Source organism: Nonomuraea basaltis (assembly GCF_005893125.1).
Classification (GTDB): Bacteria; Actinomycetota; Actinomycetes; order Streptosporangiales; family Streptosporangiaceae; genus Nonomuraea; species Nonomuraea basaltis.
On record NZ_VCJS01000050.1, the window covers coordinates 1 to 57,671 of the forward strand.

The 57,671-nt window shown below is 70.3% G+C and carries 46 protein-coding genes (1 of these 46 running past the window's edge); 24 read left to right on the forward strand and 22 right to left on the reverse strand.

The genetic code is table 11. The features are described 5' to 3' along the window. The 3 genes from EJK15_RS23785 to EJK15_RS23795 form a co-directional block, all read left to right on the forward strand. A partial coding sequence (locus EJK15_RS23785; RefSeq protein ID WP_138712672.1) for a serine/threonine-protein kinase occupies positions 1 to 1,579 on the forward strand: 1,579 nt, incomplete at its 5' end. Between the two features lie 319 nt (positions 1,580 to 1,898). Further along, positions 1,899 to 2,846 carry a quinone oxidoreductase family protein gene (locus EJK15_RS23790; protein ID WP_138712673.1) on the forward strand — a complete coding sequence of 316 codons (948 nt, stop codon included), beginning with the start codon at positions 1,899 to 1,901 and terminating at the stop codon, positions 2,844 to 2,846. Between the two features lie 5 nt (positions 2,847 to 2,851). Further along, entirely contained in the window at positions 2,852 to 3,466 is a 615-nt protein-coding gene (locus tag EJK15_RS23795; protein WP_138712674.1) for a LysE family translocator, read from the forward strand. Between the two features lie 17 nt (positions 3,467 to 3,483). Here the strand turns inward: EJK15_RS23795 and EJK15_RS23800 are convergent, their stop codons facing one another. From EJK15_RS23800 to EJK15_RS23810, 3 genes are read right to left on the reverse strand one after another with little or no spacing between them, the layout of a single operon-like run. Continuing rightward, the gene (locus tag EJK15_RS23800; protein ID WP_138712675.1) at positions 3,484 to 4,503 is read right to left on the reverse strand and encodes a PucR family transcriptional regulator; all 1,020 of its coding nucleotides are present in this window, start codon (positions 4,501 to 4,503) and stop codon (positions 3,484 to 3,486) included. Further along, positions 4,503 to 5,294: an ABC transporter permease subunit gene (locus EJK15_RS23805; RefSeq protein WP_138712676.1), complete on the reverse strand. Its 792-nt coding sequence runs from the start codon at positions 5,292 to 5,294 to the stop codon at positions 4,503 to 4,505. The genes EJK15_RS23800 and EJK15_RS23805 overlap by 1 nt, the downstream gene beginning before the upstream one ends. Further along, positions 5,272 to 6,183 (reverse strand): ABC transporter ATP-binding protein, encoded by a 912-nt coding sequence (locus tag EJK15_RS23810; protein WP_138712677.1) that lies wholly within the window; start codon positions 6,181 to 6,183, stop codon positions 5,272 to 5,274. The genes EJK15_RS23805 and EJK15_RS23810 overlap by 23 nt, the downstream gene beginning before the upstream one ends. Positions 6,184 to 6,276: 93 nt before the next feature. On the opposite strand from EJK15_RS23810, the gene EJK15_RS23815 reads away from it, so the two are divergent. After that, complete coding sequence (locus EJK15_RS23815) at positions 6,277 to 7,098, forward strand: patatin-like phospholipase family protein (RefSeq protein ID WP_240777168.1); 822 nt, start codon at positions 6,277 to 6,279, stop codon at positions 7,096 to 7,098. A 25-nt stretch (positions 7,099 to 7,123) separates the two neighbouring features. Then, positions 7,124 to 8,158, forward strand: a complete 1,035-nt coding sequence (locus tag EJK15_RS23820) for a 1-acyl-sn-glycerol-3-phosphate acyltransferase (protein WP_138712678.1) — start codon at positions 7,124 to 7,126, stop codon at positions 8,156 to 8,158. On the opposite strand, the gene EJK15_RS23825 is transcribed toward EJK15_RS23820, so the two are convergent. Next, on the reverse strand, positions 8,100 to 9,587 hold the full coding sequence (locus EJK15_RS23825; RefSeq protein ID WP_138712679.1) for a cobyric acid synthase: 1,488 nt from the start codon (positions 9,585 to 9,587) through the stop codon (positions 8,100 to 8,102). The genes EJK15_RS23820 and EJK15_RS23825 overlap by 59 nt on opposite strands. Positions 9,588 to 9,724: 137 nt before the next feature. On the opposite strand from EJK15_RS23825, the gene EJK15_RS23830 reads away from it, so the two are divergent. Continuing rightward, on the forward strand, positions 9,725 to 11,104 hold the full coding sequence (locus tag EJK15_RS23830; RefSeq protein ID WP_138712680.1) for an MFS transporter: 1,380 nt from the start codon (positions 9,725 to 9,727) through the stop codon (positions 11,102 to 11,104). 95 nt (positions 11,105 to 11,199) lie between these two features. Here EJK15_RS23830 and EJK15_RS23835 read toward each other — a convergent pair whose 3' ends face one another. Continuing rightward, positions 11,200 to 11,478: an antitoxin gene (locus EJK15_RS23835; protein WP_138712681.1), complete on the reverse strand. Its 279-nt coding sequence runs from the start codon at positions 11,476 to 11,478 to the stop codon at positions 11,200 to 11,202. A 64-nt stretch (positions 11,479 to 11,542) separates the two neighbouring features. Then, positions 11,543 to 11,911, reverse strand: coding sequence for an Mth938-like domain-containing protein (locus EJK15_RS23840; RefSeq protein ID WP_138712682.1), 369 nt, complete (start codon positions 11,909 to 11,911; stop codon positions 11,543 to 11,545). A 292-nt stretch (positions 11,912 to 12,203) separates the two neighbouring features. On the opposite strand from EJK15_RS23840, the gene EJK15_RS23845 reads away from it, so the two are divergent. The 3 genes from EJK15_RS23845 (at position 12,204) to EJK15_RS23855 (ending at position 14,946) form a co-directional block, all read left to right on the forward strand. Continuing rightward, a complete protein-coding gene (locus EJK15_RS23845) occupies positions 12,204 to 12,713 on the forward strand; it encodes a SigE family RNA polymerase sigma factor (protein WP_138712683.1) in 510 nt (169 codons plus the stop codon). Positions 12,714 to 12,770: 57 nt separating this feature from the next. Continuing rightward, the gene (locus EJK15_RS23850) at positions 12,771 to 13,967 is read left to right on the forward strand and encodes a WD40 repeat domain-containing protein (RefSeq protein ID WP_138712684.1); all 1,197 of its coding nucleotides are present in this window, start codon (positions 12,771 to 12,773) and stop codon (positions 13,965 to 13,967) included. Between the two features lie 79 nt (positions 13,968 to 14,046). Then, positions 14,047 to 14,946: a DNA-3-methyladenine glycosylase family protein gene (locus EJK15_RS23855; protein ID WP_138712685.1), complete on the forward strand. Its 900-nt coding sequence runs from the start codon at positions 14,047 to 14,049 to the stop codon at positions 14,944 to 14,946. 87 nt (positions 14,947 to 15,033) lie between these two features. Here the strand turns inward: EJK15_RS23855 and EJK15_RS23860 are convergent, their stop codons facing one another. Beyond that, positions 15,034 to 16,488 (reverse strand): PucR family transcriptional regulator, encoded by a 1,455-nt coding sequence (locus tag EJK15_RS23860; protein WP_240777169.1) that lies wholly within the window; start codon positions 16,486 to 16,488, stop codon positions 15,034 to 15,036. 104 nt (positions 16,489 to 16,592) lie between these two features. Here EJK15_RS23860 and EJK15_RS23865 point away from each other — a divergent pair, with 104 nt between their 5' ends. From EJK15_RS23865 to EJK15_RS23885, 5 genes are all read left to right on the forward strand, one after another. Further along, positions 16,593 to 17,495: an ABC transporter substrate-binding protein gene (locus tag EJK15_RS23865; RefSeq protein ID WP_138712687.1), complete on the forward strand. Its 903-nt coding sequence runs from the start codon at positions 16,593 to 16,595 to the stop codon at positions 17,493 to 17,495. A 64-nt stretch (positions 17,496 to 17,559) separates the two neighbouring features. Then, on the forward strand, positions 17,560 to 18,420 hold the full coding sequence (locus EJK15_RS23870) for an amino acid ABC transporter permease (RefSeq protein WP_138712688.1): 861 nt from the start codon (positions 17,560 to 17,562) through the stop codon (positions 18,418 to 18,420). After that, positions 18,417 to 19,178, forward strand: a complete 762-nt coding sequence (locus tag EJK15_RS23875; protein ID WP_138712689.1) for an amino acid ABC transporter ATP-binding protein — start codon at positions 18,417 to 18,419, stop codon at positions 19,176 to 19,178. The genes EJK15_RS23870 and EJK15_RS23875 overlap by 4 nt, the downstream gene beginning before the upstream one ends. Positions 19,179 to 19,194: 16 nt before the next feature. Beyond that, positions 19,195 to 20,142, forward strand: a complete 948-nt coding sequence (gene speB / locus EJK15_RS23880; RefSeq protein ID WP_138712690.1) for an agmatinase — start codon at positions 19,195 to 19,197, stop codon at positions 20,140 to 20,142. 63 nt (positions 20,143 to 20,205) lie between these two features. Continuing rightward, positions 20,206 to 21,840, forward strand: coding sequence for a thiamine pyrophosphate-binding protein (locus EJK15_RS23885; protein ID WP_138712691.1), 1,635 nt, complete (start codon positions 20,206 to 20,208; stop codon positions 21,838 to 21,840). 67 nt (positions 21,841 to 21,907) lie between these two features. Here EJK15_RS23885 and EJK15_RS23890 read toward each other — a convergent pair whose 3' ends face one another. Further along, positions 21,908 to 22,402 (reverse strand): winged helix-turn-helix transcriptional regulator, encoded by a 495-nt coding sequence (locus tag EJK15_RS23890; protein ID WP_240777170.1) that lies wholly within the window; start codon positions 22,400 to 22,402, stop codon positions 21,908 to 21,910. A gap of 23 nt (positions 22,403 to 22,425) precedes the next feature. Here EJK15_RS23890 and EJK15_RS23895 point away from each other — a divergent pair, with 23 nt between their 5' ends. Further along, positions 22,426 to 23,100, forward strand: a complete 675-nt coding sequence (locus EJK15_RS23895) for an NADPH-dependent F420 reductase (RefSeq protein ID WP_138712692.1) — start codon at positions 22,426 to 22,428, stop codon at positions 23,098 to 23,100. A gap of 57 nt (positions 23,101 to 23,157) precedes the next feature. On the opposite strand, the gene EJK15_RS23900 is transcribed toward EJK15_RS23895, so the two are convergent. From EJK15_RS23900 to EJK15_RS23920, 5 genes are all read right to left on the reverse strand, one after another. Beyond that, positions 23,158 to 24,522, reverse strand: coding sequence for a sensor histidine kinase (locus EJK15_RS23900; protein ID WP_240777171.1), 1,365 nt, complete (start codon positions 24,520 to 24,522; stop codon positions 23,158 to 23,160). Between the two features lie 114 nt (positions 24,523 to 24,636). Next, positions 24,637 to 25,236 carry a GNAT family N-acetyltransferase gene (locus EJK15_RS23905; RefSeq protein WP_138712693.1) on the reverse strand — a complete coding sequence of 200 codons (600 nt, stop codon included), beginning with the start codon at positions 25,234 to 25,236 and terminating at the stop codon, positions 24,637 to 24,639. Positions 25,237 to 25,304: 68 nt separating this feature from the next. Then, positions 25,305 to 26,462 carry a HupE/UreJ family protein gene (locus tag EJK15_RS23910; protein ID WP_138712694.1) on the reverse strand — a complete coding sequence of 386 codons (1,158 nt, stop codon included), beginning with the start codon at positions 26,460 to 26,462 and terminating at the stop codon, positions 25,305 to 25,307. A gap of 63 nt (positions 26,463 to 26,525) precedes the next feature. Beyond that, positions 26,526 to 30,497: a metallophosphoesterase gene (locus EJK15_RS23915; RefSeq protein ID WP_138712695.1), complete on the reverse strand. Its 3,972-nt coding sequence runs from the start codon at positions 30,495 to 30,497 to the stop codon at positions 26,526 to 26,528. Between the two features lie 231 nt (positions 30,498 to 30,728). Continuing rightward, the gene (locus EJK15_RS23920) at positions 30,729 to 31,046 is read right to left on the reverse strand and encodes an ArsR/SmtB family transcription factor (protein ID WP_138712696.1); all 318 of its coding nucleotides are present in this window, start codon (positions 31,044 to 31,046) and stop codon (positions 30,729 to 30,731) included. 92 nt (positions 31,047 to 31,138) lie between these two features. Here EJK15_RS23920 and EJK15_RS23925 point away from each other — a divergent pair, with 92 nt between their 5' ends. The 6 genes from EJK15_RS23925 to EJK15_RS23950 all read left to right on the forward strand — a co-directional run bounded on the left by EJK15_RS23925 (position 31,139) and on the right by EJK15_RS23950 (position 41,963). After that, positions 31,139 to 32,137 carry a zinc-dependent alcohol dehydrogenase family protein gene (locus tag EJK15_RS23925; RefSeq protein WP_138712697.1) on the forward strand — a complete coding sequence of 333 codons (999 nt, stop codon included), beginning with the start codon at positions 31,139 to 31,141 and terminating at the stop codon, positions 32,135 to 32,137. Between the two features lie 498 nt (positions 32,138 to 32,635). Continuing rightward, positions 32,636 to 35,047 (forward strand): PQQ-dependent sugar dehydrogenase, encoded by a 2,412-nt coding sequence (locus tag EJK15_RS23930; RefSeq protein ID WP_138712698.1) that lies wholly within the window; start codon positions 32,636 to 32,638, stop codon positions 35,045 to 35,047. A gap of 67 nt (positions 35,048 to 35,114) precedes the next feature. Then, complete coding sequence (locus EJK15_RS23935; RefSeq protein ID WP_138712699.1) at positions 35,115 to 36,914, forward strand: glycosyl hydrolase family 28 protein; 1,800 nt, start codon at positions 35,115 to 35,117, stop codon at positions 36,912 to 36,914. Beyond that, positions 36,911 to 38,119, forward strand: coding sequence for a carbohydrate-binding protein (locus tag EJK15_RS74755; protein WP_240777172.1), 1,209 nt, complete (start codon positions 36,911 to 36,913; stop codon positions 38,117 to 38,119). The genes EJK15_RS23935 and EJK15_RS74755 overlap by 4 nt, the downstream gene beginning before the upstream one ends. After that, positions 38,116 to 40,023, forward strand: coding sequence for a glycosyl hydrolase family 28 protein (locus EJK15_RS23945; protein ID WP_138712700.1), 1,908 nt, complete (start codon positions 38,116 to 38,118; stop codon positions 40,021 to 40,023). Before EJK15_RS74755 ends, EJK15_RS23945 begins: the two co-directional genes overlap by 4 nt. Further along, positions 40,020 to 41,963 carry a glycosyl hydrolase family 28 protein gene (locus EJK15_RS23950; protein WP_206061069.1) on the forward strand — a complete coding sequence of 648 codons (1,944 nt, stop codon included), beginning with the start codon at positions 40,020 to 40,022 and terminating at the stop codon, positions 41,961 to 41,963. The genes EJK15_RS23945 and EJK15_RS23950 overlap by 4 nt, the downstream gene beginning before the upstream one ends. Before the next feature lie 41 nt (positions 41,964 to 42,004). Here the strand turns inward: EJK15_RS23950 and EJK15_RS23955 are convergent, their stop codons facing one another. From EJK15_RS23955 to EJK15_RS23975, 5 genes are all read right to left on the reverse strand, one after another. Next, positions 42,005 to 42,727, reverse strand: coding sequence for a ferredoxin-NADPH reductase (locus EJK15_RS23955; protein ID WP_138712701.1), 723 nt, complete (start codon positions 42,725 to 42,727; stop codon positions 42,005 to 42,007). After that, positions 42,724 to 43,623: a carbohydrate ABC transporter permease gene (locus tag EJK15_RS23960; protein ID WP_138712702.1), complete on the reverse strand. Its 900-nt coding sequence runs from the start codon at positions 43,621 to 43,623 to the stop codon at positions 42,724 to 42,726. The genes EJK15_RS23955 and EJK15_RS23960 overlap by 4 nt, the downstream gene beginning before the upstream one ends. Further along, positions 43,623 to 44,558, reverse strand: coding sequence for a carbohydrate ABC transporter permease (locus EJK15_RS23965; RefSeq protein WP_138712703.1), 936 nt, complete (start codon positions 44,556 to 44,558; stop codon positions 43,623 to 43,625). The genes EJK15_RS23960 and EJK15_RS23965 overlap by 1 nt, the downstream gene beginning before the upstream one ends. Before the next feature lie 69 nt (positions 44,559 to 44,627). Then, positions 44,628 to 45,896 (reverse strand): ABC transporter substrate-binding protein, encoded by a 1,269-nt coding sequence (locus EJK15_RS23970; protein WP_206061070.1) that lies wholly within the window; start codon positions 45,894 to 45,896, stop codon positions 44,628 to 44,630. Between the two features lie 69 nt (positions 45,897 to 45,965). Then, complete coding sequence (locus tag EJK15_RS23975; protein WP_240777173.1) at positions 45,966 to 46,979, reverse strand: hydroxyacid dehydrogenase; 1,014 nt, start codon at positions 46,977 to 46,979, stop codon at positions 45,966 to 45,968. Positions 46,980 to 47,188: 209 nt separating this feature from the next. Between EJK15_RS23975 and EJK15_RS23980 the strand changes: the two genes are divergently transcribed. Then, complete coding sequence (locus EJK15_RS23980; protein ID WP_206061071.1) at positions 47,189 to 49,102, forward strand: DUF2264 domain-containing protein; 1,914 nt, start codon at positions 47,189 to 47,191, stop codon at positions 49,100 to 49,102. A gap of 67 nt (positions 49,103 to 49,169) precedes the next feature. Here the strand turns inward: EJK15_RS23980 and EJK15_RS23985 are convergent, their stop codons facing one another. The 4 genes from EJK15_RS23985 to EJK15_RS24000 form a co-directional block, all read right to left on the reverse strand. Next, positions 49,170 to 50,312, reverse strand: coding sequence for a substrate-binding domain-containing protein (locus tag EJK15_RS23985; RefSeq protein ID WP_138712705.1), 1,143 nt, complete (start codon positions 50,310 to 50,312; stop codon positions 49,170 to 49,172). Continuing rightward, a complete protein-coding gene (locus EJK15_RS23990; RefSeq protein ID WP_138712706.1) occupies positions 50,309 to 52,231 on the reverse strand; it encodes a heparinase II/III domain-containing protein in 1,923 nt (640 codons plus the stop codon). Before EJK15_RS23990 ends, EJK15_RS23985 begins: the two co-directional genes overlap by 4 nt. Positions 52,232 to 52,463: 232 nt before the next feature. Beyond that, positions 52,464 to 54,755 (reverse strand): FdhF/YdeP family oxidoreductase, encoded by a 2,292-nt coding sequence (locus EJK15_RS23995; protein ID WP_138712707.1) that lies wholly within the window; start codon positions 54,753 to 54,755, stop codon positions 52,464 to 52,466. Positions 54,756 to 54,965: 210 nt separating this feature from the next. Further along, positions 54,966 to 56,462 carry a hypothetical protein gene (locus EJK15_RS24000; RefSeq protein ID WP_138712708.1) on the reverse strand — a complete coding sequence of 499 codons (1,497 nt, stop codon included), beginning with the start codon at positions 56,460 to 56,462 and terminating at the stop codon, positions 54,966 to 54,968. Between the two features lie 223 nt (positions 56,463 to 56,685). Between EJK15_RS24000 and EJK15_RS24005 the strand changes: the two genes are divergently transcribed. Together EJK15_RS24005 and EJK15_RS24010 are read left to right on the forward strand one after the other, a co-directional pair. After that, a complete protein-coding gene (locus tag EJK15_RS24005) occupies positions 56,686 to 56,979 on the forward strand; it encodes a Fe-S cluster assembly protein HesB (RefSeq protein WP_138712709.1) in 294 nt (97 codons plus the stop codon). 215 nt (positions 56,980 to 57,194) lie between these two features. After that, positions 57,195 to 57,671, forward strand: partial view of a nucleoside hydrolase gene (locus EJK15_RS24010; protein ID WP_138712710.1) — the 5' end (the start) only. It continues 528 nt past the right edge of the window; only the first 477 of its 1,005 coding nucleotides appear in the window; its start codon is at positions 57,195 to 57,197; the stop codon falls past the right edge of the window.

A 57,671-nucleotide genomic window follows, 5' to 3' on the forward strand; every position in this document is an offset into this window, starting at 1 on the left:
GGACAGGGGCGGGATGGGGACGGTCCATCTCGCCGAAGATCCCGCCGGGCAGCAGGTCGCCGTCAAAGTGATCAACCCCGAGCTGTCCCAGCACGAGCAGTTCCGCATGCGATTCCGCAGGGAGGCCGACGCCGCCCAGCGGGTACGCAGGTTCTGCACGGCCGCGGTGATCGAGGCCGCCCTCGACGGCGACCTGCTCTACGTGGTCACCGAATACGTGCCCGGCCCCAACCTCGAAGAGGCCGTACGCCGGTCCGGCCCCCTGCGCGGATCCAGCCTCGACGCGCTGGCCGTCGGCGTGGGCACCGCGCTCACCGCCATCCACGGGGCCGGGGTGGTACACCGGGACCTCAAGCCGTCGAACGTGCTGCTGTCCCCGGTCGGCCCGCGCGTGATCGACTTCGGTATCGCGCGGGCGCTCGACACGCTCGGCGGCGTCACCGGCACCGGCGAGCTGATCGGCACCCCCCGCTACATGGCTCCCGAGGTGCTGCGGGGCGATCCGGTCTCGCCGGCCTGCGACGTGTTCTCATGGGGTTCCCTGATCGCGTTCGCCGCCAGCGGGCGGGCACCCTTCGGCGGGGAGACGCTGCCGGCGATCGTCTACCAGGTGCTCAACACCGAGCCGAGCCTCGACGACGTCGAACCAGGGCTGCGCGAGCTGGTCAGGGCGGCGCTGCACAAGGACCCGGCCATGCGGCCCACCGCGCAGCAGCTGCTCGACCACCTCGTCGGGCGGTCGGCCGGGCCGGAGCAGGCGGCGCAGACCGTACAGGTGGCCTGGCAGCAGGCCACCGCCCCGTACGCCGGAGTCCAGCCGGCGCGGAAGCCGCACCGCGGCAAGCTGTACGGAGGTCTCGCGGCCGCCGCCGCCCTCGTCGTGGTCGCGTCCGTGGTCGGATGGACGGTGCTGAGGCCCAGCGGGCCGCCCGACGACCTGGGCGTCCTCTACCGGGAGGACTTCACGCAGACCACCGGCGGCTGGACCGGCACCTATGACCTCGGGGAGACCGTGAGCCGCGGCTACCGCACGGACGGTACGTACGGACTGGACGTGGGCGACGGCCAGGAGGAGTGGTGGGCGAAGGCGCCCATTCCCTTCCTTATCGCCACGCCGACGACCACGCCCGACCCCTCGGCCACGCCCACCCCGATGTTGCCCGCGACCGTCGTCGTGGGCGTCACCGCCGAGGTCGAGAAGTCGTCGGGCGCCGGCGAGTACGGCGTCTACTGCCACAACAGCGACGATGACGACACCTACTACGAGTTCGGGCTGGACACGGCGGGCAAGGCCAGGATCCGGCGCATTGTCGACGGCTCAGGCGGCACGCTCGCCCAGCCGGTCGAGGTGGACGGGCTGCCCGGCCAGGCCCGCATCGAGGCCGCGTGCGAGCAGCTCGGGTCCACGGTGCGGCTGACGATGTGGGTGAACGGCGCGCGGGTGCACCAGGTCGACGATCCGAACGGCATCGGCAACGGGTACGTCGGCCTGTTCGCGCGCACGACGAAGGATGGCAAGTCGCTGCTGAAGACGACGTTCGACGACTTCGAGTTGCGCGGCAAGAAGGAGGCGTCCTAAGGGCTTCGGGGAGCGCGTCGGAGCACTCCAAGCTTGGGAGAACGCGTCAGAGCACTCCGGGTGGCGCGTCAGAGCACTCCGGCGCGGGCCGCGGCCAGGGCGGCGTCGGCGTCCCGCTCGGTCACCGGCTCGCTCGCTCGCCGTCAGCCCAGGTCATCCAGGGCGGCCTCTTCGACGGAGCCATCGGGCTGGAGGCGGAAGATTCGGGGTTCCCTCGCAATCTATCGGCATGTCCCGACATCTACAGGCCGCGAAACGCCATTACAGGAGCGGAGGCCCCGGGTGGAATCGGACGGGCAGAGCACGGTTGACTAAGGGCATGCATGCCATCATCGTCTCCGCCCAGGGCGGCCCAGAGGTTCTTGAATACGTCGAGCGTCCCGATCCGGTTCCCGGTGACGGCGAGGTCGTGATCGACATCGCCGCCAGCGGCGTCAACTTCATCGACATCTACCATCGCTCCGGCGCGTACCCGCTCCCCCTCCCCACCACCGTCGGCTCGGAGGGCGCCGGGACCGTCTCCGCCGTCGGAGCGGGGGTGCGGGACGTGGCCGTGGGTGACATCGTGGCGTGGGCCAGCGTGCTGGGGAGCTACGCCGAGAAGGCCGTGGTCCCGGCCGATCGCGTGGTGCCGGTGCCGGACGGCGTGCCGGCCGAGGTGGCGGCCGCGGCGATGCTGCAGGGCATGACCGCCCACTACCTGACCCACTCCACGTACGCGGTCCAGGAGGGCGACCAGGTCCTCGTGCACGCCGGGGCGGGCGGCATGGGCCAGCTGCTGATCCAGCTCGCCAAGCTCAAGGGCGCCAAGGTGTACAGCACGGTCTCCACAAACGAGAAGGAGAAGCTGGCCCGCGAGGCGGGCGCGGACGAGGTGCTGCGGTACGAGGACTTCGCCGAGGCGCTGCGCGGCAAGATCGACGTCGTGTACGACGGCGTCGGGGCGGCCACGTTCGACGGCGGCCTGGAGGCGCTGCGCCCGCGCGGCCTCATGGCCCTGTACGGCGCCGCCAGCGGCCCGGTCCCCCCGGTCGATCCCCAGACGCTCAACAAGCAGGGCTCGCTCTTCCTCACCAGGCCCACGCTCGCGCACTACATCGCCGAGCGCACGGAGCTGCTGCAGCGCGCCTCCGACCTGTTCGGCTGGATCGGGTCGGGACGGCTGGCGATCAACATCTCGCACCGCTACCCGCTGGCCGACGCGCGGCAGGCCCACGAGGACCTGTCGGCCCGCCGTACCACCGGAAAGCTGCTCCTCATACCCTGACATCCATGGACATCGCAGGATCGGTCTGGTCGTTCGCCGCTGTGGTCGCCCTTCTGACGCTGACGCCCGGGCTCGACACGGCCCTGATCCTGCGAACCTCGTTGCTGGCGGGCAGGCGGCCCGCTTGGGGTGTGACGCTGGGCATCCAGCTCGGCACGCTCGTCTGGGGCGTGCTCACCGCGGCGGGGCTGTCGGCGCTGCTGGCGGCCTCGCAGCCGGCCTACACCGTGCTGCGCTGGGCGGGGGCGGCGTACCTCGTGTGGATGGGGCTGCGCATGGTCCTCGCCAAGCAGCACGAACTGCCCGAGCAGCAGCAGGAGGTCGGGTTCAGGAGGGGGTTCGGCCGCGGGCTCACGACGAACCTGCTCAATCCCAAGGTCGGGGCGTTCTACATAGCGATGTTGCCGCAGTTCATCCCGGACGAGGCGCCGCACGCGGCGATGGGGCTGCTGCTGGCGGGCGTGCACGTGGCCGAGGGGCTGGTGTGGAGCGCCCTGCTGATCGGGTTCGCGTCAGTGATGAGCGGCTTTCTGCGCTCGCCTGCCGTGCGGCGCTTCCTCGACCGGCTGACGGGTGTGGTGATCGTCGGGTTCGGCGTGCGGCTGGCGGTCAGCGACTGAGCCCGTTTGGCTGGCGGTCAGCGGTTGAAGCCGGTGGGCCAGCCGAGCAGGCGGGCGCCGAGCACCGCGGTCTCCAGGGTGAAGCGCTGCGTCGGATCGTCGGGTGAGTAGCCGGTCAGGCGGCGGATGCGTTCCAGCCGGTACGTGACCGCCCGCGGGCTGAGCCCCAGCCGCCGGGCCGCGGCCGTCTGGTTGCCCTGCGAGGCGAAGATCGCCTCCAGCGTCTCCAGCAGCGGCTCGTGCCCGCCCCGCGCCCCCAGCAGCGGGCTCAGCACGCTGGTCACCAGGTCCTCGATGGCGCTCCTGTCCCGCAGCAGGACGGGGAAGACCAGCAGGTCGGCGGCCTTGACGACGTCGATCGCGAGGCCCAGCCCGTCGGCCAGCTCCAGGGCCTGCGCCGCCTCACGGTAGGAGGCCACCACGCCGCCGGGCCCGCGGTGCGCCCGCCCGACGCCGACCCGCCAGCCGGGGCGGAAGCGGCCGCGTACGTGATGGGTGAACTCCCCCACCGCGGCCGCCAGCGTGGCCGGGGTGACGCACACCAGCAGCCCTTCGCGTACGGCGACCAGCACGTTGTGGGAGCCGAACCTGGCGATCAGGTCCCGCTCGATCCGGTCGTGGTCGCCGTCGCACATCCCGCGGGCCACCGCCACCACGTACGACTCCGCCAGCCGCAGCCCGAAGTGCTCGGCCCGCTCGGCCAGCCGCTCGGCCCGGCCTTGGAGCAGGTCGTCCACGAACTCCCTGCGGGCCGCCTCCTCGCTGCGGATGGCGGCGAGCTGCGCCTGCTCGTACCCCTCCATCAGAGCGGAGACCGCCCGTCGCAGCGCGGGCACCACCGGGGGCAGGCCCTCGGCGGCGGCGAGCGCGCCGTCCACCAGCACCCGCAGCGGGATGCCCTGTTCGGCGGCGCGCGTGCCGGCGGCGCGGTAGGAGTCGAGCGCCTCGCGGTCCGGCAGCCGCCCGGTCTCCGCGGCCGCGGCGAGTAGCTGACGATGCCCGCCGAGCAGGTCGGCGGGCATCTCCGAGATCGCCATCAGACTCCTACATCGCGCCTGTCGAAGGCGAGGACCGCGGTGAGCGCGAGCACCGCCGTGGCGCCCGCCAGCACAAGGTAGTCCCCGACCGGCAGCCCCTCATAGAGCGGCCGGCCCTCGGCGTAGTAGTGGAACGGCGAGACCCACTTCAGCCAGTCGATGGCGGTGACGCCGCGGCCGATCGTGACGACCATGTAGCCGGCTGCCACCCACACCCCGGCCACGGCCGAGGCGATCATCCGGCGCCCGGTGGCGGCGCCGACGGCCAGCGCCACGGTGCCGTAGAACAACCCCAGCAAGAGCACACCGGTGTGCGCGGCCAGGATCCGGTCGAACGTCACCCCGGTTTCGACGGCCTCACTGACCCCCCACGCGACCAGCAGCGTCACGAACGCCACCACGAGCAGGGCCACGACCAGCGCGGCGAACCTGGCCAGCACCAGCCGCCGCCGGTCCACGGGCAGCGTGACGACCAGCTCCAGCGTGCCGGCCTCCTCCGGCGCCGCCAGCGCGCGGTTGGCCAGCAGCGTCGCGCACACGATGAACAGCATCGGGATGAACAGCTGGTAGACGACCGTCTGCAGGTAGCCGAGGCCGGAGGTCATGTCATCGAGGCCGCCCATGAGATCCTTCAGCGGGCCGGGGAACTTGGTCACCATCGCCGGGCCGTAGACGTCCGGGCTCTGCTTGACGCTGGCGTAGGTGCCCACGTAGACGCCGATGAAGGCGCTGATGCCGACGGTCCACCAGGCGAGCGCCCGCCGGTAGTCACGCAGACTCTTGGCGATCATCGTGCCGCTCCTCGTCGCTGTAGTAGGTCAGGAAGATCTCCTCCAGATCGGGCTCCGCGCTCACCATGTGCACCACGGTGAACCGGGCCGCGGCCTTGATCAGCGCGTCCGGGCGGCCGTCGATCGTGCACCGCACGCCGGCGCCTTCTACGCGCAGATCGCGCACTCCGGCCAGGCCCTCGAACGCGGTGGGGGGCACGGGGGACTCGAAGTGCAGCTCGACCCGGCGCACCGCCTTCTCGCGCAGCGCCGCGACGTTCTCCACGGCCACCAGGCGACCGCCGCGGACGATGCCGACCCGGTCGGACACGCTCTCCACCTCGGCCAGCACGTGCGAGGACATGAGCACGGTGCGCCCGGACGTGCGCACCTCCCGCACCATGGCCAGGAACTCCTGCTGCACCAGCGGGTCGAGCCCGCCGGTCGGCTCGTCGAGGATGAGGAACTCGGGCTCGTGCATGAACGCCTGGATCAGCCCGACCTTCTGCTTGTTGCCCTTGGAGAGCTTGCGCATCTGCACCGACAGGTCGGCGTCGAACCGCTCGGCCAGCTCGTGGATGCGGGCGTCCGGCACGCCGCCGCGTACCCGGCCGAGGAAGCGCAGGTAGTCCATCGCCCGCTCGCGGCCCTCCAGCGCCAGCTCGCCGGGCAGGTAGCCGATCCTGGCGCGGATCGCGGGCTCGCGCGGGCCGGCGCCGAGCACGCGGACCAGGCCGCGGGTGGGCCTGATTACGTCGAGGAGCAGCCTGATCGTGGTGGTCTTGCCGGCGCCGTTCGGCCCGAGGTAGCCGAAGATCTCGCCCGGCTGGATCTCGAGCGTGAGATCCTCCAGGCCACGGCGTTTCCCGTAGTACTTGGTCAGCCCTTCGGCCTGTACCACTGCTGTCATGGGGCGAATCGTCCCGCGCGCCGCGACTGCCGTCACCGGACGGATCCGGCAGCGTAGCGGGCCGCTTTGCTTCCGGGGCGCGGCAAGGAGAGGGTGGGAGATGTGGAGACGGCGTTCGTGCTCGGTGGCGGCGGCGTGCTGGGCGCGCACGAGGTGGGCATGTTGCAGGCGCTCGACGAGGCGGGCATCAGGCCCGGCCTCGTGGTGGGCACGTCGGTCGGCGCGCTGAACGGGGCGGTGATCGCCGCCGCGCCGGGCGAGGCGGTCGCCAGGCTGACGGACCTGTGGCGGTCGGACGTCGTCCGTACGGCGTTCGCCGGCTCGTGGGTGGCCCGGCTGTCCACGCTGGCCAGGACCCGCACCCACCTGCACCCGAACGGGCCGCTCCGCGAGGTCCTGGCCGCGACGGTGCGGGCCTCGCGGATCGAGGAGCTGGAGGTGCCGTTCCAGTGCGTGGCGGCCTCGGTCGAGCGGGCGGCGGCGCACTGGTTCACGAGCGGGCCGCTGGTGGAGGCCGTGCTGGCGTCGTGCGCGGTGCCCGGGCTGCTGCCGCCCGTCGTGATCGGCGGCGAGCACTTCTACGACGGAGGGCTGGTGCACAGCATTCCCGTGGGCCGGGCGGTGCAGCTCGGGGCCAAGCGGGTGTACGTCCTGCACGTCGGGCGGATCGAACGGCCGCTGATCCCGCCCAGGCGGTTCTGGGAGGTGGGGATGGTGGCGTTCGAGATCGCGCGGAGATACCGGTTCGCCGAGGAGATGGCCGGCCTGCCGGCCGGGGTGGAGGTGCACGTGCTTCCGGCCGGGGTGACGGAGCCGCTGTCGACGCTGCGCTATCGCGACCTGTCGCAGGTCTCGGCGTACATCGAGCGGGCTTACGAGGCGTCTGCCCGGTATTTGAGCGAGAGTGGAGGGTGAAGGCAGACCGTCTAGGGAGGCCGCGTTGCTCCCACCTCGTATCGTGCGCCGGCTCATCCTGGCTCCGCTGGTCATCGTGGTGACCGTGGTCATGCTGGTGACGCTGCCGCTCTGGCTCGTCGTCACGGCCGCCGCCTCGCTGCGCCTGCCGCCGCCGCAGCGCAGGGGGCTCAGGTTCGTGTGGTTCGCGGTGGCGTGGCTGACGCTGGAGTCGGCGGTGCTGATCGCGTGCCTGTGGCTGTGGGTGGCGGACGGGGCCCGCCGCCAGGAGCGGCATTACGGGCTGATCAGGTGGTTCCTGTCGAAGGTGTACGCGGCCGCGGTGCGGATCTTCCGGCTGACCGTGGACGTCCAGGAGCCGGAGCCGACCGCGGAGGAGCGGGCCGCCCGGCTGACCAGGCCGGTCATCGTGCTGTCCCGGCACGCAGGCCCCGGCGACTCCTTCTTGCTGATTTATCACCTCCTGGCGCTCTATCGACGGCAGCCCCGCATCGTCATGAAGGCGGCGCTCCAGTTCGACCCCTCACTGGACGTGCTGGTCAACCGGCTGCCGAACGCGTTCGTGCCGGGCAAGTCCGAGCAGACGCTGATCATCGAGGAGATCCGGCTGCTGGCCTCCACGATGGGCGACCAGGACGCCCTGGTGATCTTCCCGGAGGGCGGGAACTTCAGCCCGCGCCGCCGCCGGCTGGCGATCCGGCGGCTGGAGGAGAAAGGGCTGGCCGAGCACGCGGAGCGGGCGCGCGGCCTGGACCACCTGCTGCCGCCCCGCCCGAACGGCGCTCTCGCGGCCATCGACGCCTGCCCGTCGGCGGACGTCGTCTTCGTCGCGCACACCGGGCTCGACGACCTCGTCACGCTGGGGGACGTCTGGCGCAAGCTGCCCTACAACGCGCACATCACCGCCAAATGGTGGCGGGTGCCCGCCGCCGAGGTGCCCAAGGAGCGCGAGGCCCGGATCCTCTGGCTGTACGACCACTGGGAGCGGATCGACGCGTGGATCACCGCGCAGCGGTCCCTGGTGGGAGGAACGGGACCGCCGGCGGGCCGTGCTGGATGAGGGCGAGCAGCGCGTCCGTGTCGAGGTGCCGCTCGACGAGATCGCCGAGCGCGTCCAGCCGTTCCTCCCTGAGCGCGGCGAAGTCCGTGTCCGGAGCCGGTACGAAGTCGCGCCCCGCCCGCTCGGCCACGTCGGCCAGGAACGCCCCGCGGAACCCGTCGTTCTCCAGGGCGCCGTGCCAGGTGGTGCCCCAGACGTCGCCGACCCGGCAGCCGTCGAGGAACGGCTCGCCGCCCTCGACCGTCGCCCGCCCGTGGTGGATCTCGTACGCGCGCACGGGGTGCCCGTACGCCGTCCCCTCCGGCCGGGCCAGGCGCTTCTCCGGGCTGAACTCGACCCGTACCGGCAGCCTCCCGAGCCCTTCGACCTTCCCCTGACCGGACTCGACGTCGTCGACGATCTCGCGCCCGAGCATCTGGAACCCGCCGCAGATGCCCAGGACCGGCCCCTTCCGCTCGGCGATCGCCGCGGCCAGCCCTTTCTCGCGCAGCCAGGCCAGGTCGCTCACCGTGGCGCGGGAGCCCGGCAGCACCACCAGGTCGGCGTCGTCCAGCTCGGCCGGGTCCGTCACGAAGCGCACCACGACCCCGGGCTCGGCGGCCAGCGCGTCCAGGTCGGTGAAGTTGGAGATCCGCGGCAGCCGCACGACCGCCACTCTGAGGATCTGCCTGCCGTGCGGGGCGCGGGCGGCGACCCGGCGGCCGTCCAGGGCCAGGGAGTCCTCGACGTCCAGCCAGAGCCCGTCGAGCCAGGGCAGGACGCCGTACACCTCGCGTCCGGTCAGCCGCCTGAGCATGTCGAGCCCGGGCTCCAGCAGTTCCTTCGCGCCGCGGAACTTGTTGACGACGAATCCGGAAATATGGGCTTGGTCGGCGGCGTCCAGCAGGCCGACCGTGCCGTAGAACGCGGCGAACACCCCGCCCCTGTCGATGTCGCCGACCACGATCACCGGCAGGTTCGCGGCCCTGGCCAACCCCATGTTGGCGATGTCGCCGCGGCGCAGGTTGATCTCGGCGGGGCTGCCCGCGCCCTCGCACACCACCACGTCGTACCGGTTCCTGAGCCGGTCGTGGGCCTCCAGCGCGGCGGTGCGCAAGAGATCTTTGAGAGCGCCGTACTCCATCGCGTCCACGTCCGCCACCGGTCTGCCCATGAGGACGACCTGGCTGCGGCGGTCGCTGCCGGGCTTGAGGAGGATCGGATTCATGTCGGCGACCGGCTCCAGGCCTGCGGCCTGCGCCTGCATCGCCTGGGCCCGGCCGATCTCGGCGCCCTCGGCGGTGACGTACGAGTTCAGCGACATGTTCTGGGCCTTGAAGGGCGCGACGCGGACGCCCTGGCGGGCCAGCCAGCGGCAGATCCCGGCGGTGACCACGCTCTTGCCCGCGTCCGACGTGGTGCCCGCGACCAGCAATCCCCCGTTGACCATGGGATTACCGTACCGGAGCGGATTTATGGCGAGATTTCACTGAAACCCCTTATTTACGAATCCTGTGACTTGTGTCACTCTGGCTAGAATATTCCCCTAGAATGAGATTCTAGATTCTCCTTATCGAGAGGGTGGGCATGGTCGGGACGTTGGGTTCGCCGCGCGCCGGCGCCATCGACATGGGATCCAGCGCGCCGTTCGGCTGGGCGCCGCTGGTCGTGCTCTTCATCGTCGGGTTCGTGGACCGCATCGAGCACAACCTGCTCTCGGGCGTGCTCCCGGCCATCCAGGCCGAATGGGGCTTCAGCGACACCGCCGCCGGCTCGATCCCGACGGCCGCCGCCCTGGCCGCCGCGGCCGTGGCGCTGCCCGCCGGGTATCTGGCGGACCGGCTCAGCCGTACCCGGATCATCACGGTGGTGGTCTTCGTCTGGGCGATCGCCACGCTCGGCTCCGGCCTGGCCACCGGGTTCGTGATGTTCTACCTGATGCGCGTGCTGCTGGCGGCGGCCGAGAACATCGACAACCCCGCCTCCGGGAGCCTGCTCGCCGACTACTATCCGCCGGTCAGCCGGGCGAAGGCGTACGGGCTCACCCGCGTCACCACGTACCTCGGGGGCGTCGGGACCCTGCTCGGCGGGGTGCTCGCGGAGGCGTTCTCGTGGCGTACGGCGTTCCTCATCATGGTCGTTCCCGGCGTGCTCACGGCCGTGCTGGTCTGGTTCCTGCGCGAGCCGCGCCGCGGCGAGCTGGACCGGCTGGTGGCGGTGGGCGACCCTCCCCCGGCTCCCGCGGATCCCGCCGCGGCCCCGGTCTCCACAGGTCAGGCAGTTTCCGCGGAGCCTGCTGCGCCCTCGCGGCCTGTCGCGAAGCCTCCGTTCTGGCCGCAGCTCCGTCAGGTCCTGTCCATACCCTCGCTGATCTTCGTCTGCGCCGGGCTGTCCCTCCTCACCCTCGGCCTGGTCGGGATCTTCTTCTGGCTGCCCACGTTCATGGTGCGCACCCTCGGCGTCGGTACGGGCACGGCGGGCTCGCTGAGCGGCCTGATCACTGTCGTGGGCACGGTGACCGGCACCCTGGCCGGGGTGTGGCTGGGCAGGAAGTGGCACGGCACCCGCAAGGGCGGCCGCCTGCTCGCCGGCGGCGGTGGCATCACGGCCGGCTCGCTGGTCCTGGCCGGGGCGCTGTCCATGGAGTCGATCGGCGCGATGACCGTGCTGATCCTGCTCTCCTGCTCGCTGATGTCCATCGCGATCCCCAACCTGACGGCCTGCCTGGCGGACGTGGTCCCGGCGGCCTCGCGCGGCCTCGGCTTCGCCGTCCTGCAGCTGATCACCACAGGCGGTGGGGCCTTCGGCTCCCTGGTCGTCGGCATCGCCTCGGACCGGTTCGGGTCGTTGCTGGCCGGGATGTACATCCTGGTGATCCCGATGGTCGCCGGCGGCCTGCTGACGCTCGGCGCCCGGGCCTCGTTCGAGCGCGACGCGCGCAAGGTCCTGGAGGCCGCCCGCGACTGAAGCCGCCGAAATCGGTCGCGACCGCCCCGGAACACGCGGACGCCCGCCCCTCATTCGCCGGGGGCGGGCGCGGCCGTGCTGTCAACGCCGCCGCATCACCTCTGCGGCCTGCGCCTGCTCTGGTCCCGCTCGGGAGTGGCCGGGCCCGGAGTGGCCTGGTCGGGACGCCGCTGCTCGTTGCCCGGGGTCGCGCCCTGTCCTCCGCCGTAGCGGCGCTGCACCGCTTCGGCGCCTTTGTCGATCTGCTCGTCGTACTTGTGGCCGGTCCGCTCCTTCGCGTACCGCTCGGCCTTGTCCAGCAGCTCATCGGTCTGCTTGGAGTGCCCCCTGGCCAGGTTCTGGGCCTTCTTCAGCCATTCCCCCATACGGCTCATGACCGTTTCCCCGTTTCTTCCGGCTACGGTCGCCCCCTACCCCCGCAGCCAGCTCAATCACCGTTCAGCAGGTCGAGTGGAACAGCCCGCCGACGGCGGTCGTCTCCACCAGCGCGTTGTAGCGCTCGACGGCGGCCGTGGTCTCCTCGACGTAAACCTCGACGCCTCTCTCCTTCAGCAGCTCCAGCGTCTCGGGACAGATCTGGAGCACCAATTGCATGCCGCGGGACAGGACGACGACCTGGCAGCCCCTGTCGAGCAGTTCCCGTACGTCGGCGGGCTGCGTGCCTGGTGAGTGCCTGGTTCCGGTTTCGTTCCAGTCCCAGGGCCGGCCGCCGCCCGGATAGAGCTTGAGGTCCTTGCCCTCCCCGAGCCCTTCGACCACCATCCGGCCCCCGGAGATGTGCGTGATCAATGGGCTTCGCACGTCCATGCGACGACCCTACGCCGCCCGGGACGGACCGCTCATACGGACTCCCGCCGGCCGTCGCGGTCGGGCTGTTTGAAGTCGGTCGCAAAGATGGCCCCACCCTGCCGCGTCCTAATGACAGGCCGAAGGCAGTGCCGGCCGGGAGCCGGCGATCGGCCACCCGGGCCGGGGCCGCAGGCCGAACAAGTGGCAGGAAACGTGCGTCTACCCAATTTGTCGACCTGATGCGTGATTTCCCTCTCCGCCCGCGGCCACCACTGCGGACCCGCAGGACGACAACCATATGGAGGTGATCGTGGATTCCGCGGATCAGCGAGAATTTCACGAGTTCGTATCGGCGCGCTCACCGACGTTCATGCGCCTGGCTTTCCTGCTGACCGCCGGAGACCAGCACGCGGCCGAGGACCTGCTGCAGACCAGCCTGGCCAAGACGGCGCTCAAATGGCACCGGATCGACGACCCCGACAAATATCTCCGGCAGGTGATGTACCGCCAGCAAATCTCCTGGTGGCGGCGCAGGAGAGAATTCGCCGTCGCGGAGATTCCCGACCGCCAGGGCCCGGACGGCACGCACGCCGTCGAACTCCAAATCATGGTCCAGCAGGCGCTCGGCAAACTGACCGCCAAGCAACGGGCCATACTCGTGCTCCGCTATTTCGAAGACCAGTCGGAGTCGACCGTGGCCGCCACGCTCGGCTGCAGCATCGGCACGGTTCGCAGCACCGCCCATCGGGCCCTGGCCCGGCTCCTGCAGCTCTGCCCCGAGCTCCACGAGCTGCACATCCGCTCGAAGGCATCGTCATGACCCCGCGGGACCACGCCGATCCTCGTACGCACGCCGTCGCTGGAAGGAACTCACGGCATGACCACTGACGAACTGGTGAAAGACGCCCTCAGCGCGGTGGCCGACCAGGCCAGGCTGCCGGCCGGGATGGCACATGCGGCATGGCGGCAGCGGACGCGCATGCGGATCAGGACTGCGACCACGACCGCGGCCGCCCTGGTCGCCGCCGTCACCGTCGGTGCGATCACGGTGCCCTCCCTCATAGGGCAGGACGACCTCATCGGGCAGAACGACCGGGAGGCCGCCACCCGCGTGATCGTCCCCTCGCAGGGCATGTCGGCCGATCCCGGCCACCCGACCCCGCGCAAACGCGTCGCCGCCGGGCGCAGCACGCTCACCGCGTACGCCTCCTGCCCATCGGGCGGGGACGCCGACTGCTCCTGGAGCATGCTCGACCCCGCCTCGGGCGGCTACGCCACGACGCCGTGGGGATGGGTGGACGTGGCACCCGGCGGCCGGACGGCCGCGGTGCTGGAAAAGCCGCTGCCCGCGCGCCGGATCGGGCTGCTGGACACCACCGCCGGCACGGTACGCCGCTGGATCGACCTCGACCGTGCCGGCGCGGGAAGCGTCGCCTGGTCACCGGACGGACAGCGGCTGCTGGTGACCACGTACGACCGCGTCCCCGCCCTCGCCGCCGTTCCCGGCCGGGAACCGGATCCGCGACAGGCCAGAACCGGCTTCTTCATCGTGGACGTGGACAGCGGCACGGCCACCTTCCACAGCCTGCCCTCGGCCCCGGGAGCCGCCGGCCTGCGCGACGATCTGTCCTGGGACCGCGACGGCTCGCTGATCTGGGAGGAAACCGGCTCCGCCCAGCGGCCCCGCGAGTACTACGACCTTACCGGCCGGCCTCGCTCCGGCCCCGCCCAAGAGTCCTTCAGCGACCAGCCCGCCGGGCTGTCCCCCAATGGCCGCCGGCTGGCCAGGGGTGGCAAGAGCGGCTCGGCCCCCTTTGTCCTGAACGTCGCCTCCGGTAAAACCACACTCCTGGAGCCACCCGATGGTCCTGTCATCCTGCAGTCGCTGGCCTGGGCCGACGACACGAATCTGATCGCCTGGGCACGTGACCGCGAAATCACGGACGGCGCCAAATCCCGGTACCGCCTCGTGCTGGTCGGCGTGGAAGGCGAGCAACCGGTCACTCCGCTGACCGGCTGGACCGCCCCCTCCAGCCATCTGGAGTGGGTGCCGGCCTTCACCACCGAATCCTGATCATGACCGTGTCATCCAGGCATACGAGCGCGGCCGGTCCCGAGCCGAAATCGTCGGTCCGGCCACCTACGCTACGTGCATGACCACGCACGGATTCACGCTCACCGCCGAGGGCCCGTTCGACTTCGGCGCCTCCCTGCGTTTCGTCGAGGACTGGCCGGCCACCAGCGCGCTGCCCTCCGACGGGCGGGCGCTGCGCTTCGCCTACTGCGCCGAATCCGACTGGCTGCCGATCGGCGTGACCGTGACGGCCGCGCCCGGCGGGGTCGCCGTCGCCACCACGAGGGCGGCGGGGCCGGGCATCCGGGGCGAGGTGGCGCGGATCCTCTCGATCGACGTGGACGGCACCGGCTTCGCCAAGCTCGGCGAGACCGACCCGGTGCTCGGCGACCTGCAGCGGCGCAGCCCCGGCCTGCGTCCGGTGTGCTTCTGGAGCCCGTGGGAGGCGGCCTGCTGGGCGGTGATCGTGCAGCGCTCGTCGATGCTCATCGCCTCGCGGATCAAGCAGCGCATCGCGGAGCGTTTCGGCGCGAAGGTCACCGTGGACGGGCAGGCCTACCCGGCCTTTCCCCCGCCCGTGACGCTGCTGGAGGCCGGCGGGCTCGGGCTGCCCGCACAGAAGGAGGAGTGGGTGCGCGGGCTGGCCCGCGCGGCGCTCGACGGCGTGCTCACCGCCGAGCACCTGCGCGCGCTCGGCCCGGAGGAGGCCCTGGCCGAGCTGCGTGCCCTGCCCGGGGTGGGGCCGTTCTCCGCGGGCCTGATCCTGATCCGCGGAGCGGGCGCGCCGGACGCGTTCCCGGGCGACGAGCCGCGCCTGTTCGCGATCATGCGCGAGGCGTACGGCCTGCCGGAGGACGCGCCGCCGGCCGCTTACCGGAGGCTGGCCGAGACGTGGCGGCCCTACCGCTCCTGGGCCTCCTTCCTCTTCCGGGCCTCCACCTACGGCGTCATGGACGATCGGGATCGAGCGCCGGACTGATCATCGGGCGATCCCGTCGCGAGGATCATCGGCCTGCCCGCACCAGGCGCGAATCGCCTGCACCATAACCGGCGATCTCTGGCGGGATCAGTCCACCAGACCGAGCTGGCGGCCGGCCCGCAGGGCCAGCCAGACCTCGGCGAACGCGCCGGTGGACGACAGGTCGCGGCCCGTCAGCTCGGCGAACCTGCGCAGCCTGTACGCCAGGGTGTTGGGATGGATGTGCAGCGCAGCCGCGGCGTCCTCGGTGCGCCGGTCGCGCTCCATCCAGGTCCGCACCGACGTCAGGAGGTGGGAGCCGTGCGCGGAGTCGTAGGCGAGCACCTTGCCGAGCACGTTCTCGACCAGCGCGGTGAGCGCCCACGGGTCGTCGGGCAGCCACCTGCCGGTGGTGTCGTCACCGTAGTGGACCAGGGCGCGCCCCGACTCCGACGCCGTGGACACCGCCCATACCGCCTCCCTCTTGGGGATCTGCATGGACTCCCCGGGCGGGAACGGCCTGCTCATGCCCGCCGCGACGCCCGGCAGCGCGGCGACCGCCGCGTCGAGGGCGGGTGAGCCGAGCACGTAGCGGTCGTCGCCGCGGCGGAGCATGAGGTGCGGCTGGTCGTCGACGGCCCGGTGGATGGCCTCGTCGGACACGTTCCTGATGACGAGGAGGGCCAGCTCGGCGTCCACGGGCAGGCCCATCCTTACCAGGCGCCGCCGGGCCGTGGCCGGCTCGAGGACGTCCTGGAGCAGCTCGGACAGGGTCTCCGCGCCCTGGCGGCGCAGCGTCTCGCGCTCGTGGCGGGCCATGGCCACCTGCAGCGCGGCCACCGTGGCGATGTGCTGCACCACGGCCAGCCCGGCGGGCCTGGCTCCCTGGCGTTCGAAGGCGACGAGAAAGCCCGCGGGACCGCCCGGCGCGGGCACGGGCAGGACGAAGCCTCCGGGAATGGTGGGCGGCGCCTCCGGCTCGGACGGGAGCACGGCGAGGTCGGGCACCGGCACCCCCGGCAGCAGCGGCCGGCCCTGCGGGGTGCAGAGGTAGACCTCGTAGCCGGACAGCCGCTCCAGGCGTTTGAACAGCGTCGCGGTGTCGAGATCCTCGGCCGCCAGCCACCGCAGCGCGCCGAACACCTGGAGCTGCGCGCCGAGGCGTTGCCTGGCGTCCTCCTGCACGGCCGCGGCCACCTCCTGGGCGATCGCGATGAACGGCACGGCCAGCGGCACTTCGAGCACGGGCATCCCGCGCTCCTCGGCGGCCCGGATGAAGGCGTCGTGCAGCGGCGGCACGTGCAGCTGCGCAGACAGGGCCAGCGCGGACACGCCCGCGTCGTCGAGTCGTTCCAGATAGGCGCGCTGCTTGGCGGCCTGGCGCGGGATCGCGATCCCCGTGGTCATGATGACCTCCGCGCCGAGCAGCCAGGGCGTGGGGTCGTCGAGCTCGCTGACGTGCGCCCAGGACACCGACCGTCCCAGCCCCGCCTCGCCGGCCAGCAACCGCAGTTGGAGGGCAGGGGAACGCAGCAGGTCCTCCACGGACACCTTTGTGGTCACCCACAAAGAATATGGCGGGTCTTCAGGGCTGTCCCGATTGAAGGTGAAGGATGTGGCCTCCACACTCGATGCCATCTACCTGTACGGGAAGGCACGGGCACGACATGAGAAGAGCACTTGCCATCGCATTCCTCGGCACCCTCCTCAGCGGATCGGCTCTCGCCGGCTGCGCGGCGCCCGAGGAGACGACCACGGCGGCCCCCAAGGCCGAGATCGCAGCGGGCGCCAAGGACGAGGCGATCGCCAAGCTGCTCCCGGCGGACATCCAGCAGGCCGGCAAGGTACGCGTGGCCTCCGGTGTCTCCTTCCCGCCCATGGAGTTCTTCGACACCGACAACAAGACCGTGATCGGGTTCGACGCGGACCTGGGCAAGGCGCTCGGCGAGCTGCTGGGCGTGGAGTTCGCCTTCGAGAACGTCAACTTCGACGGCATCATCGGCGGACTCAACGCCGGCCGCTACGACCTCGGCCTGACCAGCATGATCGACAAGGAGGAGCGCCGGGAGCAGGTGGACTTCGTCGACTACCTCAAGTCCGGCTCGGCGCTCATGGTGCCCAAAGGCAACCCGCAGAGCGTCAAGGAAATCCTCGACATGTGCGGCAAGAAGGTCGCCGTCGAGAAGGCCTCGACCGGCGACCTGTACGTGGACGACGTCACGAAGAAGTGCGCCGACGCCGGCAAGCCGGCCGTGGAGAAGGTCCCCTTCCCCGACCAGGCGAGCGCCGTGCAGGCCCTGCAGTCCAAGCGGGCCGACATGGTCCTCGCACTGGACCTGACCCTGGCCTACAACGTGAAGCAGGCGCCGCAGCAGTTCGAGGTCGCGGTGAGCGCGATCGACCCGCTCCCCATCGGCATCCCGGTGCCGAAGAGCAAGCCGCAGCTGCGGGACGCCGTGCAGGCCGCGCTGAAGAAGCTCATCGCGGACGGGACCTACGACGAGCTGCTGGCCAAGTGGAACCTGCAGGCGCAGGCGTTCAAGGACGCCACGATCAACGCGGGCTCATGACCGAGCTTGTCGAGGTCATCAATGAGCACAGCGCCTTGGTCATGAGCCCGACGGAGAAGGCCTCATGACCGGCCTGCAGGAGCACGCGACCGAGCCCATCGTGCCGCTGCGGCGGCCCGGCCGGTGGGCGGCCGCGGCGGTGCTCGCGGTGCTGGCCGCGATGGCGGTCAACTTCGTGCTGACCACCCCGGCGCTCCGGCTCGACCTGGTGGCGGGGTACCTCCTCGAGAGGTCGATCATGCGCGGGCTGCTGCTCACGATCGAGCTGACGGTGCTCGCCATGCTGGCGGGCGTCGTGCTCGGCACCGCGCTGGCGATCATGCGGCTCTCGGACAACCCGCTGCTCCGCTGGATCGCGGCCGCGTACGTGTGGCTCTTCCGCGGCACGCCCATCCTGGTCCAGCTGCTGTTCTGGTTCTTCCTCGGCGCGGTGATGCCACGCGTCAGCCTCGGGATCCCCTTCGGCCCGGAGTTCTTCTCCACGCCGGTCAACGCGCTGATCACCCCGTTCACCGCGGCCATCCTCGGCCTGGGGCTGAACGAGGCCGCCTACATGGCCGAGATCGTCAGGGCGGGTATCGGCTCGGTGGACCGCGGGCAGCGGGAGGCCGCCGAGGCGCTCGGCATGCGGCCCGCGCTGGTCTACCGGCGGATCATCCTGCCCCAGGCGGCCCGGATGATCGTGCCCCCGACCGCCAACGAGACGATCTCGATGCTCAAGCTCACCTCCCTGGTGCTGGTCATCGGACTGCCGGACCTGCTGACCAGCGCCCAGCTGATCTACGGCCGCAACTTCCAGCAGATCCCGCTGCTGATCGTGGCCAGCTGCTGGTATCTCGTCCTGACCACGCTGCTGACCTTCGCCCAGTCGAGGCTCGAACGGCGGCTCGGCCGCTCGGACGTCCACGTCGGAGGTCACGCATGAGTGAACTGCTCATCGCAAGGGGTGTGCGCAAGAGCTTCGGGAAGGTCGAGGTGCTCAAGGGCATCGACCTGACCGTGCACCCCGGCCAGGTGGTGTGCCTGCTAGGCCCGTCGGGCTCGGGCAAGTCGACCTTCCTGCGCTGCGTCAATCACCTCGAACGGCTCGACGCCGGGGAGATCTGGGTCGACGGCCACCTGGTCGGCTACCGCAGGGCGGGCGGGAAGAAGTACGAGATGCGTCCCCGCGAGGTGGCCGACCAGCGCCGCGACATCGGCATGGTGTTCCAGCGCTTCAACCTCTTCCCGCACCGCACGGCGCTGGAGAACGTCATGGAGGCGCCCCGGCACGTGCTCGGCCGGCCCCGCGAGGCCGTCCGGCAGGCGGCCCTCGACCTCCTGCGGCGGGTCGGCATGGAGGAGCGGGCGAACCATTACCCCGCCCAGCTCTCCGGCGGCCAGCAGCAGCGGGTGGCGATCGCCAGGGCTCTGGCCATGAAGCCCAAGCTGATGTTGTTCGACGAGCCGACCAGCGCGCTCGACCCCGAACTCGTCGGCGAGGTCCTCGATGTGATGAAGGATCTGGCCGGAGCCGGAATGACGATGATCGTGGTGACGCATGAGATCGGATTCGCCCGCGAGGTCGCCGACCAGGTCGTCTTCATGGACGACGGGATGGTCGTCGAGGCGGGACCGGCCGGCGAGCTGATCGCCAATCCCCGACACCAGCGGACCCAGGCCTTCCTGGCCAAGGTCCTGTAGACGGAAAGGAACTCACATGCCACGGGGGCCCGTCGACTCCTCCCGGATCCCGCGTTACGCAGGACCCGCCACGTTCGCCAGACTGCCCCGCCTGAGCGAGGTCGGGCAGGCCGAGGTGGCCGTCGTGGGGGTGCCCTTCGATACCGGGGTCTCCTACCGGCCGGGAGCGCGCTTCGGTCCGGCGGCGGTGCGCGAGGCGTCGAGGCTGCTGCGGCCGTACCATCCGGTGCTCGATGTGTCACCGTTCGAGCGCGTCCAGGTGGCGGACGCGGGCGACATCGCCTGCAACCCGTTCGACATCGGGGAGGCGATCGAGACGATCGACGCGGCGGCCTCCGAGCTGCTGGCCGGGGGTGCGAAACCGGTGACGATCGGCGGCGACCACACCATCGCGCTGCCGCTGCTGCGAGCGGTCTCGAGAGTGCACGGCCCGGTGGCGCTGCTCCACTTCGACGCGCATCTGGACACCTGGGACACCTACTTCGGTGCCGCCTACACCCACGGCACCCCGTTCCGGCGTGCGGTCGAGGAGGGGCTCCTCGACACCGAGGCGCTCAGCCACGTCGGCATCCGCGGCCCCCTGTACGGCAGGCGCGACCTGGACGAGGACCGGCGGCTCGGCTTCGGCATCCTCACCTCACGCGACGTGCTGCGGCGCGGCGTGGACGAGGTGGTCGACGTGCTGCGGCAGCGCGTCGGGGATCGGCCGCTGTACGTGTCGATCGACATCGACGTGCTCGACCCCGCGCACGCCCCCGGTACGGGGACGCCGGAGGCCGGCGGACTGACCAGCCGGGAGCTGCTGGAGATCCTCCGCGGGCTGGAGGGCTGCGACCTGGTCGGCGCCGACGTCGTCGAGGTGGCGCCCGCCTACGACCACGCGGAGATCACCTCGATCGCCGCCTCGCACGTCGCCTATGACCTGGTCAGCCTGCTGGCACTACGGTCTCAGAAGTCGGCATGAGATCGCATGACACAGCGGTCTCAGAAGTCGGCATGAGATCGCCATGACACTACGGGAGAAGCCATGAGGACGGGCGGCGACCTGGTCGTCGAGTCGCTGGCCGCGCTCGGCGCCACCACGGTCTTCGGCGAGCCGGGGCAGCACGCGCTGGGCCTGTTCGACGCGCTTCGCCGGGTCGGAGCGGCGAGCCTGGGGGCGCAGCCCCTGCGCTACGTGGGCTGCCGCACCGAGCTGAGCGTCGCGTTCGCCGCCGACGGCCACGCCCGCGCGACCGGCTCGGTCGCGCCCTTCATGGTCTCCACCGGCCCGGGCGCGCTGGGCACCCTCCCCGCACTCATGGAGTCCCGTAACGCCGGTATCCCCGTCCTGGGCATCAGCAGCCAGATCCCGGCGGACGGGCTGGGCGGCAGGCGCAAGGGCTACCTGCACGAGCTGCCGGACCAGGCCGCGTCCTTCAGGGACGTCGTGAAGTCGGTCCACGTGGTGCGGACGGCCGGTCAGATCGTGCCGGCGCTGACCGAGGCGTGGGAGATCGCGCTCACCGCGCCCGCGGGCCCGGTCTGGGTGGAGATCCCGCAGGACGTCCTGCTCGGCGCGACCGACATTCCCGCGGTCGCCGATCTCCGGGTGGCGCCGAGACCGCTCGCCCCGCGAGCCGAGCTCGTCGCCGCGGCGGCGGAGCTGCTGGCACGGGCGGCCCGCCCGGTGATCCTGGCCGGAGGAGGGGTGATCCGCGCCGGCGCCCAGGCGGCCCTGCTGGAGCTGGCGGAAGAGCTGGACGCGCCGGTCGCCACCACGTTCGGCGCGAAGGGCGCCTTCCCCTGGGAGCACCCGCTGTCGCTCCAGTCGTGGCTGGAGGACCGGCACCTGACGACGTTCCTGGAGGACGCCGACGTGCTGCTGGTCGTGGGCTCGGGCCTGGGGGAGCTGTCCAGCAACTACCACACGATGCGACCGCGCGGCCGGGTCATCCAGATCGAGGCCGACCTCGGCAAGCTCGAGTCCAACCACCCGGGCCTGGCCGTCCATGCGGACGCCCGGCTCGGGCTGGAAGCGCTGGCGCAGGGCGTGAAGGGAGCCGGCCGTGATGGCGCGGCGGCCCGGTCCGCGGTCCGTGACGTGCTCGCGCGAGTCGCCGAGCGGCTCGACGCGCAGGACCTCACCTTCGAGCGGGCGGTGCTCGCGGCCGTGGAACGCGCGTTGCCGGGAGAGGCGCTGAGCTTCTGGGACATGACGATCCTCGCGTACTGGGCCTGGTCCGCCTGGCCGCGGCCGATGGAGTCGGCGCAGGGCGCGGGCGGGCTCGGCTACGCGCTCCCCGCGGCGCTCGGCGCGGCCGCCGCCACCGGCGGGCCGGTGCTCGCGGTCAGCGGTGACGGCGGGGCGATGTACGGCCTGGCCGAGCTGGCCACGCTCCGCCAGCACCACCTCGACGTGACGTGGTTGATCGTGGACGACGGCGGCTACGGCATCCTGCGCGAGTACATGACCGGCGCGTTCGGCGCCGCCACGGGGACCGAGCTGGCCAGGCCGGACTTCGTCGCCCTCGCGGCGGCCTTCGGCGTGCCCGCCTGCCGTACCACTCCGGAGGACCTGGAGGGCGACCTCGCGCGGGCCCTGCGAACACCGGGGCCGAGCGTCGTCGTGCTCCCCGCGACCCTCCGCATGTTCGCCCCCACCCACCTGACGCCGTCATAGAACAGGACCGCCCCGAGCGCCGGCCTGGCGTTGCCGGCGCCCTCGACCGTGCCGAGCAGCCGTGACGTCACCCTTGTCCGGGTCGGCTTCCGTTCGACTGGGCCGGGCGTGGGATGGGCCCGGCGCCAGCGCTCTCTTGGGCGTCGAGAAGATCGTCACCGTGCTCGAGGATCCAGCGTCCGAGCGCCTTCATCGGACCGTCGACCAGGCTCTCCCCCAAGCCGGTGAGGCTGTAGTCGACGCGAGGCGGGGCCTCGGCGTAGGTGGCGCGCTTGATCAGGCCGTTGGCGAGCAGGCGGTGCAACGCATCGGTGAGAACTTTGTCGCTCATGCCGCCGATCGCGGCGCGTAGCTGGTGGCGCCGGCGCGGGCCGGAGCGCAGAGCTGCCAGGACCACAGGATCCCAGGTGTGCGCGAACAGGTCGATGGCCGCGCGCAGGCGGCAGTCCGCCACCAGCTCGTAGCCGTGGGCCTGCTGATCGCTCATCTCGCCGTCCATGATCGCGCAGTTGAAACGCACCAATCGGTGCATAACGCCTTCTTTACCGTAGTCGTCCAGCAACCACTGTTGGCAAGGGAGAGACGATGCGCATCGGGATCCTGGGAACGGGAAGCCTGGCGGAGGGGCTTGGCACCGGCTGGGCGCGTGCCGGACACGAGCTGGTGATCAGTGGGCGATCCCCGGCCAAGGCGCAGCGACTCGCTGATCGGCTGGGCCATGGGATACGCGCCGTCACGCCGCCTGAAGCGGTCACCGGACGCGATGCGGTGCTGCTCGCGGTGTCGTGGAACGGCGTCGAGGACATGCTGCGAGATGCCGGTGCGTCCGACGGCCTGCTGTCCGGGACACCGCTGATCGACCCCACGAATGCCGTGGAACACGGCGTCGGGGTGTTGCTGACCGAGGCCGGCGGCTCGATGGCGGAGCGGATCGCCGCACTCGCTCCGGGAGCACATGTCGTCAAGGCCTTCCACCTGTTCCCCGCCGAGCAGTGGACCGGAGCGACCGGCGAGGACGAGCCTCCGGTGACGGTGGCGCTGTGCGGCGACGATCCGGCCGCGCTGCAGGTGGTCGGCACGCTGGTGCGTGATGTCGGCGGGGTACCGGCCGTCCTGGGACCGCTGGATCGTGTCCGTCAGCTTGAGGAGGTCGCGGGTTTCGTCATCGGGCTGGCCTTCGCCGGCGTTGATCCAGGCTCCGCGATTCCGCATGTCCCATCACCGGCGACGCTGCCACCTGCTTCGGAGGCTCCCCTGTAGTGCCTCGGCGGACGTCGGCGAGCGGCAGGAGCGTCGCGGCGGTAGCCGGCGCGCGGCTCAGTCCTCAAGGGCCGGCATCCGAAGGACGAACCGGGCGCCGGTGTCGGAGTCCTCGATGGTCAGTGTGCCGCCGTGGGACCTCGCGATCTCGCGGGCGATGGGCAGGCCGAGCCCGGTGCCGCCGGCGTCGCGGCTGCGTGAGGCGTCCAGGCGGGTGAAGCGCTGGAAGACGATTTCGCGCTGGTCGGGCGCGATGCCCGCGCCGTCGTCGAGGACCTCCAGCACGGCCTCCTTGCCCGGCCGGCGCAGCGTCACGATGATCTGCGTCTCGGCGTGCCGCTCGGCGTTGTCCAGCAGATTCGTCAGCAGGCGGACCAGCTCCAGCGGGTCGCCCGTGACGGTCACGCCCGCTTGCAGGGTGGTGACGACGTGCTTGGTGCGCGACCTGGCGGTCTCAGTGGCGACCAGCTCGCTCAGGTCCAGGGGCTCGCGGCGGCCCGGGCCCCCCGCGTCCAGCTTGGTCAGCGCGAGCAGGTCGGTGACGATGGCCTGCAGGCGGTCCAGGCTGGCGAGCACCTCGCGGCCCGTCTCCTGCCAGTCGGTGTCCTCGGGATGGAGCATGGCGTCCTCGACCTGGGTACGCATCGCGGTGATCGGGCTGCGCAGGTCGTGTGAGGCGTCGCCGGCGAACCTGCGCTGCTGCTCCATCGCGGCCTGCTGCTGCTCCATCGCCGTCTCCAGCCGCTCCAGCGTCTGGTTGGCGGTCTCGGCCAGGCCTCTGATCTCGTCGTCGTTCTCCGGCACGGGGACGCGCATCCCACCGCCGCCCGCGGTGATCTCGGCCAGCCTCTTCGTGATGGCGCTGACGGGCTCGAGCGTCCTGGCCACGACGCGCGACACTCCGAACCAGGTCAGCGTGACCAGCCCCGCCGTCATGCAGAACTGGAACATGATCACTTGTGGGCTGACGTACCAGGGCACCCCTGGATCGAAGGCGTAGATGACCCACTCGCCCTCCGGCTGGTACGCGCGCAAGGCGACCACGATCTTGCACCGGCCAGGAAACGCGGGCAGGTCGCAGAGCTCCGCGACGTGGTTGGCCTGGTTCCGGGCGGGGATCGCCGACGTCTGGCGGGGGTTGCCGGCCAGGTTCGGCGTCCAGGAGACCGGGCGCCCGACCGGGTCGACCACTTGGATGCCGTCGAGGTCGTCGGACTTCACCACCTGGGGCAACTGGTTCCGCTTGACCATGAGGAGCACGCGCAGGGCCTTGCCGGAGACCTCGAGTGCCCGGATGTCGGCGACCTGCTTCCGGATGCCGTACAGCACGAACGCGCTGACGACGAGGTTGAGCAGCAACATGGCGATGCTGCCGTACATTGCCAGCCGCGTCCGCAGCGACCGGCCCGACCAGGTGCTCACACGCCTTCCCCCGCTGATCAGAAGATCACAGTCATGGCGTTCGCCGCCAATCTAGGGAGATTCTTCGGCCAACTCGGTTGACCACGGCGAAAGGGGAGGATCTGTGGCGGCCCGTTACTTTCCCGTCGGTGTGTGGCTTGGGTGGAAGCTGCTGTTCAGGCGCGCGTGTTGATGCATGTCGTGCCAGCCGTCGGGGTGCAGGGCCTGCCGGAGGGCGGTGCCCTCGGGCAGGTAGCCGGACTTCACCGCGACCCGGCAGGAGGCCTGGTTGCGGGTGGAGTGACACAGCTCAGCGCGGGCTACGCCAAGCCCCTCGAACATCCAGCGGGTCAGCGCTCCAAGGGCGGCAGGTGCGGCTCCCTGACCCCGGGCTTCAGGCAGTATCCAGTAGGAGAGCTCGACGAGCCCTTCGTCGAGGACGATGTGCCTCATGCTGATCTGACCGCTGACTCGGCCGTGGAGTTCTACGGCCCAACCGGCTCCGCTTTCCCGCGCCCACCGCTGCGGCCAGTGTTCGATCCACTCCTGCGCCTCCGGCTCGGTCATGGACCGGGCGTGCCACTGCATGATCGCTGGATCGCTGTAGGCGGCGACCACCGCAGGAAGGTCCTCGGCGGCCCAGGGGCGCAGGGTCAGCCCTCCCTCGTGGAGCACGGGCTGGGCGAGACGTGACAAGCTGCCGGGCGGAAGAACGGGCGGCACAAGACGAGGCACGGCCTCATTATGGTGCCTTCCCGTTCGGCGGGCGGGCTACTCGGCGCCCCGGGGCTGACCGGCTCCCGTCAGAGCGGCAGCGGGATGCGATCGAAGAACCAGTACAAGCTGACCGCCACGATGGGGACCGACATCGCGGCCACCGCCCAGCGGGCCGCGGACGTCCGGCGCAGCAGCACCAGCAGCGGGAAGAGCACAGCGATGACCACGAGCTGCGTCACCTCGATGCCGGCGTTGAAGCTCAGGAGCGACAGCAGCAGCTCCCACGACCCGCTCTCGTCGATGTCCAGCGCGCCCGCGAAGCCCAGCCCGTGCATCAGGCCGAAGGCGAAGACGACCGGCAGCCGCCATTTGCCCAATCTGTCCTCCTCGCGGCCCAGGAGGTTGGCGAGCGCCACGACGATGATCGACACTGCGATGATCGGCTCGACGATCTCCCCCGGAACCTCCACGACCCCCATCGCCGCCAGGAGGAACGTGATGCTGTGCGCGGCCGTGAAGGCGGAGGCCGTGATGACGAGGTCGCGCAGGCCGCGCGCGCCGATGAGCAGGGCGAGCAGGAAGAGCACGTGGTCGAGGCCGAACAGCAGGTGCTCGGCACCGAGCAGGAAGAACTCCCAGACCTGATGCGAGGCCTGGCGCTCGCCGATCCGCAGCGTCGGGTTCTCGGCGACCAGGACCGCGGAGCCCTTCTTGCCGTTGAGCTCGTACCGGACGATCGTCTCCGTGCTGTGGACGAAGTTCTCGGCGTCGGGGAACAGGGCGCTTGAGATCGCGTGGGCTCCCCCGCCCTCCCCCTCGCAGGTGTAGGCGAGGGTCAGCACCGCGAAGGCCGCCTTGCCGCGGACGCGCACGTCCGCGGCGCCCACCGTGGTGGGCGCGCACGGCTTGTCGTCGTACGCCACGGCGAAGCGGCCCGTGACATATTCGATCACGGCGTCGCGGTTGATCTGGAGCTGGCGGAGCTGCTCGGTCCGCTCCTTCGCCTCATAGGCCTCCGCGTAGAGCCAGGCCGACTTCATGAGCAGGTCGTACTCGAGGTCGAGCACGGCCCTGACGTTCGCGCCCGTACCGGTCACCTCGGCGTGGGCGGTCGTGGTCGCTTCGTGCGCCGCCGCCGGAGCGGGATGCACCAGGCCGGCCAGCACGCCGCCGAGGACGACGGCGAGGACGACGGCGAGGACGACGGCGAGGACGACGGCCGACGGCCAGCGCCTGCGGGACATGTCGTGTTTCTCCAGATGAGGATGAATGCCGCCCCGGACCCGGTCCGGGGCGGCGGCGATCGGTCAGGCGATGGGTTGGCGTTCGAACCAGCGGTACATGGGCGAGTCCGGTCCCCATGTGCCCGGGCGGCCGTGCTCGTCCTTCGTGACGAAGACGCTCGGCTCGGAGGCGGTCACGCCGCCGCCTGCGGAGCGTGCCGTGACGAACCAGGCGTAGGCCGTGTTGTCCTTGAGGCGGTCCCAGGTCACCGAGGCGACCCGACCCGACGCGACCGTGCTCTTGCCGATGATCCGGGTGGGCATGTAGAGCGCCAGCGAGTCGGTCTGGAAGCTGGTCGTGCGGGAGGTGAGATCGACCGGCAGCACCATGTTGTCCTCGAGCCCGTTGTAGCGGCGCCGCGGGTCGAACTCGGTGGCGCCGAAGTCGTTGAGCAGCGGGGAGTAGGTGTCCACGCTCAGCTCCGCCCGCTTGACGTCGAACTGCAGCAGCCGGAAGTAGCTCGCGCCGAACTGGAGCTGGTCTGCCGGGTTGTATCCGCCGATCTCGGTGAGCCCGAGACGGTCGGCCGACACCGTGTAGAACTGGTAGTCCGCCAGGAGCTCGACGACACCGTTGCCGATCTGGCCCACCTTCGGCTTCACGTTGGTGCCCACGCCGTGCTCGTGTCCGGCGAGGATGAGGAAGACGTTCGGGTTCTTCTCGACCACCGTCTTGTACAGCATCGAGCCGTCGGGTGCCGCGAATCCGGCGCCGCGCCCGTCGGGGTTGGCGCTCGGCACGATGTAGTCGTGCGAGAGCAGGATGCCGTTGCGGTTGGGGAACTTCTTGAAGACGGAGTCGGCCCATTCGGCTTCCTCCCTCGTCACGCCGTACGACAGGCCGACCACGACGAAGTCCAGCCCGCCCGCGGAGAACAGGTCGTAGTGGTTCTGGTTGTCGCCTTCCTTCCACGGGCCGCCGTACTTGGCGTGCTGCCAGCCCTGCGACGCCGTCTGATACCGGCTGGGACCGTAGTACTTGTTGTAGATCGCGTCCGGCCCGTTCTCGGTGCCCGACTGGTTGTCGTGGTTGCCGGCGATCACGCCGTTCGGGATGTCCGCGTCGTCCAGCACGCGCTGCTGCCTGGAGGACACCTCGAACTCGCCGACCACCTGCTGACGCATGGCCTCGTCGGCGGGCGTGCGGATGTTGTTCTCGATGATGTCGCCGGTGTGCGCGACGTACGAGATCTTGCGCTGGTCCTTGTTCGCGCCGATCCAGTTGACGATGCCGGCGTAGGCGGACTCCCACACCGCGCGCTCCTCGGCGGTCTCCTGCTCCACCGCACCCTCGGAGATGTACTGCGTGTCGGTGAAGTGGACGATCGAGAAGTCGTAGGTGGCGGGGTCGGCGAAGCCGTTCGGATCACCGGGCTCGATGTCGTCGGCGAACGGGTCCTCGCCCGTCACCATGACGTGGACCTGCTGTTTGTCGATGTACTCCCCGTTGACGACGGCCGTGAGAACGGTCTTGCCCTCGGCGGCGCCACGGGCGCTCGTCAGGAGGTCCCACGCCTTGGTCTTCGTGTTCCACACCCGCAGCGACGCCAGGCGCTCGGGGTCGATGGCGCCCTCCCAGCGCAGGACCGGGGAGTCCACGTGACCCTTCACCTGGACGTCGTACCGCTGGTAGGTGAGATCCTGGCCGGCGGGCGCGTCGAGCGTTCTGCCGTCGGCGGGCTCGAGCCCTTCGGCCTTGACGCGCTTCTCGCCCCGGACCTGCAGGGTCGTGGGGACGGACTGGGCGGTGCCCTGGAACACCTGGTTCGGAATCAGGATCTCGGCCTCGGAGAACGTCGCTTTCACCGGCCCGCCATCTGGTTCGGCCACCTTCGCCGAGAGCGTGACGGGATCCGACACGTCGACGGTCCCCAGCGCCGGGGTCAACTCGGTGGGTACGTCCGGAATGCCCGCGGATTCGAACACGATCTCGCGGGTCGCGGTGTTGCCGAGCCCGTCGGTGCCGGTCACGGCCAGCGTGTGCTTACCGGCCCGCAGACCGGGGCCCACTTGGGCGCCCAGCTCGATCGACTGGCCGTCGAGTTTGACGTCCGGACCGGACACGACGGCGGAGGCGTCCTCGAGCTTGACGTCCAGCACGACCGAGGCGGTGATCTTCTCACCCGCGGCCGGGACGCTCTTGGCGACCGCCGGCGCCGAGTTGTCGGTGATCAGGAGGCGGGTGGCGACCTCGCCCGTGGCCGACGCGGCGGCGATGGTGTGCTTGCCGTCCTTGATGGCGGTGGTGTCGAGGTCCGCGCGCAGGCCGCGGGCGGGAGCGTCCACCAGGAATTCGAGGTCGATCTCGGTCAGCGGGTTCACGGTGTCGCCGCAGTTGCCGTCGCCCATGCCGTACGAGCCCTTGAGCATCTGGCCGGAGGCCGTGCCCTGCGCCGGGGTGAGGGCGATGTTCGAGATCGCGAAGTCGTCGCGGTTGTTGCCACACGACGTCGGGAAGGTGCCGGCCACGAAGTCGATCGTGTTCCAGCCGGGCACGAGGAACTCGTTCGGGATCGTGAGGTCGACGCGCCGGCTCACGAAGTCGCCGTCGAGCACGACCTTCTGGCCGTTGACGAGCACGAAGTTCTGGTAACGCGCCTCGATCGAGTTGCCGCCCACGTTGAAGCTGAGGGTCGCGTTGCCCGAGCCGAGCGTTTCGATGAGGTGCACAGCCGGGGCGTCGATCCTGTAGCGCAGCTCGGCCTCGCGGAGCGCGGTCTGGCTGCTGCCGCAGGCGCCGTCGCCCAGGTCGTACGACGGCTTGATGTCCTGGCCGGTCACGGTGGCGCCGTCGAGGGCGAGGGCGAGGTTCGCGATCGTGAAGTCGTCACGGTTGTTGCCGCAGGACTCCTTGTAGTCCCCGGTGACGACCTTGATCGTGTTGTCGCCGGGCACCAGGAACCGGGCCGGGACCGCGACGGTCACGCGCCGGCTCACCCAGGAGCCGCCCAGATCGATGCGCTTGCCGTTGACGAGCAGGAAGTTGTCGAACTTGTCGTCGATCGAGTCCGAGCCCACGTCGAAGCTCAACATCGCGGCGCCGTTGCCGAGCGTGGCCTTCGTGACAGGTTCGCCGCCATCGACGGTGAGGGACGCGACGCCGCCCCCGCCGCCGGCCGGGACCGTCGCGAAGACCGGCTTGGTGCCTGCCACCAGCGTGCCGTCTGTGGGCTGCAGCCGCGGCGCCCCAGCCGGAGCGTTGTTCACGGTCACGGTGTTCTTGGCGGTCGCCCCGGCGGCGGTCGTGGCGGTGATGACGTGCTCGCCGTTGGCCAGCGTCGTCGTGTCCACGTCCGCGGCGAGACCCGTGGTGCCCTGCGGGTCGGACTGGGTGAAGAACTTGAGGGTGGCGCGCTTCAGCAGCGAGGTGTTCGTGCCGCAACTGCCGTCGCCGAAGGAGAAGGTGTAGGGGTTGTCCTCGCCGTCCGCGACCTCACCGAGCAGCTCGAGGCCCACGTCGGACAGCACGAAGTCGTCGTAGTTGAGACCGCATGAGGACTGGATCGCACCGACGACGATCTCGACGGTGTTCTCTCCCTTGACCAGGCGCTCGTTCGGGATCTCAATGGTGGCCCGCTCGTTCACGTGGTCGCCGATGTCGATCCGGAACGCGCCGTTGACGAGCACGTGGCTGTGGTACTGCGCTTCCGTCGAGTTCGAGCCGACGTCGAAGCGGAGCCTGGAGACGCCTACCGTCCGGGTGGCGTTGAGCGCGGTGCCGTCGATGGCGAGTTTCGTGACGCTGTCGCCGGCCACGGCCGGCACTGCCGCGATCTTTGCCACGCCCTCGAGATACGAGCCGCCGGCAGGGGTGAGCGTCGGAGGGTTCTGCGAGCCCGTCGGCGTCGGGCTGGGCCGTCCCCGATCCTGCTCCGCCGGCCCCGGGTCGGCGTACGCCGCCGTCACGAGGCTGCTGACCAGCAGCGCCGCGATCGCGGCGGCCGCGGTGAGACGCCCCCTGCTCCGTAAGCCACCCAGTAATTTTCGTGCTGCCATTGGCTGCATCGGGTGCAGTCCCTTCTCTTTCGTTCATGAGCACCGATCAGGCGGCTTGCGCTCGCGCGGACACAATGGAGCGCACGAGTGAACGGTGTGCATGGAGAGGCTGAAGAGAAGAGAAACGATCGCCTCATTCTGGTCATCTATCACGAGACAGGAACAACTAGGTCACACGTCAACCAGTAGGCATGTACCGGGCGGCGCGCTCTTTTCAGCGGAACCCAGGAGTCAGTGCCTCTTGATCTGGCGCGTGGTGAGGGCGTCGAGCAGGCCGGGGAACGCCTCGTCCATCTCGGCGCGGCGGAGGGCGTTCATCCGCGAGGTCCCGACGTAGTACTGCCGGATCAGGCCCGCCTCGCGCAGCACCTTGAAGTGGTGGGTGGCGGTGGACTTGCTGACCGGCATGTCGAAAGCGCCGCACTTGATGTCCTCGCCGGCGGTGTCGAGCTGCGTGACGATGCTCCGGCGTACCGGATCGACGAGGGCCTCCAGCACCTGCTGGAGGTCGAACTGCGACACCTCTGGGTGCGGCGGCGTACGTCCCATGGGCTCAATAGTACGACACTCATCAAAGTTTGACAGTCATCGTACTTCTGAGCCACAGTGGACCGCGTTCACAGCGAGCGGAGGACGGTGGCATGGCAAGGACTGTGCGGTTCCACGAGATCGGCGGGCCCGAGGTGATGCGGCTGGAAGACCTGGAGACAGGCGAGCCGGGACCGGGCGAGGTGCGGATCCGGGTGGACGCGATCGGGATCAACAGGGCAGAGGCGTTGTTCCGGCGCGACCAGTACATCGTGCCAGTCAGGCAACTGCCCGCCAGGCTCGGCAATGAGGCCGCCGGTGTGATCGAAGTGCTCGGCCCGGAGGTGACCGGGTTCGAGGAGGGGCAGGCGGTCAGTGTCGTGCCGGCCTTCTCGCAGAACGACTGCGGCGTTTACGCCGAGCGGGCGATCGTGCCGGCGACGGCGCTCGTGCACCGCCCCGACGAGGTGGACGCGGTGTCCGGCGCGGCGGTGTGGATGTCCTACCTCACGGCCTACGGCGCGTTGGTGGAGGTGGGCGGGATGCGGGCGGGCGACACGGTGGTGCTGAACGCGGCCTCCAGCAGCGTCGGCCTGGCCGCGATCCATACCGCCATCCGCGTGGGCGCGACCCCTATCGCGATCACCCGCACCAGCGGCAAGAAGGAGCGGCTGCTCAAGGAGGGAGCCGCCGAGGTGATCGTCTCGGACGAGGAAGACATCTCCGGCCGGGTGCTGGCGCTCACCGGGGGCAAAGGCGCCGAGTACGTCTTCGACGCCGTCGCTGGACCGGGCGTGGTGGATCTGGCCAGGGTCGTGGCCGCCGGCGGAACGCTGTTCCTGTACGGAGCGCTGAGCGGGGAGCCGACGCCCTATCCGGGATTCGAGCTCGGCATGCCCGCGCTCAACATGCGTACCTACACCATGCTGGAAACGGCCAGGGACCTCCAGCGGCTACGCCGGGCAGAGGCGTTCATCGCCTCGGGCCTGCGTACCGGGGCCTTCCGCCCGGTGGTGGATCGCCTGTTCCCGCTGGAAGAGATCGTGCGGGCACACCAGCACATGGAGTCCGGCACCCAGTTCGGCAAGATCGTGGTCACCGTGGCCCACTGACACCACCGGGATGCCCGCCACCGCGGAGACGGTGCTGGCGCGGCAAGGGCCCGCGGCGTCCTGCCCTCGTTAGTGCTGCCGTGGCGATATCGGCCGTGCCTGAGATGTGGCCGGTCGGGGGAGTCCACGGCCGGCGAGTCGACGTTCGGGCGAGGGGCCGCGGCGGGCGCGGGTGGCAGCAGCAGGAGCACGCCGAGGGCGGCAGCGCCGAACGTACGAAGACATCCCATGTATCACTCCGGGCCTGATGAGCGATGATGCCATGCCGCCAGTCCAGGATGCCTCGATGGCGACGTGCGGCTCCGTTCTCCTTGGCGCCCTTCAGGCATACAACGCTGCCCAGAGCCTGTCCAGCGCTCAGGTGCTACTCGCATTAAGTTAGGAAAGTTTACTAAAGAATGAATCGTTCCAAGCGTTGACGTGCGGGCCAGTTTGTGGGAACACAGTGGAAAGCTCCAACCTCTTACAACCGGCATCACTCTCAGCCAGGAGCGCCCGATGAACTTCCGCAAGTCCCGGGCCTGCGTCATCGCCTGCCTTCTCGCCCTGGGAACGCTGGCCGCCCCCGCAGCCGCGGCCCCCACCCGGTACGAAGCCGAGACCGCGACGATCACCCAGGGCGTCGTCGAGTCCAACCACACCGGCTATTCCGGCACCGGCTTCGTCAACGGCGACAACGTCGCCGGCTCCTCCACCGAATGGACGATCACCGCACCCAGCGCGGGCACCGCCACGCTGGCCTTCCGCTACGCCAACGGCACCACCTCCGACCGGCCCAGCGACATCTCGGTCAACGGCGCCACGGTCGCCGCCGCCCGCTCCTTCCCCGTCACCGGCGCCTGGGCCACCTGGGCCACGGTCACGCTGACCGCCGAGGTCGTCGCGGGGGCCAACAAGGTCAGGGCCACCGCCGCGAGCGCGGGCGGCAACCCGAACTGGGACTACCTCGACGCCGAGGTCCAGTCCACGAGCTTCACCGACCACCAGGCGGAGTCCGCGACGATCTCGCAGGGCGTCGTGGAGTCGAACCACGCCGGGTTCACCGGCTCCGGGTTCGTCAACTACGACAACGTCACCGGCTCCTACGTAGAGTTCGCCGTCAGCGCCGCGACGGCCGGCACGCAGAGCCTGACCTTCCGGTACGCCAACGGCACCACCACCGACCGGCCCATGACGATCACCGTCAACGGCAGCGCCGTGGCCACCGCCCGGTCCTTCCCCGTCACCGGTGCCTGGGCCACGTGGCAGGAGGTCACCGTGAACGCGCCGCTCGTCGCGGGCGGCAACACGGTCAGGGCCACGGCCACCACCGCGGGCGGCGGGCCGAACCTCGACCGGCTGCGGGTCAGCGGCCCGGGCGACACCGAGAAGCCGACCTCGCCGGGCCAGCCGACGTGCTCGGACATCGCGCACAACGCCCTGACCCTGGACTGGCCGCCGTCCACCGACAACATCGGCGTGGTGGCGTACGACATCTACCACCAGGGCCAGCAGATCGCGACCGCGACCGCCCGGCCGTACCGGCTGACCGGGCTCAACCCCGACTTCGCCTACCAGCTGTCGGTGTTCGCCCGCGACGCGTCCGGCAACGTGTCGCCGAGCAGCCCCGAGGCGAACTGCCGCACGCTGCCCGCGCCCGCCGACGACCCGCCGTCGCGGCCGGGCCAGCCCACCGTCAGCGGGATCCAGGCGACCTCGGCCACGGTGACCTGGGCAGCGTCGACGGACGACAACGGCGTGCGCGCCTACCTGGTCCGCGACCAGGCCACGAACGCCGTGCTGGCCACGGTCACCGGGACCCCGCCCGCCACCACGGCCACCGTGCCGCTGGAATGCGCGCGCACGTACCAGGTGCACGTCGTCGCGCGGGACACCGCCAACCAGCTCTCCGAGCCGAGCCAGCCGTCCGCGTCGTTCACCACGGCGACCTGCGGCAGCGTGCCGCAGACGCCGGCCAGCGTCGCCGGCGGCTTCGACGTGCCGTGGGACATCTCCTGGGCGCCCGACGGCACGTACGCCCTGGTGACCGAGCGTGACACGTTCCGGGTCTTCAAGGTGACCCCGTCCGGCACGAAGACGCAGGTCGGGACCGTACCGAACTCGCAGACCACCGGCGGCGAGGGCGGCCTGATGGGCCTGGACTTCTCGCCCACGTGGAACGGCACGACCGACCGTGAGGTGTTCTTCATGCACACCTCCTCAGAGGGCAACCGCATCGCCAAGATGAGCTTCGACGGCAGCTCCCTCAGCGGGTACGCCAGCGTCCTGCAGGGCATCGACAAGAACCGCTACCACAACGGCGGGCGCATCAGGTTCGGCCCCGACGGCAACCTGTACGTCGCCACCGGCGACGCCCAGCAGTCGAGCAACGCCCCCGACCTGGACTCGCTCAACGGCAAGATCCTGCGCATCACCAAGACCGGCGCCGCCGCCGCCGGCAACCCGTTCGGCACCCGCGTCTACAGCTACGGCCACCGCAACCCGCAGGGCCTGGCCTGGGACTCGGCCGGCCGGCTGTGGTCGTCGGAGCTGGGCAACTCCTCCCGCGACGAGCTCAACCTCATCCTGCCGGGCCGCAACTACGGCTGGCCCACCTGCGAAGGCACGTGCAGCGTCTCCGGCATGACCAACCCCAAGCGCACCTGGGGCGTCGCGGAGGCCTCGCCGAGCGGCATCGCCATCGTCGGCAACACGATCTTCATGGCCGCGCTGCGCGGACAGCGGTTGTGGCGCATCGTGCTGGACGGCGAGAACGTCTCGACCGTCAACGCCTACTTCAACGGCACCTACGGCAGGCTCCGCGCGGTCGAGAAGGTGCCCGGCGCCAGCGCCATCTGGTTCGGCTCCACCAACTCCGACAACAATGGCGACGGCTCCGCCGACACGATCCGGCGCTCCGCCATCCAGTGACCACGCCCTGATCTCCGGCGGCCGTCCTGCGTGACGGCCGCCGGGCCGGCCTCCCCTGGAGTCCCCGATGCATCCCTCCCGAAGGGCCGTCATCACCGGCGCCCTGCTCGCCCCCATACCGGCGGGCGCCGTGCTGCCGCCGGCGCCCGCCACGGCGGCCCGCACCCTCGATTCACCCTGGGACCAGGTGCCCGAGATCCTGGCCAGGATCGTGCCGCCGACCTTCCCCGACCGCACGTTCCCGATCACTGACTACGGCGCCAGGCCGGACAACACCACCGACTGCACGCCCGCCTTCCGTACCGCGATCGCGGCCTGCAACACGGCGGGCGGCGGCACCGTGCTCGTGCCCGCCGGCGGCAGGTACCGGACCGGCAAGATCCACCTGCTGTCCGGCGTGCGCCTGCACGTCGAGGCCGGGGCGACGATCAGGTTCCGCTCCGACGCGGGGTCGTACCTGCCGAACGTGTTCACCCGCTGGCAGGGGATCGAGTGCTATAACTACTCGCCCTTCATCTACGCCCGCGGCCAGACCGATATCGCCCTGACCGGCGCCGGAACGATCGACGGGAACGCGGCGGCCGGTCCCTGGTTCGGCTTCGACGGCCGGCGCGGCCCGGACTGGGACCGGCTCCAGCAGCTGGCCGTGGACGGCGCGCCGGTCGAGCAGCGCCGGTTCGGCGACGGGCACTATCTCAAGCCGAACATGATCCAGCTGTACGACTGCCGGAACATCCTCATCGAGGACCTGGACATCAGGAACCCCGCGATGTGGACCATCCACCCCGTCTTATCCCGAAATATCACCATCAGGCGGGTCAAGATCTACAGCCGGGGCGCCATGGTGGACGGCGTCGACCCCGAGTGCTCGTCCGATGTGCTCATCGAGGGCTGCACGTTCGACACCGGCGACGACGGCACGGTCATCAAGTCCGGCCGCGACACCGACGGCCGCCGCGTGGGCGTGCCGTCCACCGACATCGTCATCCGCGGCAACACGTACCACGGCCGCTGGGGCGCGATCACGGTGGGCAGCGAGATGTCCGGCGGCGTCCGCAACGTTTTCGCCGAGGACAACCGCATCCTCGCCGGCTCCGGCTACCGCTCCTTCTACGCCCTCTACCTGAAGACCAACAACCGGCGCGGCGGCACGGTCGACGGCGTCCACGTCAGGAACCTGACCGGCGGCCCGTGCGACCGGGGCGCCTTCTACGTCGACATGAACTACAGCCTCACCGGCCCCGGCCACGGCCCGATCGTCAACCCGGTCATCCAGAACATCACCGTGGACGGACTGAACATCGCCGACTCGCCGTTCGCGATCAAGCTGTCCGGCTCGCCGGCCGGCCACCTCAGGAACGTGACGATCGCCAACAGCACCTTCACCCAGATCGACACGCCCGCTCCGCAGCTGTCCAACGCCGACAACGTGGTGCTGCGCAACGTCCGGATCAACGGCGTCCTGTACGGCACGCCGCCCCTGGGCACGCGCTACGAGGCGGAGAACGCCACGATCTCGCGGGGCGTGGTCGAGTCCAACCACGCCGGCTTCTCCGGCACGGGCTTCGTCAACTACGACAACGTGGCGGGTTCGTCCGTGGAATTCACGGTGAACGCCACCTCGGCAGGGACGGCGACGCTCACCTTCCGCTACGCCAACGGCACGACGGCGAGCCGTCCGATGGACATCGCCGTCAACGGCGCCGTGGTGGTCACGGCCAAGGCCTTCCCGGGCACCGGCTCCTGGGCGACCTGGCAGTCCACCAGCGTCTCGGCCTCGCTCACCGCAGGGCCCAACACGATCAGAGCCACGGCGGCCACCGTCGGCGGCGGCCCCAACCTCGACTATTTGGAGGTCACGACATGAGGGAACCCATGGAGCTGTCACGGCGCCGGCTCGGACTCCTCGTAGGCGCGGCTGCCTTCGCCCCGCTCCTGCCTGCCCGCCCGGCCTTCGCCGCTCCCACCCTGCTGCCGTCCGGGATGACCTGGCAGCTGTTGTGGTCGCCGTCGGCGAGCGCCGACGGAATGCGGGCCTGGGAGACTCTTGAGGACGACCGCGCCGACTCCCACCCGGCGGGCGCGCCGCACATCTTCCCCGAGGGGAACAACTACCGCTTCAACATGCACACGGTCGACCGCGACACCAGCACCGACCGGCAGCGCCACGAGGTCACCGGCAACCGGACCTCCTCCGGATACCTGCGGTGGTTGCCGGGAGAGCTGTGGCGGGTGACGTACTCGATGTACATCCCGAGCACGCTCAAGGCCACCACGACGTTCACCCACATCTTCCAGACCAAGATGCCGGGTTCGGGAACGGCGCCGATCACGGTCACCTCGCTGCGCCGGGTGGACGGCCGGCAGACCATCGAGCACAAGATCTTCGAGCCGAACATCCTGGTCGGGCGGACGGATCTGGAGCCGCTGCACAACAAGTGGATCGATATCGACTACGAGATCAAGATCGGCGACGGCTCGTCCGGCGCGGTCAGGTGGGTGGTCAGGAACGGCGCCACCACGGTCGTCGACGCGACGAGGACGGGCGTGGACACCTTCCTCGGCGACCGGGTGCGGCCCAAGTGGGGCATCTACCGGTCTCTGGGTGACACGTCCGGCTCGCTGCAGAACTGCCACCTGCTGCTGACAAACCTCAGGTCCTACAAGGCCGTCCCGGGGAACGGCGGAGGCGCTACCCGCTACGAGGGGGAGAACGCCACGATCTCGCAGGGCGTGGTCGAGTCCAACCACGCCGGCTACTCCGGCACCGGCTTCGTCAACGGCGACAACGTGGCGGGGTCGTACGTGGAGTGGACCGTCAGTGGCACCGCCGGAGCGGCCACCCTCAGGATCCGGTACGCGAACGGCACCACCACCGCCCGCCCGGCGACGATCACCGTCAACGGCGCGACGGTCGCCGCCGACCAAGCCTTCAACGGCACCGGCGCCTGGACCACGTGGGCGACGGCCACCGTGCCCGTCACCCTCGGCTCGGGCTCCAACACGGTGCGGATCACCGCCAACACCGCGGGCGGCAACCCCAACCTGGACTACATCGAGGTGGCGCAATGAACGAGCGGTCGCACGAGGACCCCGGCCTGTTATCGGCCGAGCCCGGCGCGCCGCCGGAGAGCGGGGAGTCGCGGAGGGAGTTCCTGCGGGCCGCCGCGCTCGTCACGGGAGTCGCGGTCGTGACGGGTCCGATCGGAGAAACGCTGGTCGCGGGCCGGGCCGCCCCCGTCGCCGCGGCGGAGGCCGGTGGCGGCACCCGGCTCGCGACCAGTACGACCGCCGCCTCACCCTGGGACGAGGTGCCGTCGATCCTGGCCAGGATCGTCCCGCCCACGTTCCCCGACCGGACGTTCGACATCGTCGACTACGGCGCCGTCGGGAACAACAGCACCGACTGCACCACCGCCTTCCGCGACGCGATCGCCGCCTGCAACGCCGCAGGTGGCGGCCGGGTGCTGGTGCCGTCCGGCACGTTCCGCACCGGGAAGATCCACCTGCTGTCGAACGTGAACCTGCACGTGACCGGCACGATCCGGTTCCGCACCGACCCGGGCGCGTACCTGCCTGCCGTGTTCACCCGGTGGGAGGGCATCGAGTGCTACAACTACTCGCCCTTCATCTATGCCAACGGCAAGACCGACATCGCGATCACCGGCACCGGCACCATCGACGGCAACGCGCCGGCGGGCGAATGGTCGTCCTGGGGCGGCGGAGGCGACGACCGCGACCAGCTGCGCGAGTGGGGCGCGAACGACCACCCCGTCGAGCAGCGCCGGTTCGGGGCCGGGCATCGGCTGCGCCCCAACATGATCGGCCTGTACAACTGCTCGAACATCCTGGTCGAGGGCCTCAATCTGCGCAACCCGGCCATGTGGACCCTGCACCCGGTCTACTGCACGAACGTCACGGTCAGGAACGTCACCTTCTACAGCACCAACTCCCAGGGCGACGGCTGCAACCCCGACTCCTGCACCGACGTCTTCATCACCGTCTGCAGGTTCAACACCAACGACGACTGCATCCCCGTCAAGTCCGGCCGCGACCGCGACGGCAGGAGGGTGAACAAGCCGTCCCAGAACATCGTGGTGCGCGACTGCAGGTTCTCCGGCCGCTGGGGCGGCATCACCGTCGGATCGGAGATGTCGGGCGGCGTCAGGAAGGTGTTCGCCGAGGACTGCGTCTGCAACGCGGCCGACTTCCCCGGCCGCTATCCGGTCAAGTACGCGCTCTACGTCAAGACGAGCTTCAACCGCGGCGGCTTCGTCGAGGACGTCCACCTGCGCCGCATCACCGGCCGCGGCCTCGAACGCGACGCCCTCTACATCACGATGAACTACGAAACATCCGGAAACATCCCCCCGACCGTCAGAAACTTCACCGTCGACGGCATGACCATCGACGGCGGGCGCTCGGCATACAACATCGACGGCCGGAGCGCCAGGCACATCCAGAACGTGACAATCTCCAACAGCACCTTCACCGGGATGAGCAACTCCGGCAACACCGCCGACTACGTCGACGACCTCCAGCTGATCAACGTGTTCCACAACGGCCGGGACATCTCCACCCAGCCCTCCCCCGGCGCCCGCTACGAGGCGGAGAACGCGACGATCTCGCAGGGCGCGGTCGAGTCCAACCACGCCGGCTACTCGGGCACGGGATTCGTCAACTGCGCCAACGCGGTCGGCGCCTACGTCGAGTTCGCGGTGCCCGGCGCGACGGCCGGCGCCAAGACGCTCACGGTCCGCTACGCCAACGGCACCGCCACGAACCGCCCCTACTCGGTCGCGGTCAACGGCACGGTCGTCGCGCCCGCCGTCAACGCCCCTGGCACGGGGGCGTGGAGCACCTGGGCGTCGAGCACGGTGGCCGTTTCCACCGTCTCCGGCGCCAACACCATCCGGCTGACCGCCACCACCGCGGGTGGCCTGCCCAACCTCGACTACGTGGAGATCCGGCCATGAGCTCCCTTCGCCGGGCCCTGCTGGTGTGCGCCCTCGCCCTGCTCGGCCTGACTCCCCAGCCCGCGAGCGCCGCCGCCGAGTTCAACGTCCGCGACTACGGCGCCACCGGCAACGGCTCCGCCAACGACGACGACGCGATCGACCGGGCCATCAACGCCGCCAGCGCGGCGAACGGCGGCATCGTCGTCTTCCCCGCGGGCACGTACCGCTCCCGCACCATCCACCTGAAGAGCAACGTCACGATCCGCCTCGACTCCGGCGCCACGGTACGGGCGGCGAGCAGCGGCTTCGACGCCCCCGAGTCGAACCCGTACGACGACTACCAGGACTTCGGCCACAGCCACTTCAACAACTCGCTGTTCGTCGGCCGCGGCGTCTCCAACGTGCACTTCACCGGCTCCGGCACCATCGACGGCGACGGCAACCTGTCCACCAGCAACTCACCGCCGTCCGGCGCGGGCAACAAGGCCATCGCCCTCACCGAATGCGCGAACGTCAGCATCAGCGGCATCTCGATCCGCCGCGGCGGCCACTTCATGGCGCTGCTCAACGGCTGCCACGACGTCGTGATCGACAACCTCAGGACGTACTACGCCGAAGAAGGGGTCCGTGACGGCATCAACCTGATCAACAGCTGGAACGTCACCCTCCAGAACAGCCGCATCGAGTCCAGCGACGACGCCATCGCGCTGAAGAGCGACTTCGCGCTCGGCCACACGTACACCAGCCAGAACATCCGCGTCCGCGACACCACGGTGTACTCCCACGAGAACAACGCCCTGCAGTTCGGCTCGGAGACCTGCGGGAGCTTCCGCGACATCCGCTTCGACGACATCACCGTGCTGGGCGGCGGCAAGGCCGGGATCGGCATCGTCTCCATGGACGGCGCGATCATCGAGGACGTTCACTACACCGACATATCGCTGACCAAGACGACGACGCCCATCTTCATGAAGATCGGCGAGCGCCGCCGCTGCCCAGGCTCGCCGCCCGCGGGCCGGATCAGGGACATCCACCTCACGAACGTCACCGGCGTCGACCTGACCGCGCCCGAGCCGTCGGGCACCACCGGCGGACCCGAGCTGACCAGCACCATCACCGGCACGCCCGCGGTCGACATCGGCCCGGACATCACACTCGACAACGTCCGGCTGACCGTCCCCGGCGGCCACCCCGCCTCCGACGCCAACCGGGTGCCCGGCGAGTTCCTCACCACGTATCCGCCGCGCGACTACGGCACCCGGCCCTCCTTCGGCATCTGGGCGCGGCACGTGCAAGGCCTGACCGTCGGCAACGGCTCGGCCATGCGATTCGAGGACAACGACAACCGCCCCGCGTTCATCGTGGACGACGGCTCGGGCGTCCGCCTCGACGTCACCGCCCAGCGCGGCTCCGGCAGCGCGTACGACGTCGGTGTCAGCGGCGTCAACGGCTACTCGGTGACCGGCGCCAACACCTCCGGCGGCGCGCTGCGCGTGCGCGCCACGAACTCCACGCCTATCCCCGGCGACCCCGTCACGCTGTACGGCGAAGCCGAGTCGGGCACGGTGACGGCGCCGATGCAGACCCAGCAGGACCCGGCCGCCTCCAACGGCTCCTACGTGAGCGTCGCCGCCGGCAACAACAGCAAATCGGACGCGCCCTCCACCGGCCACGCCACCCTGTCCTTCGCCGTCTCCCGCGCGGGCACGTTCGCGGTGTGGGCGAGGGTGATCGCCGCCAACGACGGCGACGACTCCTTCTGGGTCCGCTCCGACGGCGGCACGTGGACGAACTGGAACAGCATCCCGCTCGGCACGAGCTGGCACTGGGCGCGGCTTCCCGTCACCTACGCCCTCGGCGCGGGCGACCACACCCTCACCTTCGCCTATCGCGAGGACGGCGCCCGCCTGGACCGGGTTGCCATCTCGAGCGACCCGGCGTTCACCCCGGCCGGCTAGCCGCCGCCCCCGGTGCTCGAGGCGGAGAGCGCCACCGGCCCCTAGGAGGAGGGCAGGGGGTCGGCGCCCGGCAGGGCCGGCGCGAGGATGAACCTCGTCGTCGCCCACGCGACGTACAGCAGGGGCGAGCACAGGAGCAGGACGCCGATCATCGGCTTGACCAGGACGATGGCCACGGCCAGCCCGAGCACGATGAGGTTGACGGCGGCCAGGTACCAGCGCCGGGCCACGAGGTAGAGGCAGGGACGGACGAGGGCGCGCAACCGTACGGCCGCACCGGAGGTCTCCGCGAGCAGCACCATGATGGCGAAGGCCACGGCGACCACCAGGGCCGCCGCGGTGACGAAGAACGGCGCCAGCGCCGGTCCCCAAGGCGTGCGCGCGACGACCACGGCGTCCAGGGCCAGCATGCTCACGGCCGCGGCGCCGGCCGCCCAGACGGCCAGCGCGCGGCCGGCGGTCCGGCGGTAGCCGTGCCAGAACGTCCGGAGCACGACCGTCGATCCCTCTCCCAGGGCGGCGAAACACCGGAAGGCGCCGCCCAGCGCGGGTGCGCACAGGGATGACAGCACGACGAAGAACGGCCACGACGCGAGCGGGTCCCGCACGATCGCGAGCGCCGCCAGGAGCGGCGAGCAGGCGACGGCGAGCAGCACGTTCGTCATGAGACCGACGTAAACGGTGTCGAAGACCTTCTCGTACGTGGTCTGATCGGCGGGACGGAGCAGGCTGCGCAGTCCGGCGCCGTTCGCGTGCGCGCTCATCCCTTCAGTCCGCTCGTCGCGATGCCGCGGATGAAGTACCGCTGCCCGAACAGGAAGATGACCAGGATCGGCAGTACCGACAGCACCGAGCCGGTCATGATCATGGCGTATTCGGCGTCGTACTGCCCGACGAACGATCGCAGACCCAGCTGTACGGTCCACAGCCGGTTGCTCGTCAGGTAGATGAACGGCCCCATGTAGTCGTTCCACGTGTTGACGAAGGTGAGCAGAGCCAGGCTGGCGAGCGCCGGTTTGGACAGCGGCAGAATGATCCGCCAGTAGATGCCGTACTCGCTCAGGCCGTCGAGCCGCGCCGCCTCGCACAGATCATCCGGGATCGACATGTAGTACTGGCGCATGAGGAACACGCCGAACGCCCCGAACGCCTGAATCAGAATGATCGACCAGAACGTGTTGGTCAGCTCCGCCCGCTGCATCATGATGTACTGCGGCACCATGTACGCCTGCCAGGGCACGGCGATGGTGGCGATGTAGGCGACGAACAGCGCGTCCCGGCCGGGAAAGCGCACCTTGGAGAACCCGTACGCCGCGAAACTCCCGGTGAGCACCTGCAGCAGCGTGATCGTGACGGACAGGAACGCCGAGTTCCCCAGGTAGGTCAGCAGCGGGATCCTGTCCCAGATCTCGACGAAGTTCGACCAGCGGAACTCCCGCGGGATCCACTCGATGGGGATGGTGAAGACCTCGTTGTCGCGCTTCAGCGACGACGACAGCATCCACGCGAACGGCACCAGCACCAGCCCCGCCACGACGACGAGCGAGACGTAGGCCAGCGTCATGCGGACGAGACGCCGGCCGGGACGCTCCTGACCGGCGGGCGGCGCGGGCCGGCGCGGCCGGGCGGCGGCTGGGGGAGCATCGTGCACCGTGGTCATCAGGTGCTCCTCCGTTCGTTGAGACGGAACTGGACGGCGGTCACGATGAGCACGATGAGGAAGAGCACCAGGGCGATCGCCGACGAGTAGCCGAACTGCCCTTCGGTGATGCCTTCCCGGTACACGAGCTGGGCCAGGACCAGCGTGCTGCGGCCCGGGCCTCCGTCGGTCATGACCACGATGAGGTCCAGCACCTTGAAGCTCTGGATGGTCAGCATCACGACGACGAAGAACGTCGTGGGCCGCAGGCACGGCAGGGTGACGCTCCAGAAGCGCTGCCAGGCGTTCGCCCCGTCCACCCGGGCGGCTTCGTAGTACTCCTGCGGGATCGTCTGCAGACCGGCCAGATAGAGCACCATGTAGTACCCCATGTCCCGCCACACGCTGGTGACGATCACGGCCGGCATCGCCCAGTCCGTGCTGGCCACCCACCTGGGCGGATCCGCGACGCCGACCGCTTCGAGGAACTGGTTGATCGGTCCCGCCGTCGGGTTGAACAGCATGTTCCACACGACCGCGACGGCGACCAGGGATGTGATGTAGGGGAAGAACGCCGCGGTGCGGAAGAGCTGCACGCCGCGGATCTTCCGGTTGAGCGCCATCGCCAGGCCGAGCGCGACGACCAGCGTCAGCGGGATGTGGCCGGCCGCGTAGTAGAGGGTGTTGCGCAGCGCGACGTGGAAGTTCTCGTCACCGAGCAGCCGCTGGAAGTTGTCCAGCCCCACCCACTCCGGCGCGCTGTAGGAATCCCACTCCAGGAACGCCAGCACGAACGCGGCGAGCATCGGGATGAGCGTGAACAGCGCGAAGCCGACGAAGTTCGGGAGAATGAAGCTCCATCCGACGAGGATGCCGCGCCAGGCCCGCCGGCGCTCGCGCCGGCCGGGGGGAGCGTCCGGCGCGGTCGGCGACGGTTGCGTTATTACGTGGGCCATGGTCGTCCTTCGTGACTCCTTCGGAAAGACGCGGCGGGCGCCGGATGTCTCCGGGCCCGCCGCCGTTCCCTAGCTGAGGACTTCGTTCTTGACGCGATCGTTCATCGATCGGATGCCGTCGGCGGCAGACTTGTCGCCGACCATGATGAGCTCGTGTTCTTCCTTGAGGATCGTGTCGACGTCGGAGGTCTTGTCGCTGACCGGCATCTCCAGCACGACCTTGTCCGGCTCGAACGCCTTCTTGGACACCTCGTCAGTGGGCATGCCCTTGAGCTGGAAGTAGGTGGAGGTGATCTCGGGGCTCTGCAGCGCCGGCACCGCACCCACCTTGGAGATCGCCTCGGCTCCGGCCTTGCTCGCGGCGAACTGCACGAACTTCTTGGCCGCGTCGGCGTGCTCGGCCCGCTTGTTGACGGCGAAGGCGGTCGGCGACCCGAAGGTCGTCACGTCCGAGCCGCCCGGGCGCTGCGGCATCGGGGCCAGCCCCCACTCGACGTCGGTCTTGCCGTTCGCCTTCGCCTCGAGGACGCCGGAGATGTACCAGGTGCCCATGGGCATCATGGCCGTCGCGCCGGTCTCGAACATCGTCCGGTAGTCGGAATTCTGCGATTTCGCGGTGCCGAAGTCGAGGGTGGCGCCGGCCTTCTGCAGCCCGAGTGCCGTCGCGTACTGGTCGTTGAAGAAGGAGTACTCGCCGCTGAGCTGGTCGCCGCCGGTCTGCGCCGCCGAGACGGCCTGCACCACGGACCGCCAGGTGTGGTGGTAGGTGCCGTGGACCTTCTTGCCGTCCTTGGTCTTCGTGAGCTGCTGCGCGAGCTTGGCGTACTCGTCCCAGGTCATGGACTCGGGATACTTGACGCCTGCCTCGTCGAAGAGCTTCTTGTTGTAGTAGAGCAGCCAGAAGTCCTGGCGGTACGGCATCGCGTAATACTTCTCGCTGACGTTGAAGGCGTCCAGGCCCGCGAGCTTCGAGGTGTCGCCCGACTTGACCAGGTCGGTGAGCTCGAGCAGCTGCCCTCGGCTGGAGTAGCGCGCGTAGTCGGTGACGTTCTTCATCGTGATCACGTCGGAGGTGTCGCCACCGGCGAGCATCGTGGTGACCTTCTCGGGATAGTCGTCGGCGAGGATGTCCACCGGCTCGATCTTGATGCCGGGGTTCGCCTGCTCGAAGGCGGTGAACAGGGCCTTGAACTCGGGCGTCTTGGCAAGGTTCCACACCGTGACGGACAGGGTGACGTTCCCGTCACCGCCGGCCTCGGGCTCGCTGGAACCGCAGGCGGTGACGGCGAGCGAGAGCGCGGCTACGACTCCCAGGCTCTTCACAAGGTGGCGTCGCACTCGGGCCCTTCCAGAGGTGTTCGAAGCGATCATTGATCCGGTCTCCTTCCATCGAGCCGGTCTCAGGGCTCAGGCGCTAACCACGAACTCGTCGGCGGTCACGGCCGCACGGGGCGGCTGGCCGGACAGGTAGCGTTCGAGCTCGTCGAGCGCGCTCTCACTCATCCGCCGGGTCTCTGATCCGAGAGATCCGGCTACGTGGGGGGTGATCATGACGTTGGGCAGGTCGTACAGCAGTGAGTCGGCCGGCAGTGGCTCCGGGTCGGTGACGTCGAGCATCGCGTCGAGCCGTCCTGTGGCGCACTCGCGCTCCAGGGCAGCGGTGTCCAGGACGGCGCCGCGCGCGGTGTTGATGACGGTCGCCCCGTCGCGCAGCAGGGCCAGTTCCGGCGCCCCGATGAGGTGACGGGTGGACGGCAGCGCCGGAACGTGCAGCGTGAGCACGTCACAGCGCGGCAGCAGGTCGGGCAGCGAGACCAGGCGTCCGCCGGCCGCCGCCACCTCGGCCGGGTCGGCGTAGGGATCGGCGACCAGGATGTCGACGTCCAGAGTGCGCAGCCGTTCGACGACCCGGCGCCCCGTGCGGGAGAAGCCGACGACGCCGATCGTGCGCCCGCGGTTGGACAGCTCCCCGCGGCGGGTCGAGTAGGACCAGTTGTCGCGGTGCTTGCGCGCGTCCTGGGCGAGGAAAGGCGCCTTCTTCCCGGCGAAGATGATCGCGGCGAGGGTGAACTCGGCCACCGGGATCGCGTTCTCGTCGGCGGCGTTGGTCACCAGGATCCCGCGACGCCAGACCTCGTCGGTGACGAACGTGCGGACCGTGCCCGCGCAGTGGAAGATCGCTCGCAGCCGCGGCGCGCCGGCGAGCCGCTCGGCCGTCAGCTGCGGGCAGCCCCACGAGGTCACGAGCACCTCGACCTCACGCAGCCGGCGCCGCACGTGTGCCGAGTCGAGGTCGTCGGTCGAGATCGGGTCGGTGAGCTCGACGAGACCACGCAACCGGCGCAGCTGCGGCTCCTGGAACTGCACGCTGAACTTCGCGGGGTCCATGACCAGCAGGGCCTGTGGTCGTGCGTCGTTCACTCGGGTCCCTTCCTCGGCAAGCGCTTACCAATGCCGCCGATCATGTCTGATCATGTCAATCAGGTCAACACCTTGTTAATCAGAACGATCACGTTATCTGATCGATATTGATCGATAACGTACGAAGCCTGGCATCCAGCTCTTGACGTGGCAGGAGGCGTTCGCGTTACATCGTCAGATCCGATCACTTTTCACACATAGGAGCACCCATGCGCATGCTGCGGGAGTTCGACGACCTGCGGCTCTCGCCCTACACCGGCTGGACCCGGAACCACTGGGCGGCGCTGGCCGATCATCTCCTCCTGTCGGCCCGGCGCTACGCCTCGGCCTCGCACGCGCGCATCTCGTTTCCCGGCCCGCCGGGCGGATACGGGGCCGACGTCGACGCGCTGGAGGGCTTCGCGCGCACGTTCCTGGCCGCCGGATTCCGGGTGGCGGGAGAGAGCGGACGCGACCCGCTGGGCCTGATGGACTGGTACGCGCGGGGACTCGCCACCGGAACGGATCCTCGTTCACCCGAGCGCTGGGTACGCCTCGACGAGCACGGCCAGGCGAAGGTGGAGGCCGCGTCCATCGCCCTGGTGCTCCACCTGACCAGGCCGTGGCTGTGGGACCGGCTCGATCCGGTCGTGCAGGAGCAGGTCGTCGACTATCTCGCGCCCGCGGTCGGCTCCGACTACCCCCCGATCAACTGGGTCTGGTTCCAGATCGTCGTCGAGCAGTTCCTCGCCTCCGTGGGCGGGCCCTTCGAGCGCAAGGACATCGAGGAGGGGCTCGCGCTCTCCGACGGCTTCGCTCGGGAGAGCGGCTGGTACGCCGACGGCGCCGAGCGCGCCTACGACCACTACGCGGGATGGGCGCTGCAGTTCTACCCGCTGATGTGGGCCGAGATGGCCGCGGGCGACCCGGCGGCGGACTCGCGGCGGCCGGTGTATCTCCAGCGGCTCGAACGCTACCTGCACGATGCCGTCCACCTCGTCGGCGCCGACGGATCCCCCCTCATCCAGGGCCGCAGCCTCGCCTACCGGTTCGCCGCCGCCACCCAGTTCTGGGCCGGCGCCCGCGCGGGCGTCGCGACACCCGGCCCCGGGCTCCTCCGCCGGGCCGCCTCCGGCATCGCCCGCCACTTCACCGACCACGGGGCGCCCGACGAAGAGGGGATCCTGACGCTCGGCTGGCACGGGGCCTGGCCGCCGATCGCCCAGTCGTACTCCGGTCCCGGCTCGCCGTACTGGGCGGCCAAGGGATTCTTCGGCCTGACCCTGCCCGCCGATCACCCGGTGTGGACGGCCGTCGAGGAACCGCTGCCGGTCGAGTCCGGCGACTACCACCTCACCGTCGCCGCCCCCGGCTGGCTGGTCAGCGGCACCCGCGCCGACGGCATCGTGCGCGTGGTCAACCACGGCACCGACCACTCCCGTCCCGGGACACACCTCACCGACTCGCCCCTGTACGCGCGGCTGGGGTACTCGACGGCGACCTCGCCCGTGCTCGCGGGTGAGCATGCCGCCGAACCGCTGGACCAGTCGGTCGTGATCCTCGACGAGAACGAGCGGCCCAGCCACCGCACGGGCTTCGAGACACTCCTCGTCGATCGCCTACCCACGGGCACGCTGATCGGCGCCTCGCGCTGGCAGTCCCACTGGGTCACTCCTGAGGACGACAGCCGCGATCACGGCTCCGGACGGTCGGGAGCGGTACGCCTCGGGCCGTGGATTGCCGTGATCTCCGCCGTGCGCGGCCCCTGGGAAGTGCGCCTGGTGCGGCTGTCGGCGCCGGCCGGGGAGCAGCCCGGCCCGCTGCGGGTCGGGGGATGGCCGCTCCCCCAGGGTCACGCGCCGGACGGCGCCGCCTGCTCCCGCGTCATCCCGGGCGCAGGACTCGACCTGTCCGGCGCCACGTCAGCGGAGAACTCCTCGCCGCTCGCCCCGTGGACGCTCGTCCCGTGGTGCGCCTCCAGCACGCCTGCCTTGCTGGACACGTGGTACGACGTGGCGGTGTACCTCGGCGGACAGGAGCCGGGCGACCCGCCGGTCCTGTCCTGGGACGGCCCGGCGCTCGCCCGGCTGACCTGGCCGGACGGAACGGCCGACGTCCTGGACACCACCGGCGCCCGCTTGTGACGACGTGTCGCCGCCATGACGACGGCCCTGCCATGACCTCCTGGCCTCGTCAGGCGCGGCTCGATGGCTACGCCGAGGAGGAGCGTACGATCAGGCGCGGCTCGATGACGACGCGGTGGGTGGGCCGTTCCGGGTCCTGGTCGGCCAGGCGGGCGGCGAGAAGCGCGAAGGCCGCCCGGCCGATGGCCGACTTGGGCGGCCGCACCGCGGTCAGCGGCGGGTCGCACAGCTCGGCCACCTCGTCGTCGTAGGTCACCACGGCGAGATCGGCGGGCACCCGGATGCCGCGCTCCTGGGAACGTGAGACCAGGCTGATCGCCTCCGGATCGGAGTGAATGAGCAGCGCCGTCGTCCCGGAGGCGATGCACTGGTCGAGCACGCCGTCGAGCACCTTCTGCCACTCGGGATCCGGCTGATCGACCGTGTCGGCATCCGGTGTGCCGTCGAGCCGGAGACCGAGCTCCTCGCTCGCCTGCCGCCATCCGCGCCGCACGTGCGGGGTCGTCGGGCTCTGGAAGGTGGTGATCAGCCCGATGCGCCGGTGGCCGAGCGTGACGAGGTGCCGTACGGCCATGGCCGCCCCGAGCGCATGGTCGCTGACCACGGATTCCATCGCCTCGTGATACGGCCCGACGGTGGCGGTCCGCTCGATGAGGACCACCGGCACGCCCGCGCCCTGCAGCCAGCGCACCAGCGCCTCGCCCTCGTCGCCGGTGGTGGTCGGTGCCACCAGCAGGCCGTCCACGCCCACCTCCTCGACCAGCCGGGCGAGCTGGCGGCGTTCGTCGGAGGCCCGATAGGTGGCGCCGCGCAGCACGATGCGGGCACCGGAGGCCGCCGCGGCCTCGCGAACCCCGCGGATCACGTCGGGCCAGTAGTAGGTCACCGACGGCACCACCATCCCGATCGTGAGCTGCCGCTCGGCCGCCGCCTTCGGTTCCGGCGCGGGACGCGGCGGCGGGGAGTCGTCGCGGTCGGAGCCCGCGAGCGTGTCGGCCACCGCTCCGCCGTGCAGGACGGCACCGCCGCGGACCCGGCGGATGAGCCCTTGGGAGGAGAGCAGCGCGATGTCGCGGCGGATGGTGATGGCGGAGACGTCCAGCTCCGCCGCGAGTTCGTTGACGCGTACGACGCCGCGCCGGCGCAGCAGTTCGACCACCTGGGCGCGGCGCTCGTCCGGCAGCGGCCCCGGCGAGTCTGACACCGTCATTCCTGCACCCCCACCCGGATCTCGAAGGCGCCGGTCGCCGTGCCGGGCAGCCGCAGCTCCAGCCGGGTCACGTGATCGCCCCACACATCCGAGAGCATGGGGTCCTCCAGCGTACGGACGGTGAGCGCGGCCGTCGCACGCTCCGGGTCCCAGGTGACGAGCGCGGCCCGTCCGCCAGCCGGCGGCCGGACGACGACCTGCCCGGCGGCCGGCCGCTCGATCCGCCCGGCGAGCAGCAGATGCAGGACGCTGGGGTCGCCGTCGCCGGTGAAGCTCCACGTGTCCTCGATCGTGACCCGGGCCGCGTGGCGGTCCAGCCGGGCCGTCCGCCTCCATCGCGCCGGCTCCGGCAGGGGGTAGGCGGCGGCCAGGTCCAGCCGCACCTCGAAGAGATCGGGCTTGTCCACCACCTCGACGTCACGGGCCCGGAATCGGGCGCCCTGCCCCTGCTGCGTGCCTCGCATCTCGGGGACGTTGTGCCAGCCGCTCTGCATCGTCCAGATCGCGTAACGGTCCGGACCGAACGTCTGCGCCGTGTACGTCGGCCGGCCCGCGTCGACGAGCACGGGCACGCCGTCCACGGCGACGACGAAGGAGCCGACATCGTTGTGGTTGTGGTGCTCGTCGTTGTGCCCGCCCTTGATCGCGAGCGTGAGCCCGCGTGCCGTCCCGCCGGCCGAACGCGCGACACCGACCTGCGTCCCGGGCAGCCAGACCGCGGCGACCAGAGGCGGCTCGCTCCGTTCGGCTCCCAGCCATTCGGCGTCGGTGAGCTCCCTCAAGGCCCGCCCGAGCTCGACCGTGGCGGGAACCGCGGCCGGGCGCTGGGACGCCGCGTGCCGGACCCCGTCGTCCTCGCCCAGCCGGCGAGCCCAGCGGTAGGGCACGTGCCACGGCTGATCGCCCGGCGGCCGGGCCCGCGAGTCTGCGAGGTTGAGATACCACGGCCCGCCCAGATGCATGCGGTGGGGGAACCGGACCGTCTCGCGCACGACCGGGATCCCGGCCGCGTCGAGCGCCCCTGAGGTGGCGTGTTCCAGGAGGTCGAGCGCCTCGAGCGCGCGGCACGCCCCGTTCCACCAGTATTCGTAGCCCTCGTCGACGGAGCCGTCGTCCGGCAGCGCCGCGAGGTAGCGATCGATCCCCGCCAGGGCCAGGGCGATCTGGCACGCGCGATCCTCTCCCGGCGCGGCCAGGCGCAGCGCCGCGACGAGCACGTTGCCGCAGATCCACGGGCACCAGTTGTGCACGTCGCCGTCGAACCCCAGCCAGTGCCAGTCGCGCCGCCGGACGAACGGATCGAGCACCCGCCCGCGCACCTCCGTACGCACCCGTTCCCGCAATCCTGGGAACCGCGCGTCCAGCTCCGCCCCGAGAACCTGGTCGGCCCAGGCCAACTGGGCGGCGACGTCGGCGGCGCCGAGGTCGAGGCACGGAGCGGCCACATCGGGCAGCACCGTCCCGCGCGGACGGCACGACTCCTCGTGCGCCGGCCAGCACCACGAGCTCTGCTCGCACAGCTGGACGATGCCGTCGGCCACCTCGTCCAGCCAGATGCCCGCACGGCTCACCACCGCCATGAGCACCGCGCGGGTCAGCCGGTCCTGGCGCTCGAACACGTTGCTCTCGTACACCGTCCGGTTCCCGTCCCGGAAGAACCGCGCGTACTGCGACGCCAGCGGCTGTGGCCAGGGCGTGCCCAGCTCGGCCTCCGCCTGCTCGCGGACGGCGGCGAGGGTCTCGGCCGGGATCCGATCCCAGACGGCCGCCCCGGCGGCGGGCGCCGGCAGGGCCGCGTCCGGCGGCAGCAAGGTGCGGATCAGGCTGTCCTGCGAAGCCGCGGCCTTCCAGGCGGCGAGCAGCGGGCCTGGCGCTCGATCCGGCCGGCCGGCCGAAGAGCCGGTTGCAGTGTTGGTCATAGTCCTCCTCGCCGACGTCCCATAGTACCGATCGAAAGTGATCGAAGTTGAATCAAGGAGGGTCCTGATGAGGAAAACTGATCGGACGGCGGCAAGCTGGAGCTGTTCCGCGCCGTGTTCGTGCACGAGCAGGAGCGTCCGCGGCCGGGTGAGCGGCGCGGGCTGCTGCTCCCGGTGTCCTGGATGCTCGAACGCGCGGCGACCGAGCACCCTGAGCACCGACCGCAGGCGGTCACTCCTCCCCTGAGGTCGCCGCTTCCAGCCGGATCACGATCGCCTTCGAGGTGGGCGTGTTGCTGTGGTCGGCGACGCTGTCCAGTGGGACCAGGACGTTGGTCTCCGGGTAGTACGCGGCGGCGGAGCCGGGCGTCGTGGGGTAGGACACGACGGCGAAGGAGGGGGCGCGGCGTTCCACGCCGTCGTGCCAGACGCTGACCAGGTCGACCTGGCTGCGGTCGGCGATGCCCAGCTCGGCCAGGTCGGCGGGGTTGACGAGCACGACCCGGCGGCCGTGGTGGATGCCGCGGTAGCGGTCGTTGCCGGAGTACGGGATCGTGTTCCACTGGTCGTGAGAGCGCAAGGTCTGCAGGATCAGGTGCCCCTTCGGCGCCTGCAGCATGGTGAGGGCGTTGCGGGTGAAGACGGCCTTGCCGCCGGGGGTGGGAAAGACACGCCGGTTGACCGGGTTGGGCAGGCGGAAGCCGCCGGGACTGGCCACGCGAGTGTTGAAGTCCTCGAAGCCGGGCACGACGCGGGCGATGCGGTCGCGGATCGTGCCGTAGTCCGCCTCGAACGTCTCCCAAGGGATGTCCGGCTGATCGGCGAGGGTCAGGCGGGCCAGCCGGCTGATGATGGCCACCTCGCTGAGCAGGCTGTCGGAGGCGGGGTGGAGGCGGCCACGAGAGGTGTGCACCTGGCTCATCGAGTCCTCGACCGTGACGAACTGCTCCCCGCCCGCCTGGAGGTCGCGGTCGCTGCGGCCCAGCGTCGGCAGGATCAGCGCGGTCTGGCCGCAGACGGTGTGGGAGCGGTTGAGCTTGGTGGAGATGTGCGCGGTCAGCCGGCAGGTGCGCATGGCGCGTTCGGTGGCCGTGCTGTCGGGGGTGGCCCGGACGAAGTTGCCGCCGACCCCGAGGAACACCTTGGCCCGGCCGTCCAGCATCGCCTGGATGGCGCCGACGGTGTCCAGGCCGTGCTCGGCGGGCGGGGTGAAGCCGAACTCCCGTTCCAGCGCGTCCAGGAACGATTGCGGCATGCGTTCCCAGATGCCCATGGTGCGGTCGCCCTGGACGTTGCTGTGCCCGCGCACCGGGCAGACCCCGGCGCCGGGCCTGCCGAGGTTGCCGCGCAGCAGCAGGAAGTTGACGATCTCGCGGATGGTGGCCACGCCGTGCTTGTGCTGGGTCAGGCCCATCGCCCAGCACACGATGATCTTCTCGCTGGCCAGCACCCGGGCATGGACGCGCTCGATCTCGTCACGGGTGAGACCGGTGGCCGCCAGCACGTCGGTCCAGGCGACACCGCGGACGTGCGCGGCGAAGGCGTCGAAGCCCGTGGTGTGCGCCTCGATGAACGCGTGGTCCACGACGGTGCCAGGACGCTCGTCTTCGGCCTGGAGCAGCAGCAGGTTGAGCGCCTGGAACAGCGCCAGGTCGCCGCCGGGGCGGATCTGCAGGAACTCGTCGGCGATCTGCGTCCCCCGGCCGATGAGCCCGCGGGCCTTCTGGGGGTTCTTGAACCGCATCAGCCCGGCCTCGGGCAACGGGTTCACCGCGATGACCTGCCCGCCCGAGCGCTTGGTCTGCTCCAGGGCCGACAGCATCCGCGGATGGTTGGTGCCGGGATTCTGGCCGACGACGAAGACCAGGTCGGCGTCGTGGATGTCGTCGAGGCTCACACTGCCCTTGCCGGTGCCCAGCGTCTCGAGCAGCGCGAAACCGCTGGACTCGTGGCACATGTTGGAGCAGTCCGGCAGGTTGTTGGTGCCGTACGCGCGGGCGAACAGCTGCAGCAGGAAGGCGGCCTCGTTGCCGAGGCGGCCAGAGGTGTAGAAGAGGGCCTCGTCGGGGTCGTCCAGGCCGCGCAGCTCATCAGCGAGCAGGCCGAGCGCCTCGTGCCAGCCGATCGGCTCGTAGTGGTCCGAGCCGGGGCGCTTGACCATGGGCTCGGTGAGCCTGCCCTGCTGGTTGAGCCACTGATCGGACTTGCCGCCCAGCTCCGAGACCGAGTACTGCCGGAAGAAATCGGCGGTCACCCGGCGCGTGGTCGCCTCGTCGGTGACGTGCTTGGCGCCGTTCTCGCAGTATTCGTTCTTGTGCCGCCGCCCCGGCTCAGGCCAGGCGCAGCCGGGGCAGTCGATGCCTTCGGCCTGGTTGACGTTCAGCAGCGTCAGCGCCGTCCGGCGGATCGACGTCTGGCCCAAGGAGTACTCAAGGGCGTGGGCGACCCCGGGCAGCCCGGCCGCCCAGGTCTTGGGCGGAGTGATGGACAACTGCTCGCCGTCCTGGCCTTCGACCGTACTCATCGATGTCTCTCCCCTGGTGGCACGTGCGCGAAGGGTACCGCCGACGCTTTTGACGTCCGTCGGCGACCCATGCGAAACGCCGTCGCCCCGCGTGCTCCTTACTTCAGGCCGGTCGTGGCCAGGCCCTCGACGAGCCGCTTCTGGAAGAACAGATGAAGAAGGCGTCGACGGCCAGGAACTTCGGCACCAGCAGCGGCAGACGATGCCGGCTCATCCTCCCGGCGGCACGAACACATGCCACCTCTTCCCACCGTCGATCCGCAGATCGACCGCGGTCCAGGACTTGAGGAAAGGCGCCGGAGGCCGCCGGGAGGTCGTGATGACGCCGACCCAATCGCGCCGTCCCATCGCGGCCCTGATGGAGGACGGTACGGATGACCTGCCGCCGTAGTGACGAAAGACGCCGTGTGAGGCGCACTGGGCCAGGTATCCGATCTGTACGGCGTCATGGCCGTACAGGAAACACGGCGGCCGCATCCCCATCCGCTTGAGCCGGGCGACGATCTCGGGCGCGACGGCGCGCTCGGCGTAGACCTGCTGGCCGTGGATGTAGACGGACTTGGCCTGCACGACGAAGTAGCACGCGACGCCCACGACGGCGAGCACCGCTGAGCCCCGCCGCCGGCACAGCCGGGCAACGCCCGCCGAGACCGGGAGAGCGAGCAGGGCGTAGGCGGGCAGCAGGAAGCGCGGAGCGGCGTACCCGACGGTGAAGACGTAGGACAGGGCGAGCGACAGTCCGCAGGCCAGGGCCGCCACGAGAGCACGCCGCCGGGCCGTCCACACACCCAGCGCCGCGAAGACCGGCACCGCCGCGAACCAGGCGACCTGTGTCAGCGGCAGGCCCCCGCATTCGACGCCGAAGCGGCACAGCAGGGGTCCGTTCAGCGCGCGCAGATGGTCGGGGAGGCTGAAGTGCAGTCCGGTCGCGTTCTCCGCCCCCGCCGCGTGCAGGCGCGCGAGCGGCCCGCCGTACCGCAGGACCGCCTCGGCCATCCACTCCGCCCAGCCGATCGCGAGCCCGGCCGTCGTGGCGAGCGCCGGCCGCCGGCGCCTTCGCGCGATCCCATACCCGAGCAGCGGCAAGGCCAGCCAGGTCGCGTCCGAGGGGCGCATGAGCGAAGCGACCGCGAACGCCGCCACGATCCCGGCATTGGCCAGGCGCGCCCTCGGACGCACCTCGGTCAGGCAGGCCAGGCCCACTCCGGCGACGGCACTGTAGGCGACCCACATGTTCGGCATGGCCTCGTTGGCGTAGAACAGCGACAACCACAAGCCGCCGAACAAGGCGGCGGCGACCGGCGCCACCGCTCCGGCCTGCAACCGAATCCACGGCATGTAGGCCAGGAACAACGCGATCCCCGACAGCAGGCTGAGATAGACCCGTATGGCCGTCACCGAAGGGGTGACCAGCGCGACAGGAGCCACCAGGAGCTGAACCCCGCGGGCGCGTGGCGCGGTGAACTCGGCTGCGGGGACGCCGCGGGCCACCTGGCTGATGTACACGCTCTCGTCCCATCCGAGCCCGATCCTGACGGTCAACGCCAGCTGAACCGCCGTGTAGCAGATGGCCACCAGCGCCAGCGCCACATGCGGCCGGCGCACGGCGTTCCACGCCCGCAGCCGGTCAGCCCGCCAGGCCCTTGCCGCGCCGTGAGGGACGCCGACGGTCTGGCCCGCGACTTGGGAAGCATCGGCCTCATCCATGCCTGTCACGCTACGAAGGGCGGGGTCAGAGGCCGTTCAGTTGACGGTTAGCGGCTGGCATTCCCTACGATGCCGAGATTGGGCGCCTTTGGTACCAATTGGGGTTTTTTGCTGCTCTGCCCGGGCAACACGTCAGGGTGTCGCCCCTGGGTCCCCGTCTCAGGAAAGGACGGGTGCAACTGCTCCTTCACGACCATGGAATTTCGCCAACCGAGGAGTCGCCGTGCTTACGCTGACCGCCGATGCGGTCGCAGCAATCCGTGATCTGACGTCACAGCCGGAAACGCCGGAAGACACCGGGCTGCGCATCGCATCGTCGTCTACCGATGGTCTTGTCGGATCCCTTGAGCTGTCGATCTCGGGTGGACCGCACCCCGGCGATCAAGTAGTCGAATCAGAGGGCGTTCGCGTGTTTCTCGAACCGAACGCCGCCTCGTTCCTGGAGGACAAGACCCTCGACGTAGAGATCACTCAGGAAGACCAGCCCACCTTCCGGGTACTGCGCCAAACGCCCTGATCCGTCCAGCCGAAGGCGCAGGCGTTGTTCGAGACCGCCGCCAAGATCTGCCTCGTCCCGGCCTGACCCCCGGCTCCGGCGGGAACCCCGCTGCGTACCGGCCGGCGCAGGACCGTGCCTGGGCTGGGATCGCCGAACGGGCCGTGCCGATATCGATATGAGCCATCCTGGGCTTAACTGGATCTCGGACCATCGCCTCGAATCCGGGAAAACTCATGAAAAGAGTCCTGCTCTCCCTCGTCCTGGCCATGGCGACACCGGCGGCTCTGCCTGCGCCGGCCGATGCCCGTCCACCCGCGGTCATCTTCGACACCGATATGGACTTCGACGATGCGGCCACGCTGGCCTACCTCGCTCAGGAGCACAAGGCCGGCCGCATCGACTTACGCGCCATCACGGTGACGAACAACGGCGCCGGCTTACCGGGCAGGGCGATCCGGCACGCGCGGTGCCTGGCCGAGCGCCTCGGCCTGCGGAACGTGTGGATCGCCGACGGAACGGGCACGGCGCCCAACTCTTTCCCCGCCGAGCTGAGACAGCTCTTCGACAGAGTGCTCACGGCGGCCACGCCCGGCTGCTCCGGCGACGAGACGCCATCGCGGCCGCGCGCCCCGGAGCTGATCAGAAAGGTGCTGCGGGCCGATCCTTCGGCTCAGGTCATCGCCACCGGCCCACTCAGCAACCTGGCCGGC

What these genes read in the sequence shown, in the direction of transcription:
- EJK15_RS23830 (WP_138712680.1), top strand. Translation starts at nt 9,725, where the DNA reads ATGGTCGGGACGTTGGGTTCGCCGCGCGCCGGCGCCATCGACATGGGA.
- EJK15_RS23895 (WP_138712692.1), top strand. Translation starts at nt 22,426, where the DNA reads ATGCGCATCGGGATCCTGGGAACGGGAAGCCTGGCGGAGGGGCTTGGC.
- EJK15_RS23840 (WP_138712682.1), bottom strand. Translation starts at nt 11,911, where the DNA reads ATGGACGTGCGAAGCCCATTGATCACGCACATCTCCGGGGGCCGGATG.
- EJK15_RS23910 (WP_138712694.1), bottom strand. Translation starts at nt 26,462, where the DNA reads ATGTCCCGCAGGCGCTGGCCGTCGGCCGTCGTCCTCGCCGTCGTCCTC.
- EJK15_RS23825 (WP_138712679.1), bottom strand. Translation starts at nt 9,587, where the DNA reads ATGGTCAACGGGGGATTGCTGGTCGCGGGCACCACGTCGGACGCGGGC.
- EJK15_RS23960 (WP_138712702.1), bottom strand. Translation starts at nt 43,623, where the DNA reads ATGACCACGGTGCACGATGCTCCCCCAGCCGCCGCCCGGCCGCGCCGG.
- EJK15_RS23870 (WP_138712688.1), top strand. Translation starts at nt 17,560, where the DNA reads ATGACCGGCCTGCAGGAGCACGCGACCGAGCCCATCGTGCCGCTGCGG.
- EJK15_RS23885 (WP_138712691.1), top strand. Translation starts at nt 20,206, where the DNA reads ATGAGGACGGGCGGCGACCTGGTCGTCGAGTCGCTGGCCGCGCTCGGC.
- EJK15_RS23930 (WP_138712698.1), top strand. Translation starts at nt 32,636, where the DNA reads ATGAACTTCCGCAAGTCCCGGGCCTGCGTCATCGCCTGCCTTCTCGCC.
- EJK15_RS23800 (WP_138712675.1), bottom strand. Translation starts at nt 4,503, where the DNA reads ATGGCGATCTCGGAGATGCCCGCCGACCTGCTCGGCGGGCATCGTCAG.
- EJK15_RS23935 (WP_138712699.1), top strand. Translation starts at nt 35,115, where the DNA reads ATGCATCCCTCCCGAAGGGCCGTCATCACCGGCGCCCTGCTCGCCCCC.
- EJK15_RS23920 (WP_138712696.1), bottom strand. Translation starts at nt 31,046, where the DNA reads ATGGGACGTACGCCGCCGCACCCAGAGGTGTCGCAGTTCGACCTCCAG.
- EJK15_RS23810 (WP_138712677.1), bottom strand. Translation starts at nt 6,183, where the DNA reads ATGACAGCAGTGGTACAGGCCGAAGGGCTGACCAAGTACTACGGGAAA.
- EJK15_RS23945 (WP_138712700.1), top strand. Translation starts at nt 38,116, where the DNA reads ATGAACGAGCGGTCGCACGAGGACCCCGGCCTGTTATCGGCCGAGCCC.
- EJK15_RS23805 (WP_138712676.1), bottom strand. Translation starts at nt 5,294, where the DNA reads ATGATCGCCAAGAGTCTGCGTGACTACCGGCGGGCGCTCGCCTGGTGG.
- EJK15_RS23950 (WP_206061069.1), top strand. Translation starts at nt 40,020, where the DNA reads ATGAGCTCCCTTCGCCGGGCCCTGCTGGTGTGCGCCCTCGCCCTGCTC.
- EJK15_RS23955 (WP_138712701.1), bottom strand. Translation starts at nt 42,727, where the DNA reads ATGAGCGCGCACGCGAACGGCGCCGGACTGCGCAGCCTGCTCCGTCCC.
- EJK15_RS23835 (WP_138712681.1), bottom strand. Translation starts at nt 11,478, where the DNA reads ATGAGCCGTATGGGGGAATGGCTGAAGAAGGCCCAGAACCTGGCCAGG.
- EJK15_RS23980 (WP_206061071.1), top strand. Translation starts at nt 47,189, where the DNA reads ATGCGCATGCTGCGGGAGTTCGACGACCTGCGGCTCTCGCCCTACACC.
- EJK15_RS23915 (WP_138712695.1), bottom strand. Translation starts at nt 30,497, where the DNA reads ATGGCAGCACGAAAATTACTGGGTGGCTTACGGAGCAGGGGGCGTCTC.
- EJK15_RS24000 (WP_138712708.1), bottom strand. Translation starts at nt 56,462, where the DNA reads ATGGATGAGGCCGATGCTTCCCAAGTCGCGGGCCAGACCGTCGGCGTC.
- EJK15_RS23985 (WP_138712705.1), bottom strand. Translation starts at nt 50,312, where the DNA reads ATGACGGTGTCAGACTCGCCGGGGCCGCTGCCGGACGAGCGCCGCGCC.
- EJK15_RS23990 (WP_138712706.1), bottom strand. Translation starts at nt 52,231, where the DNA reads ATGACCAACACTGCAACCGGCTCTTCGGCCGGCCGGCCGGATCGAGCG.
- EJK15_RS23850 (WP_138712684.1), top strand. Translation starts at nt 12,771, where the DNA reads ATGACCACTGACGAACTGGTGAAAGACGCCCTCAGCGCGGTGGCCGAC.
- EJK15_RS23855 (WP_138712685.1), top strand. Translation starts at nt 14,047, where the DNA reads ATGACCACGCACGGATTCACGCTCACCGCCGAGGGCCCGTTCGACTTC.
- EJK15_RS23795 (WP_138712674.1), top strand. Translation starts at nt 2,852, where the DNA reads ATGGACATCGCAGGATCGGTCTGGTCGTTCGCCGCTGTGGTCGCCCTT.
- EJK15_RS23925 (WP_138712697.1), top strand. Translation starts at nt 31,139, where the DNA reads ATGGCAAGGACTGTGCGGTTCCACGAGATCGGCGGGCCCGAGGTGATG.
- EJK15_RS23875 (WP_138712689.1), top strand. Translation starts at nt 18,417, where the DNA reads ATGAGTGAACTGCTCATCGCAAGGGGTGTGCGCAAGAGCTTCGGGAAG.
- speB (WP_138712690.1), top strand. Translation starts at nt 19,195, where the DNA reads ATGCCACGGGGGCCCGTCGACTCCTCCCGGATCCCGCGTTACGCAGGA.
- EJK15_RS23790 (WP_138712673.1), top strand. Translation starts at nt 1,899, where the DNA reads ATGCATGCCATCATCGTCTCCGCCCAGGGCGGCCCAGAGGTTCTTGAA.
- EJK15_RS23865 (WP_138712687.1), top strand. Translation starts at nt 16,593, where the DNA reads ATGAGAAGAGCACTTGCCATCGCATTCCTCGGCACCCTCCTCAGCGGA.
- EJK15_RS74755 (WP_240777172.1), top strand. Translation starts at nt 36,911, where the DNA reads ATGAGGGAACCCATGGAGCTGTCACGGCGCCGGCTCGGACTCCTCGTA.
- EJK15_RS23965 (WP_138712703.1), bottom strand. Translation starts at nt 44,558, where the DNA reads ATGGCCCACGTAATAACGCAACCGTCGCCGACCGCGCCGGACGCTCCC.
- EJK15_RS23995 (WP_138712707.1), bottom strand. Translation starts at nt 54,755, where the DNA reads ATGAGTACGGTCGAAGGCCAGGACGGCGAGCAGTTGTCCATCACTCCG.